The following is a 56,254-nucleotide window of genomic DNA, read 5'->3' on the forward strand; positions in this document are numbered from 1 at the left end:
GGACGGCCTCGCCGCTAAGGGCAACGACTGCCGCCCGTGATACCGGACGCGGCGGGCACTGCTGTCCAACACGTTCGACCGGACAGACCGGTGCCGTCAGGACGTAGCCCGTGACCCGCCCTGATTGGTCTGGCACCTGCCCGGACTGGCCGGCGCACCCGCATACCAGCATGGTAGCCGCGAGCGGCAAAGTCAGGTCGAACCTCGCCATCATCACTCACCAAGCAATCCAGAACACCATGAAGTTGGTCCCGCGTTTCCGCACGGAGAAGCGGCCTCCTGCGGCGCAACGCTTCGTGTACACCACCGAGTATCCACGCTCCACGAGCCGAAAAATAGGCATTAAACGGCCCTTACGGTAGTCCGTAGACCCTCCGGGCGTTTTCCCGCGCTACAAGCTCCACAACGCGGCGTGCATCGGCCTCCGACCATTCGTCGTCGTCAATCCACCGGCCGAAGACGCCTGTGATCGCGTTGCGCCAGAGCCGCGCGCCGAGGTAGTGGAGTTCGGCCGGGCCGATGGCATCGGACGAGTAGAGGATTTTCGTGAACGGGGCGAGTTCGAAGGAGCGCGCGATGAGGCTCCGGCTTCGGACGCCGACGTGGTTTACCGCCAAGCCGACGTCGAGGTAGACGTTGTCGAAGGCCTGGGCGAGATAGCCAGCCTCACGCTCGAACGGGTAGCAGTGCAAGAGCAGGACGGGGACCTTGCTCGCCTCCACCGATCGGAGAAAGTCGAGCAGAAGCAAGGGGTTCGCCCGGTCAAGGTCCAGCTCCCGGTCCCCGAACCCGACGTGGAGCTGGAGTGGCAGCCCCATTGAGATGGCGCAGTGCAGGCCGAAGCAGATGAGGGTGAGGTCGTCAAGACGTACCGCCCCACCGGACTCGATCCGTTGCCGCCACAGCTTCGCGGACTCAGCTACCTCGCGGTCGGCCGGCCGGCTGAGGTCGTGATTGAAACCGGCCCGATAGGCTAGAACCGACTTCGCCCCCACGACGACATTGGGTTGGTTTGCCAGCAACCCGGTGAACGCGTCCACATAGCCGCCCGGATCCTGGTCCGATTGGATCAGGGTTTCCGCGAGGGTTTCCAAGCGTACGATCTCGTGGGCCGTGGCCCCGGCAATTTCCGCCATCCCGGGTGGATCGAGCATGGCCCCGGTCTTGAATCCGGTGTCGATCAGCCAGTGACTGACTCCGGCTGCCCGGGTCATCCGTCGGCTGATTTCCAGTTCGCCGAGTTCGCTGCGGCGCCGCCAGTAGACCTCGGCTGTGACGTGCCGGGGCAAGTCGATGATCTCGGCGCACCAGCGGCGGAGGGCGAAACCCAGTTGGGAGTCGTAGGCCGCCGACGGTTCCGCGAGGGGTTCGCTATTGCCCTCGTTTAGCGCATTCTGAAAGCGTGTTTCGTCGCCGTCGACCCCATACGCGCCGTGCACGTGGTGGTCGATGAGCCGCACGTCTTCGACAAATCCGGCGAACGACTGCCCCATCAGATCGACCAGGCCAGGCGGAAGAGGGCCGCGAGTTCCTTGGGGTCCCTGGCTCCGTGCGTCTCCTGCTCATGGCGCCGCACCGCAACGGTGGTGTCGACCACCTCGTTGCCCAGCAGCCTACGGGCGTACACGGAGTTGTCCAGGGACGTGATGATGGCCGCTGGCGAATCAGAGACGGTGCCGATCCCTGCGGCCTCCCTTTCCGCCGCGGTGAGGCGGCTTGGGTCGCCGGGAACTTCACCGGGCGGGCGGCTGCCACTGGTGATGCCCTCGAGCGCGACGGCCAGGATGGCGGCCGAGGCCAGGTATACGTTGGCGGAAGGGTCAATGACCTTGACTTCAACGCTCGCCCCATGGGGGTTGCCCACACCGCCTTCGACGAAACGGACGGATGCTTCACGGTTTTCCAGGCCCCAACACAAGAAGGCACCCGACCATGCGCCGGGCGCGAGCCTGATGCCGGACAGGATGGAACCGGTGAGCAGACCCTGCACCTCGGGAAGCCCTTGGATGATTCCGCCGATCGCCGCCCCGCCCTCCTCGGTGATGCCGTGCGGACCGGCACCGCCGCTGAAGAGGGGTGCCACGCCACGGTATAAGGAGAAGTGCTGGTGGGCGCCATTGCCGACCGAGCCGGGGAAGGGCGCGGGAGAGAAGGAAGCCTGCAGCTTATGTGCACGGGCGACCCTACCGACGACGATCTTTGCCAGGACCACGGTGTCCGCTGCTGCGAGCGGATCCCTCGGGGCAAGGGAAACCTCAAACTGGTTGCGGCCGTATTCCGCGTGAAGCTGTTCAACCTGGGCACCCGAATCGTTCATCGCGGCCAGCAACTCGGCCAGGAAGTGCTCCCGGTCAAGCAAACCGGTCAGCCCATACGGAGCCCAGGGCGCGTCGTCGAGCGCCGTGCCGTCCCCGGCGACGAGCATGAACTCCAGCTCGTGGCCCACGAGTGCCCGGTAGCCGGCGTTCCCGGCCCGCTCCTGGACGCGGGCCAGCGTGCCACGCGCACAGGCCGGATCCCGGCTTCCGTCCTGAAGGAACATGTCCGCGGGGGCCCACGCAAGGCCTGAGCCGAGACTGCGCAACCCGTTGGGATCGATCCTCAGGCGCAGGTCGCCGACGGCGCTGATGTTGTCGGTGAAGGCGATTTCTCCGTCGATGCAGAACACATGCCAGACCGGAGCGGCCCCCATGCCGGCCCGGTGGAAGGAGCCGAGCCGGGCCACCGGGACACTCTTGGCCAGCGTGATTCCGGCCGCGTTCACCATTGATCCGATGACCAGTCGAACGCCGGCCTCTTGGAGTCGGCCCGCTGCCGGATCTAGGTCGGATGCGTCGAGAGCAGGAAAACCCGAACCATCGCTCATAGGGATATTCTGCACCTTCGCCGCGAGCATGCAGGCACTGGGTGGGGTCGGGAACAATGACCCCTCATCGTGTCACGGCTATTCTTGGTGGATGGATGTCGTATCACTGTCCGCCGTTACCTTGAGTGGCCACTTCGCCCGGGAATTTCCGGAGATGGCCATTTCGTGGCGGGCGGAGGAGGTTCCTGACCCTGAACTGCTGGTGCTCAACGAGCGGTTGGCTGCCGATCTAGGCCTGGACACCGACTTCTTAAGCAGTCCTGACGGGGTGGGACTGCTGACCGGGTGTCGGCTCCCCGTTGGCGCCACGGCGGTCGCGCAGGCTTACGCCGGTCACCAGTTCGGCTGGTACGTCCCTAGGCTCGGCGACGGGCGTGCCCTGTTGCTGGGGGAGATTACGCACGCGGACGGCAGGCTGCGGGACGTGCACCTCAAGGGTTCGGGGCGTACACCGTTTGGCCGCGGGGGAGATGGCCTGGCCGTTGTTGGACCGATGCTGCGTGAATATCTCGTCAGCGAAGCCATGCACGCGTTAGGCATTCCCACCACACGGTCCCTTGCCGTGGTGGGAACGGGGCGTCTGGTGCAGCGTGAAACCGTGCTGCCAGGAGCCGTGCTCACCCGCGTCGCGATGAGTCATGTGCGTGTGGGCAGCTTCCAGTACGCCGCGGCCACGGGGGACACCGGCCTCGTTCGCCGCCTTGCCGAGTACGCGATCAGCCGGCACTATCCGGCCGCGGCGGAAGCCGAGAATCCCTATCTCGCCCTGTTCCACGCCGTGGTTGCGGCGCAGGCGTCGCTGGTGGCCCGTTGGATGCTGGTGGGGTTCGTCCATGGGGTGATGAATACCGACAACATGACGATCTCGGGCGAGACCATCGATTACGGCCCGTGTGCGTTCATGGACGTGTTCGATCCCGCTGCCGTTTACAGCTCGGTCGACGGCAGCGGCCGCTACGCCTATCGGAACCAGCCAGTGGTGGCGGAATGGAATCTCGCGCGTCTCGCCGAGTCGTTGCTGCCCCTGCTGCACGAGGACCAGGAGCAGGCAATCCAGCTTGCGGTGCATTCACTGGATGATTTCCGCCCGAAGTACAGTGCTGCCTGGGCGGCGGGCATGAACGCGAAGCTCGGATTCCGTCCAGGGCTCGATGACGAGGTGACGTGGCCCCTTGTCGAGGAGCTTTTGGCCCTCCTCCAAGAGGGAAAGGTCGATTACACGTCGATCTTCCGCAGCCTTGGCAAAGCGGCCCGCGGCCACTCTGGGCCTGCACGGCAACTTGTTCCGGATGTGGCGGCGTTCGATGCTTGGGCTGAGCGCTGGCGTGCCTTGAGCCCGGACGCCGCCGCGATGGACCGGGTCAATCCCGTGTATATTCCCCGCAACCACCTGGTAGAGGAGGCCCTGGCTGCCGCCACGGGTGGCGACCTGCACCCGCTGTACCGGCTTCTGGACGCGGTCAGTCGCCCGTTTGACGAGCGCCCGGGTCTCGAGCGATACGCGGTTGGCGCCCCGGAAGATTTCGGAACCTACCGGACGTTTTGCGGAACCTGAACCCTTGGCCCCGCTCAGTCTGTGAGGGCCTTGTCATGCCGCGCGCTGACCGCCGTTATCCGGGATTTCTGAGCACGGTGACCGGCGGCCAGGACCTATGTTCAACCTGCACAATAGGGCCCCTGAACATGATCCACTCCTATCCAGCTTTCGATGAACCTAAATAGCAGTCGGGGGTGCCTGGACCAGGCCCGCGCCCACGTCCCACGGATCCGTGCCCGGCTTGAGCGGGCTGAACGTTCCGGAAGCGATCATCTTGGACTGTAGGAGTACCGGACTCAGCGGCCCCTGTTCAAGAAGCCGTTCCGCCCACAGCGCCGTCACGCCGGCCACGTGCGGGGTGGCCATGCTGGTTCCGCTGATGGTTTTGGTGCCGCCGTTGAGCCAAGCGCTGAATACCCCGACTCCGGGGCCGGCCACCGTCGCCATCGTATTGGAAAACGGCGCCACCGTGAGTCCACCGCTGCCGTCGGCCAAGGCTGCCACGGAAGTGATTCCGTACGCCGCGGCTGGCGGGGCAACGTTAATCTCGTAGGCGGGATTGCCGGTGCGCTTGCTTTCGTTGCCGGCGGCTGCGATGACTACTGTGGTCTGGGCGACGGAGGCACGGGCGTTGAGAAGGTTGGCCAGCTGTTCGAAAAGCCGGATGTTGGCGCGGTAGCCTTCAAGGGCGATCGAGGTGGCGGCGGGGATGGACAGACCGTTCACTTTGACCAGCTCGTCCACCCAGCCGGGAAAGTCCATGCCTAGCGACATGGAGATGACATGGGCTCCGTTGTCGGCAGCCCAGAGCATTGCCGTGGCAAGAATGTCGCTGCTGCCGCCGTTCGGGCCCCCGAGGACCTTGCCGATCAGGGCTTTCTGGACGCCGCGGGCGACGCCGATCCGCTGGCCCGCGAGGTCGCGGCCGAAGATCGTTCCCGCGCAGTGCGTGCCGTGGCCGTTGTCGTCCTCGGCGCTGCCGGCGCCAGTGAAGTCTTTCGTGACGACGTTGACGCCAGCGAAGGCCGGATGGTCGGCGTCGATGCCGGTGTCCAGGACCGAGACGGTCACCCCGGCGCCCGTGTAGGGAGAGGCATCTGCGCCCACCGCTTTGACGCCCCATGTCACAGCAGCGGCCGGTGCCGCTTCTGCTGCGAGGGGTTCGATGAGTTTCATCGGCATCGCGGGGGCGAATCCGAGGACCGTGGGATCGTTTTGCAGGGCGTTGATGGCAGAACTTGAGGCGTTGTCGGTCCGCTCCACGGTCATTCCCACGGCCCGTTCCGCGAGGTTTTGGGCTGCGGTGTCGAGCCCCCGGGCTCCCGGTCCGTCGAAGGGGTCGCGAGTGGCGCGCAGGGCAGGGGCGCGTAGAACGACGATTTTCTGGTTGAGTAGTTTGGACACCGTGTGCTCCTTGGCCGCTACACAGCAGCGTGGGCACCTGGCGCCGGGGCCGCTGTGCGAGTTTCTTGCAAATGCCGGCGAAGGGGCCGGACAAAAGGAACGGGAGGACTCCCAGACGTGAAACTGCGCAGCGAACGGCTGAGACCTTGCATACTTGCCGACGCAACCGTTCAACATGTTTATCCAAGTAAACGTACTAGAGGTTAGTCAGGGCCCAACGCGCTGTCAATGGACCGCGTTGACTATATATTTGCCGGGCCGTCACAGCGCTGTCATCGACATATCCGACCGGATCCCACAGCAGCGTGCCGTTGGGTGTTGCCACAAGCTGGGCGGCCTGCCCGGTCCCGGCCAACAGGCATCAAATGCCAGGTCGATGCAGCCAGACGGTTGCCTGGTTTTGTCGCTCCAAAGCCTCCGCGATCCGACGCGCTGCCTGGATGACCACGTCGCCGTGATCTTTACCAGGTGATGCAGTTACCCGGACCAGAGGCATGGTGAGGCAAACGGCAGCGACGATTCCTTGGTCAGTCACTACTGGCGCACTGATGGAACCCAGTCCGGGGGTGCGGGCACCAACCGAGGGAGTTGCCCTCCAGAGAAAGTTCCTGCGTCATGTGATTCCTGCCTGCGTCTTCGAGTGCAAGATTTCCCACTCAGTGGGAGATGCTTGTCATTGGGCCGATAGGGATAGCATCGCCATGTGACGAGCGCAACAGATTGCTGTCCCAGGCGTGTTTCAACGGTGTACGGGAAACTTGGCGGCCATCGGAACTAACCCCAGCGACTCCCCCGTAGAGGCGCCAGCGCGCCACCGATGCCGGACAGGTCCGGTCCTCTTAGGGAATTTCCACGTGCCGCGTTGGGGTCCCTGATGGTCTGCGTTGATGCTGGCGAAGTGCGAGCAGCGGAAAGATGAGTACCGAAAGCATTCCTGCTCCAATGAGTGCGGATGAGATTCCGCTTGAGATAAGCCCCTCGTCCCGGCCAATGCCGGTCACCGCTACGATGATCGGCAGTCCTGTTGCCCCAAACAGTATGATGGCCAATTTGTCGGCAGGAGCGGACGTAGGGGGCGCTGCGAGCAACGACGGCAGGCCGCGGATGATGAGCAGTAGGAGCAGGAACAGGGGGACCAGTGCGAGAACTGCCGGGCTGGCGATGAGCGCGCGCAGGTCAAAGTCTATGCCGGTGTCGATAAAGAAGATCGGCACCAGGAAGCCGAAAGCGATGGCGTCGATTTTCGTCTCGATGACCGTCCGGTCTTGTTCGGGAGCGCGCGCGATGGCAACCTTCCAGAGGACTCCGGCGGCGAATGCGCCCAGCAGCATGTCGAGTCCCAGCACCATGCTCAGCACAACGAGCACGGTGAGGATGAACACGATTGACCGAACGGCGAACTGGCCGCTGGTGTGGAGGGTCCTGGTGACCTGGGAGTGGAGAAGCGTGTGCCGTGCCCGGGACGCGAGATAAATCGCAAGGCCGGTCAAGAGAACAAACCCGAGAAGTACCGCTGTGGCCGGTCCCAGCTGCCTGCCACTGAAGAACAGCGAGATCGCAATCAGCGGACCAAACTCCCCAGCCGCGCCCAGTGCGGTGACCGCGATGCCCAGCGGGGATTTCAATTCGCCGGCGTCGCGAAGGATTGGCAGCAGCGCGCCCAGCGCCGTGGAGCACAGGGCGACCCCGATAATCACGGCAGCAGCCGGTGACGGGGCCAGGACAAACCCGGCGCCAATGCCTGCCGCCAAGGAAATGACCCAGCCAGCGGACGCGCGGTTGACGGGCCGGCCCCGGATCACGGCGAAATCAATCTCATTGCCGGCAACAAAGAAAAGCATGGCCAGCCCGAATTGGGCCAGTGTGTCTATGAATTCTGTGGGTTGGATCCACCCCAACAGGCTGGGGCCGAGCAGGATTCCGAGGACAATCTCGAACACCACGATAGGCACTTTGATCACCCGGTCAAGGAAGCGGGCCGCAAGGGGCGCTGCGATGGCCAGCAAGGCGATCAGAACCAACGACGTGGACAAGCCATGCATCAGCGGTACCTCCGGTACCTCGGCTGCTTCGAAGGAAAAGTAATCCAAAGCTACCGCCACTATTGCTGGCGGCGCCATAACAGCCAACCGCCAAATGCTACCCCGGTGTCGACGATGACCCTCAGCTCGAAACCCGCGGCGGCCGGGAGGAACGTGTCGAACTCCAGAGCAAAGATGGGCGGTTCAGGTCAAATGGTCGAAGTCTCCTCGCGCCCAGGCAGCGTGCCGTTGGGCGGAATCCCGCAGAACGGCCTTGGCTCCGGACGCGATTACATTGTTGAAGTTGCCGTAGATCCGGTCAAACTCGAGTTCTCCCAGCTGCTCGGCGATTCGCAACGCCACCGGCCCAGAGAGCGGCAAATGATTCGGGTAGCTGCGCATGAAGGCGATGGAGCGACGGTCTGGATTCGGATACACGCTGTCACCGGTCAGGAGAACTCCTCTGCCGGCCGCTCCTGCAGCCCAGTGCACCACTGCGCTGCCCGGGAAATGCCCCCCGGTCTGATGTAGGGTCAACCCTTCGGCGATAGTGTGACTGCCGGACCAATATTCGATGATCGGATCATTGCGCCCCAGCCAATGCCGGTCTGCGTCCGCCACAAGTACAGGGACGCCGCCGAGCCGATGCGACCATTCGACCTGCACACCAAACATGTGTGGATGGCTGGCGGCGATCGCCAGGACCGGGCCTCGCTCGAGCACTGCCTGCACAGCGCTGTCGTCGACATAACCGACCGGATCCCACAGCAGCGAACCCTCGGGTATTGCCACAAGCTGGGCGGTCTGCCCGATCCCGACTTTTGGCTCCGTCTTGATCCCGATAAGTCCCGGCTCGTTCTCCTTGAACCATGCTTGCTGGCCCTCCTGCGCCAGAGCGTCCAGTGTGAGCCACGTCTGTCCGTCCTCGGGCACGTACTGCCTCTCATCGGCGCAGATCGGGCAGAGCCCCGGAGCCGGTTCGTCGCGTTCGACGGCGCAGGTTGCGCAGATCAGCATGGTTGTTCCCTCCTCAACGTCATGTCCTGCTTTCCGCCTTCTTCACCCTCGGCCGCAGGCTGCCCTGCCCAGACTATGGCACGCGAAAGTCCCCTAGGAAGAGAACCAGTAGCCGGTGCGTGTACTCCATTTACTCAGTCCTCTATGCCGGTGCTGAGGCTGAGGTCCCGCCATTGGTCCAGTTCTGTCCGCTGCCGCTGAGCGACGGAGCCGAAAGCATCGAACGCGTCTTCGCCAAGCACCAGCAGCGACGGCGGGTTCCCGCTACCGACGACCGCCAGGATGGCTTCCGCGGCCTTCGCCGGGTCGCCCGGCTGGGTGCCGTGCATCGTGTCGTTCTCCTTGCGCCGCTTGCCGGCCGTCTCCGAGTAGTCCGCGATCGGCGTCGCCGACTGGGTCAGCGAGCGGCCGGCGAAATCCGTGCGGAACGCGCCGGGCTCGACGACGGTGGCGTTGATGCCCAGCGGCTGCAGTTCCTTCTGGAGGGATCCGGACATGCCCTCCAGGGCCGCCTTCGTGGCCGAGTAGAAGCCGGATCCGGCCGGTGAGATGCGCGCTCCGATGGAGGAGATGTTCAGGATGGTGCCGGACCTATTTGCACGCATGTCCGGCAGGACTGCTTTGATCATGTCCACTGCGCCGAAAACGTTCGTGTCGAACAATTGCCGGATGTCGGCGTCGTCCGCTTCCTCAACCGCAGAGCGGTAACCGTACCCGGCATTGTTGACCAGCACGTCGACGCCGCGGAAGCGGGCCTGTGCCTGCTGGACTACCGAGCTGATCTGATTCCGGTCGGTGACATCGAGGGGCAGGGCCAACGCCGTGTCGGGGAAGTCGGACGCGACGTCTTCCAGCGTGGCCGGGTTCCGGGCGGTGACGACAGCATTGTGGCCGTGCGCGAGCACTGCCTCGGCGAGCGCCCGGCCGAGTCCGGTGGAGCATCCTGTTCCGGCTGGCAGGTCCTGTCAGGGCATGGCTCGGGAATTGCGGCGTACGACGCGTTCGGCGGGAACGATGAGCACTAGTGTCACGAGCAATGCGGTTGCCAGCATGATCGATCCGCCGGTATAGGCCACGGCGACGGTCCCGGCGAGTGAGCCCGCTTTGGCTGAGACCGCGACCAGGACACCGACGCCGAGGGCGCTTCCGAGCTGGTGTGAGGTGTTGACCAGTCCGGAGGCGGCGCCGGCGTCGTTGGCGCTAGCTCCTGCGATACCGGCAGAGGTGAGCGGGGCGAAGGCGAGCCCCTGGCCGACGCCGATCAGCACCATCGGGAGTGCGACGCCGGTGAGGTACGGGGTATCGGCGGTGATGGTGCTGAGCCAGGTCATGCCGGCCAGGGTCAGGGCGAGCCCGGCCGCCAGCAGGGGCGCGTTGCCGAAGCGCTGCGTGAGCCGCGGGACGGCCAGTGCAACGAAGAAGTTCACAACCGTCATGGGGAAGAAGGCCACGCCGGCCTGTAAGGGGTTGAAGCCGTAGACACCCTGCAGGAACTGCGTGGTGAAGAAGAAGAAACCGATCATGGTGCCGGCGAAGAGAAGCCGTGCAGCGTAGGCGCCGGCCCGTTCCCGGCTGGCGAACAGGTGCAGCGGCATGATGGGCTGCTTCGCTTTGCGTTCGTTCATGACCAGCAGGGACAGCAGCACCGCGGCAGCGGCGAGGGCAGTGATGGTTTCCGGGGCGGCCCAGCCGGCATCGGTGGAGTTGACGATGGCGAAGACGAGCGCCCCCATGCCCAGTGTGGAGCACAGGGCGCCGAGGACGTCGAACCGCCCCGTGGCCCCCGGGGACTCCGGGATTACCCGGATGGCCGCGATGATCATGGCGGCGCCGATGGGCACGTTGACGAAGAAGCCGGCGCGCCACGAGACCCATTCGGCCAGGGCGCCTCCGACAACCAGCCCGAGGCTGGCGCCGATTCCGGCAACGGCGCCGTAGGCTGCAACGGCGCGGGTCCGTTCCCGGCCGGCGGCAAACGTCGCCGTCAGCAGCGACAGCGAGGAGGGCGCGACGACGGCCGCGCCAACTCCCTGGAGCGCACGGGCAGCTATCAGCCATACATCATCGGGGGCAAGCCCGATCAGGAGGGATGCGAAGGCGAACACGGTTAGGCCGACGATGAACACCCTGCGCCGGCCCAGGATGTCGCCGAGGCGTGCGCCAAGCAGCAACAGGCCGCCGAACACCAGCGTGTAGGCGTTCTGCACCCAGGACAGCCCCGTGGTTGACAGTCCCAGCTCCGCCTGGAGCCTGGGCAGGCCGGTGAAGATGATCGAGTTGTCCAAAATGATCATGAAATAGGCGACGAGTATGATCGCCAGGATCGCCGTGGGACGGACCCGGGTGGGCGGTACGGCGGTGATGGTGTTCACGAATGTCCTTCGTACTTGGCGTATCGGCGGTAGCTGTTCGCTGGCCCTGCTTTATCAAGCTGACCACCCCGGAAGAAGCCGCGGGAGTGCCTGCTGTTCCATGTACCGGCAGACCACCCTTCAGCGGCGGGCATGACAAGGAAAGGTGTACTGTCAGGCCCTCCCACCGCTGCTTCGGCGGCCGTAGCCTGAAAACATGGAGAGTCGAAAAGATGTGAGTGAGTTCCTGCGTTCCCGCCGGGCAAAAGTTACCCCCGAGCAGGTGAATCTGGTCGTCGGCGGCAACCGGCGCGTGCCGGGGCTGCGGCGGGAAGAGGTGGCGACCCTGGCCTCCGTCAGCGTCGACTACTATGCCCGGCTCGAACGCGGACACCTCACCGGCGTCTCGGATGAAGTGCTTGCATCCATCGCCCACGCGCTGCGGCTGGACGAAGCCGAAACGGCACATCTCTTTGCCCTCGCCCGCGCAGCCCAGCCGGGACCCGCCCGCCGCAAACGGGCAGCCAAGCCGCAGGAGCTGCGCCCCAGCCTGCAACGGTTTATGGAGGCCGTCACCGGCGCCCCGACCTGGGTGCGCAACGAACGGATGGACTTCATCGCCGCTAATGCGCTGGGCCGCGCCCTCTATGCACCGGTCCTCGCCGACCACGTTCAACCGGCCAACACTGCCCGGTTCATGTTCCTCAACCCCGAAGCACCCACCTTCTTCCCGGACTGGGAACAGAACGCCAACGACGTCGTCGCCGTCCTGCGCGGCTATGCCGGCCGGACGCCACATGACCGCAGCCTCTCGGATCTGATCGGGGAGCTCGCAACACGCAGCGAGGAATTCCGTACTCGTTGGGCCGCCCACAACGTCCGCTTCCACCGAACTGGCCTCAAGCGCATCCACCACCCCGTCGTCGGAGACCTCGAACTGAGCTACGAAGCGATGGAACTGCCGGCCAATCCCGGGTGGACAATGTTCGCTTACACGGCCGAACCCGGCTCAGCCAGCGAAGAACGCCTGAAACTGCTCGCCAGCTGGGCCGCGACCACCACCAGCGAACTCCCCGCGACGGCGGCACTGGACTGACGCGCTGATACCCCGGATTAGGAGACAGATGGACAAGAAAAACAATCCCGGCACCGTACTCGTCGTCGGCGCGACCGGCAGCGTCGGACGCCACGTCGTGGCCGAAGCGGTACGGCAGGGTTACGGGACGAGGGCCCTCGTGCGCGACCCATCGCGGGCAGGCCGGCTCGACCCCGCCGCACTGAAGGTTGTGGGCGAGCTGACCCGGGCCGAGACCCTCGCCGACGCCGTCGCCGGCGTGGATGCGGTCGTGTTCACCCAGGGCTCCTCGTACGGTGACGCTGCAGCGGCAGAAGCAGTCGACTACGGAGCCGTGAAGAACGTGCTCCAGGCGCTCGGCGGCCGCCGCGTGCGCATCGCGCTGATGACAGCCATCGGTGTCACCCGGCGCGGCAGCACCCACGACTGGAAGCGGCGCAGCGAACGCCTCGTCCGTGCCAGCGGCAACGCCTACACGATCGTCCGTCCCGGCTGGTTCGACTATAACGACGACGACCAGTTGGTAGTCACGCCGCTGCAGGGTGACACCCGTCACGCTGGAAGCCCTGCGGACGGCGTCATCGCCCGTCACCAGATCGCCCGCGTGTTGATCGACAGCCTCGCCTCCGACGCTTCCGACCACGTGACGTTCGAACTTGTCGCCGAGCGCGGCCCGGCCCAAGATGACTTGGAGCCTGTCTTCGGAGCCTTGGACAAGGACCCGGCCGGTTCGTTCGACGGCGTCCGGGACCAGGCGAACATGCCCGCCGAAGCCGAACCCGAACGCGTGCGGCGGGACCTCGGCGCACTGACCCCTAACAGGTAATCGCAAAAGAGCGCGCTGCTGGCCCGCCAAACCTGCCACCTCAACACTGACCGCGCTGTGCCACCGCCACGAGTCAAGGTCCCGATCTGTTTCATGACCTTGAAGAACAAGACGCGGTGGACCCCTCCGGATTGAGTAAGTTCGGGGTATTGGCTTGGTTCGGTGCGGTGCTAGATTGCCGCTAGCGGGCAACGCCCGTGTTGGGGTCCGACGCCCCGAGCCAACGGTGACAGCCGCCGCCCCCGGGGCCGTACTACGGAGGCACGTCTCAAAGAGTTCCGGCGGCGCAGCGCACTTCGACAGGGGTTCCACGGATCCCGAGTATGCTGCCAACCTTCGCCGGGCCACTTTCGCGTCGAGCGTGGGCAGCGCCTTGGAGTACTACGACTTCGCTCTTTACGGACTGGCGTCCGCCCTGGTCTTCAGCAAGGTCTTCTTTTCCAACCTTGACCCCGCCACCGGCACCGTGGCCAGCTTCGGCTGGTAGCAACCATCCTGCTCATGGGCGGTGCCTCCACCCTGGTCGGTGCGCTGCCGACGTATGACCAGATTGGCATTTGGGCTCCGGCATTATTGGTCCTCATGCGCCTTCTCCAGGGGTTCGGCGTGGGTGCCGAGCAGGCAGCATACGACGCCGGTGACCTGGCCCTGGCAACGGACTACGCCGACCGGTCCGCGCAGCTGAAGAAGCAAATCAACGAGCAGTTCTGGATGCCGGATCGCGGTTACTACGCCGTCGCCCTCGACGGCAAGAAGCGCCAGGTCGACGCTTGTGCGTCCAACATGGGCCACTGCCTCGTCTATGGCCTCATTGACGAGGACAAGGCGCCGCAGGTGGTGGAGCGCCTGATGTCCCCGGAGATGTTCAGCGGCTGGGGTGTGCGGACCCTGGCGAGCGACATGGGCGCCTACAACCCGGCGGGCTACCACAACGGCTCGGTCTGGCCGCACGACAACGCGCTCATTGCGAGCGGCCTGCTGCGGTACGGCTTCATTGCCGAAGCACAACGGATCTCGACTGCTTTGTTGGAGGCGGCCGAGTACTCGGGCGGCCGGCTGCCGAAGCTGTTTTGCGGCTTCAGCCGGGACCAGATCACTGTGCCTGTGCCGTATCCCACGGCATGCTCGCCGCAGGCCTGGGCAGCGACCACGCCCATCCGGCTGGCGACGAATCTGATGCGGTACGACATCCATGTGTCCTTGGGTGGCGTATGGATGGATCCTGTTCTCCCGGAATCCTATGGAGACCTGCACATCAGCAACGCACCCTTGGCCGCCGGGAGGATCACCATCGACATAGCCAAATCCGTACCGTCCGTCCAAGGGCTGCCCGAAGGCATAGAACTACGCCAAGGCAAACGGCCATATTTGACAGAACTGGTGGAGCGGGCCGGCCTGCACCGAAAATCATGACGAGACTGGCCCTGCGCGGCCATTGCACCGGCCCGCTATCAGATGCTCAAGAGCTGTGCTGTTGACGCTCCGGGTCCGGGCCAGTTGTGGGAATTGACCGGCTGAGGCCGTCAAGAATGAGGTTCAGCCCGAACTCGAACTCGTCCCCGAAGTCGTAGCCGGGCTTGAGGACGTGTTCCCTGGCGATCTCCACCATGTGTGGGTATTCGCCGGTCGAAAAGCGCTCAACGATCGGTATCGTGATCTCGGCGGCAGTGTCCCGGCCGTCAAACGGCAGGGCGGCTTCCTGGAGGGCGAAGCCGTAGATGTAGCTGTCGAGCAGGGCGTAGGCGTGGGCTGTCAGCTGAACAGAAAGGCCCGCTGCCCTTAGCGTCCCCAGCGTTGCATCGTGGTGGCGCAGCGTGGCTGCGCCGGGGGAGGAGCGGCTTTCGAGCAGTCCCACCGCCCAGGGGTGGCGTTTGAGCGCTGATCGCATCCCGTGGGCCCTCCGGTGCATTTCCTCCCGCCAGTCGCCCGCGGGGGAGGGCAGCTCGATTTCGCCGAAAACGAGGTCCACGATGCCGTCCAGGATCTCATCCTTGTTGGCCACGTAGTAGTAGAGCGACATGGGTTTGGTTCCCATGCTCTGGGCCAGCGATCGAATCGTCAGTGCAGCGATTCCCGACTCATCGGCCAGCTGCAAGGCGCACCCGAGCACCTTCTCCCGGTTGAGCGGAAGTCGCTTCCGGGGGGCGGCCGGCGTACTGGTCGACACTGAAACTCCTTAGGTCATAGCGAATTAGTACATCGTACGATACTCTCTTTAGTACAGCGTACGAATAGGTGGGCTGCCAACTCCAAATCTTCGAAAGGAACGGCCATGACCTCTGGTCAGCAAGCTCAGGAGACCCCTCGTTCAGGCGGCCCGACGGCGGCCGAGGCCACGATGCGGGCAATCGTGCAGAAGGCCTACGGCTCCGCCGATGTCCTGCACATGGCGCAGATTCCCAAGCCGAAAATTGCAGGGGACGAAGTGCTGGTTCGGGTCCATGCAGCAGGACTGGACCGGGGGACCTGGCATGTGACCACCGGCCTGCCCTACGCGCTGCGTCTGGCCTACGGCATCCGTGCCCCTAAGAACCCTGTCCCGGGCCTGGACCTGGCCGGCACCGTAACGGCCGTCGGACCGGCAGTGACGCGGTTCGCCGTGGGGGACCCCGTCTTCGGCGTCGGGAAGGGCCCCTTCGCTGAGTACGCCGCGGCGCGCGAGACCCAACTCGCCCGCAAACCGGCGAACATCAGTTTCGAACAGGCCTCGGTGGTTCCGGTTTCCGCCTGTACCGCTCTGCAGGCGCTCCGCACCGCCGGTCCAATAGCGCCGGGACACAAGGTACTGATCCTTGGGGCCTCGGGCGGGGTCGGCAGCTACGCCGTGCAGCTTGCCAAGGCGGCAGGGGCAGTGGTCACCGGCGTCTGCAGCACCTCGAAGATGGACCTGGTACGCGACCTCGGCGCCGAGCACGTCATCGACTACACCCGGCAGGACTTCGCCGACGGGACTGATCACTACGACCTGATCCTGGACATCGCCGGGAACCCCACCCTCACATGCCTCCGCCGGGCGCTGACCAGCACCGGCACCGCCGTCATTACCGGCGGCGAGGAAGGCGGGTCCTGGACGGGCAGCATGGACCGGCAACTCCGGGCCCTTGCACTGTCCCCGTTCATCCGTCAGCGGCTGACCATGGTCTTTGGCACGGAGGGCGCTGCGGACCTCGAACACCTCGCAGGCCTCCTGGAAAAGGGCACGCTTGTCCCTGCCATTGACCGTACTTTTCCCCTGGAGCGCGTTCCGGACGCCATGCGCTATTTCGATGCCGGCAAGGCCCGCGGGAAAGTCGCGATCACCATCTAGGCCGGGCGGTCAGCTGTACCCCCCCGTTGCCGGCAGCAACGCCATCCGTTTCATGGATACCAGCTATCCCAATTGCGTGATTCCCCGATACTCCACACCGCTTGTCACAGTGAGGAAAAGCACTTTCGGCGTCTGAACGGCGCCGATTTGGCTGGAGACCCTCGAAGCCATCGCGCTGTCCCTGGTCGGCGTCGGAATCGCCGACGCACAGCACGCTCGCAGCCACCGCATTCTTCGCACTCGTAAGGGTGACGGCAGGACCTTCATCGCTGCACGGCGGCGACAGCGCTGATCTCGACGAGCGCGCCGGGCACGCCCAGCCCAGCGACTCGCGCCCCGGTCACCAGAGCGGGTTCATCGGACGCGAGTTCCGGGGCGATCGCTCCGTACGCCGCTGCAAGGTCGACGCCGTCGACGAAGAACACCGTCCATTGCACGACGTCGCCGAATGTCGCGCCGGCCGCGGCGAGCGCGGTCCTCGCGTTCTCGAGGGCGCGGGCGGACTGTACGGCCACGTCGCCCTCTCCGATGAGTGAGCCGTTGACGTCGACGGCGTTCTGACCGCCGACGTAGATGGTGGTCGCGCCGGGCGGCACGATGGCGACGTGGCTGAAGGCCGGGCTGGAGATGAGCCCTTGGGGGCGGATGCGCTGGATGGGTGCCATGCCTGTATGGTCTCACTGACCGCCGACGGAGGGGAGGCCCCGGCCCACTCGCGGCAAGCCTGAAATCTATTCTTTGGGCAAGTTTTCCCTGAGCAGGGCGCGGTGTTCGATGGCAGCCTGCCTGTGAAGAGCGCGGCCGGCGTCGGTGAGTTCCAGGAACAGTGAGCGCCGGTCATCTTCGCAGGACTGCCGGGAAATGAGTCCGGCTTTGTCGAGCCGGTCCACCACCTTGGACATGGCGCTCTGGGTCATCGGCGTGCGCTCACCGAGTTGCTTCATCCGGCATGCCGCGTCGGTGCTGTCGGCCACGAGGTCCAGGATTTCAAACTCCGTCAGGCCGATGCCGAACTTCGCCTCCAGCGCACGCTCCAGCGCCCCCGCGGTGTGAAAGTACGTGGTCTGAATGCTGCGCCAATGCTCAACCAGCTGGCGGTCCTGCGGTGTTGCCATGCAGCGATTCTAGTTCATGACGCCTTCAAAGTCGACGTCATAATATTCCTTGTCATTCAATGACACGTCATATATGTTGTTGCCATGACTTCAACTTCCACCCTTGAAAGATCTGCCGGAGACCGGCTTTCCGCCGTACGTTGGAGCCGTGCGCAGTGGATGCTCCTCCTGGTCGTGTCCACCGTCCTGGCACTCGACGCGCTTGACGTATCAATGGTCGGCGTGGCGCTCCCGTCGATCGGCACCGAACTTCATCTCGGAACCGAAGCCCTCCAGTGGATCGTCTCCGCCTACGTACTCGGCTATGGAAGCCTGCTCCTGTTGGGCGGACGAATGGCGGACCTGCTCGGCCGGCGGCGGATCTTCCTGATCGCGCTCAGTGTCTTCGCCGCCGCCTCCCTGCTCGGCGGGCTGGTGGATGACCCGGCCCTCCTCATTGCCACGCGGTTCGTCAAGGGACTGGCCGCTGCGTTCACGGCCCCCGCCGGCTTCTCGATCATTACCACCAACTTCGCCGAAGGCCGCGAACGCAACCGCGCCCTGTCCATCTTCACTACGTTCGGCGCCAGCGGCTTCTCTCTCGGTCTGGTCGTAGGAGGCCTCATGACTGCCCTGAGCTGGCGTTGGACCTTCCTGGTCTCGGTACCGGTGGCGGTCGCCGTCGTAATTCTTGGCCTGAAGTACATCCCCAGAGACAGTGCCGCAGGCAGGGATCAGGACAGCGGACATGACGTCTGGGGCGCCGTCACGCTCGCGGCCGGCATGCTGGGGCTGGTGTACACGCTGGTTTCGGCACCCGGGAACGGCTGGGGATCTGTGGCAACTATCGCCGGATTCGTCGCATCCGCCCTGGTGCTGGCAGCGTTCGCCGTGATCGAAAACCGCGTCAAACACCCCTTGATCCGGTTCAGCATCCTCAAGGAAGGCTGGGTTGCCCGGGCCAACCTCAGTGCCGTGGGGCTGTTCGGCTCGTATCTGAGCTTCCAGTTCATCCTGACGCTCTACCTGCAGTCAGTGCTGGGATGGAGTCCCCTCGGCATGGCCCTGGCACTGCTCCCGACCGGGCTGCTGGTTGCGTCGAGCGCACCATTCGCGGACCGGTTCATCGAGAGATTCGGTGCCCCTCGGCTGATCCTGACGGGACTGGCGTCATTGACGCTCGGGTACGTGCTGTTCCTTCGCGTGGGCACCTCGCCCGACTACGTGACCGACATTCTGCCGTCAGTCCTGCTGCTGGGCGTCGGGTTCGCCCTGGCCTTTCCGTCCATCAACGTCCAAGCCACTGCAGGCATCCGGAATGCCGAGCAAGGTCTGGCGGCCGGCCTGATCCAGACCAGCACACAAGTAGGTGCAGCCCTGGTGCTGGCCATCACCACGGCGATGGTGAGTGGTCACGGCAACGCGCCCGACGCCGGTGCCGCCGTCGATGCGGCCGCGATGCTGGAACAGTACCGCCCTGGCCTGGTCCTGAGCGCAGCGGTTGCCGTGGCTGCCCTCTTGATCGCTGCGACGCCCAAGTTTTCGCCGGGCACGAGGCGTCGGCTGGGGGTTGCAAGCGACGGGCGTGGCTCCCCGCTGACTTAGGCGTATTGGGTGACGTGCAGGCTGGTGATCGTTGCGGTGCCACCGCTGGCGTAGACGGCTAGGCCGGTGCTGGTGGGAGCAGGGAAGATCAGTTCCGTCATCGTGACCTGGCCGTCTTGGGCGAAGACTTCAACGGAGCAATGGTCAACGTAAATGCTGAGCTCGTAGGAACCGTCCCGGGTCCTGATAGGGGCGGTGTCGATGGAGGCGAAAGTTTCGTGGAAGTCAGTCTGCCCGGAATCGCGGCGGTCAACAATGAGAGCGCCCTGGGTTGGTCTGATGCCGATGCGGGTCCCCTGGTCTCCGTTTCCGCGGACGATAAGTCCGAATTCCGTGGCGCTTCCGGGCGCCAGGGTGATGTCGATGCGTTGGACGCTGCCCGCTGCCCCATCCAGGATGCGGGTGCCGTCGGAGATTTCGGTGTCCGCAAGGCTGAACGTTCGGGCCGGGCCGGAAAGTGAGGCGAAGTCTCCGGCGGCCCTTTGGATAAGGCGTGGTTTTCCGTCGATGGTGTGGAGGGATACTTCGCGGGCCAGGGTCATGGGGCTGCGCCAGGGGGAGGTGGGGATGTGGTTGGCGTACTCCCAGTTGTTCATCCACGCGATCATGAGCCGGCGGCCGCCGGGGGCGTCGCTGAAGGAGACGGCGGCGTAGTAGTCTCGGCCCCAGTCCAGCCACTGGTACTCGCCCAACCGGTCCGGGTCCTGGAGGCCTTCGGTGACGGTGGTGGCTGAGGTGAACGTGGTTCCGTCGAAGTCTCCGACGAAGTACTGTCCCGCAGATCCGTTGTTCGGGCCGCCGGGGTTGAGGTTTACGGTGAGGACCCATCGAAGGGTGTTCGGGTCACCGTCGACGGGGAGCGGGAAGAGGTCAGGGCATTCCCAGACACCCCCGGTGGCGTTGGCCGGGCCGAAGGCACTCAGCAGCTCCCAGTTCTTGAGGTCGTAGGACTTGTAGAGCACCGCCTGGAAGTCCGTGGCTTCCACCGCGACCATGACCCAGTAGCTGCCGGCGTCTCCGGTGTAGCGGATGACTTTGGGGTCGCGGAACTCGGCGGATCCGCGGTTCAGTACTGGATTGGCAGTGTGTTTGGTCCACGTGTAGCCGCCGTCCCTGCTGTAGGCGAGGGACTGGGCCTGGAGGCCACTGTGTGCGGAGCCGGATTTGAAGGCGCTGGTGTAGACGGCAACCAGGGGCGGAGCCGAGTCGGTTCCAAAGCCGCTGGTGTTTTCCCGGTCGAACACGATGCTGCCGGAGAAGATGTCCTCGTCCTCGTCGCAGGCGATGGCGACAGCGTGTTCGGTCCAAGTGATCAGGTCCGGGGAGGTGGCGTGGCCCCAGGACATGTTTCCCCAGACATTGTCCAGGGGGTTGTTCTGGTAATAGAGGTGGAACACGCCCTCATGGAAGATCAGGCCGTTGGGATCATTGAGCCAAGTGCTCCGGGCGGCGTAGTGCAGGGCCGGCCGGAAGGTCTCGGCCGTGGTGGCGGTCGCGGCAGTCATGAAGGGCGTCTCGTTTCTGTGCAGGTCTGGGAGAGAACCCTGGCAAAGGGTTCCCTGAGGGGGTGGGCCGGCGCACGCCGGCCCACCCGGCAGGTCAGAGCTAGGAGTTCTTCTGGTAGCGGTCGTAGGCCTGCTGGTAGACCTCAATCATTTTGTCGACGCCGATGTTTTTGAGCTGGGAGACGTAGCCGTCCCATTCCTGCTCGATGCCGCCGGAGACAATCCATTTGGCGATGTTCTGCTTCACCAGGGATGTGGTGTCGGTCTGGATGGTGCCGATCTGCTGGAGTTCCTCGTTGGACAGCGCGACCGGAGGGTAGCCGTCGTTGCCGGCGAAGGGTTTGTAAATTTCGTTGACGGACTTCTGGCGTACAGCGGCGCGCGGCTCGGGTGCGACGACGGTCGTGAAGCTCTCGGCCGTGTTGGCCTTCGGCCCGCCCGGGGCGACCTTCTGGCGGCGTTCGCCTTCGCTGGTTCCGGCCGGGGCCGGGATCTGGGTCAGCAGGCCGCTGGCGTCCTTCTGCAGGGTTTCACCGATCGGTCCCCAGTTGGCCTGGGCGGACTGGATGGGGTCATAGAGATTGTCGGCCCAGCGGATGGTCGCTGCGGGGTACTTGTTGGCCCGGGTGATGGCGAACGCGCCGCGGGCGATCTCCTGGTTGTTGGACTGGCTGGCGATCCGTTTGCCGTCCACGCCTTCAAGTACCGGCACGAGGGAGTAGTTGGCGGCGCGGTCGGCGCCGACCATTTCGGGGACTTCCCACCACACGAAGGAGCCGAGGTTTTCCGTGGCGGCTTTGCCCTTGGCCAGGTAGGCCTTGTCGTCCTGGGAGAAGGATTCGGGGTCGATCAGGCCTTCCTGGTACCACTGGTGCAGGGTCTGGATGGCCTTTTTGTAGCCGTCCTGGGTGGGCGTAAAGATGACTTTGTCGTCCTGGACGATGCGGTGGTCCATGTTGTCCGGCACTCCGCCGAGGGCGGCGATCAGGTCAACGATGTCTCCGCACCAGGAGCTGGGCATGAAGCTCAGCGGTATGGTCTTGCCGGTGCCGGAGGCGTCCTGGGTTTTGAAAGCGAGCAGGGCGTCGTGGAACTCGTCGATGGTCGTGGGCATCGGGATGTTGAGCTTCTTCAGCCAGGAGGTGTTGATGGCCAGTTCGTTGGGGAACTGGACCAGACCGAGTTCCTCGACAGAGGGCAGGGAGTAGATGTGCCCGTCCGAGGAGGTGATGGCTGCCTTGATGTCGGGTCGGGCCGAGAGCAGCTTGGAGAGATTGGGCGCGTTCTTCTCGATCAGGCCCTCCAGCGGGATGAGGGTGCCGCTGGCGGAGTAGGTGGCGATCTCGGCGTCGGTCAGGCCTGTGTTGAAGAAAGCGTCGGGCAGGTCGCCGCTGGCCAGGATGAGGTTCTTCTTTTCCTGGAAGACCGTCTCGGGCAGGTTCTCCCAGTTGACGTGGATGTTGGTGGCCTTTTCCCATTCCTTCACCACGGTCATGGTGTTGTAGTCCGGGGCCAGGGCGGACTTGGTCCCGGAGAATGTCAGGTCGAGTTGCTTGCTGACGATCGGGAAGCCTGTTTCCTGGAAGCCGAAATCGGCGGAGGCGTCCTTGATCTCCGTGGAGCCGGACTTGCCGCCGGAGCAGCCGGTGAACGTCAATGTTCCGGCCAGGACGGCGCCGAGGACGGCGTATTTACGGCTAAATGCCATGGTCATTCCTATTCTGAGGTGGGATTGCTGCCGTCCGATGGCGGTTGCCCGGACGGTCGATGGGGGGAGGATCGTCTATTTGACGGCGCCGATCATGGCGCCCTTGGTGAAGTGCTTCTGCATGAAGGGCAGGGCAATCATGAGTGGCAGGCTCGAGACGACGATCATGGCGTACTTGGTGAGCTCTGCGATCCGTTGCGCGGCGGCATAGGATTCGATGTCTCCGCCGGTGGTGCCGGACGATGAGACGTCTGACTGGATGAGGATGTTGCGCAGGACGAGCTGCAGCGGGTATTTGGAGTCGTCGTTCAGGAAGATCAGGGCGTCGAAGAACGAGTTCCAGTGCGCCACGACGTGGACCATGATCATGAGCATGATCAGCGGTTTGGACAGCGGCAGCACCATCTTGAGGAAGAAGGTGAAATCGTTGGCTCCGTCCATCTGGGCCGCTTCACGCAGTTCGTTCGGGACGGTGTGCTCGAAAAATGAGCGGGCGATGATCAGGTTCCACACCCCGACCGCCCCCGGCAGGACCACGGCCCAGACGGTGTCCAGCATCCCTAGGTCGCGGACCACCAGGTATTTGGTGATGAGTCCGCCGTCGAAAAACATGGTGATCACGAACAGGAGCATCAGGATCTTGCGTCCGGGCATGTCTTTGCGGGACAGCGCATAGGCACCGCACAGGATGGTGCTGACGCTGATGGCAGTGCCGAGGACGGTGTAGACGACGGTGTTGCCCAGGCCGTTCCAGATCCGGCTGTCGGCAAAAATCCGCTCGTAGCCTTCAGTGGTTACCCCGGAGGGGAACAGCCAGACCTTGCCTTCGTAGACGGCGTTGGGGTCGCTGATGGAAGCGATCACGATGAAGTACAGCGGGTACACCACGGCCAGGATGGACAGCAGCAGGACAGCGGTTGCGGCGATGTTGAAGACGCGGTCACCGTACCTGTCCCTAAGAGTCGGCTTGGGGCGGGGGCGGCCGCCCTGGCTGACGGGCCGGGGCGGGTTGTCGATAGTGCGGGGGTTGGTTATCAATGACATTTCGGCATCACCACAGGGTCGCTTGGTTGGCCCGGCGCGCCACCGTGTTGAAAAAGAGCAGCAGCGCCAGGTTGAGGAGGGAGTTGAAGAGGCCGATGGCGGCCGAGTAGCTGAACTGCGCCTGCTGAAGGCCCGCGTGGTAGACGTAGGTCTGGATGATCTCCGAGGATGAGAGGTTCAGCGGCGTCTGCATCAGCAGCGCCTTCTCGAATCCGACATTGAGCAGGTTGCCGATAGCCAAAATGAACAGCACCGTGACCACCGGCATGATGCCCGGCAGGTCGATGTGCCGGATACGTTGGAGCTTCGAGGCGCCGTCAACCTTAGCCGCGTCATGCAGCGCAGGGTCGATGGCGGCAAGGGCAGCCAGATACACGATCATGGAGAACCCGGCGTTCTGCCAGACATCCGAGATCACATAGATGGGACGGAACCACTCCGCCGAGCCCATGAAAAAGACGGGCTCGCCGCCAGCCAACTGGATCGCGTTGTTCACCAGCCCCGATCTGGGAGAGAGAACCACGAACATGATGCCGACCACCACGACGGTGGAGATGAAAGCCGGCGAGTAGAGCACCGTCTGGGTGAACTTCTTGAACCTCTCGCTCTGGAGCTGATTGACCAGCAACGCCAGGATGATCGGGATCGGGAAGGCCACCAGCAGGCCCAGGATCGCGATCCACAAGGTGTTACCGACGACTTGGCCGAACTGGTAGGAGTTCACGAACCTGATGAAGTGGGTTAGGCCCACCCACGGGCTGTCCGTGAACCCGTCCACGGGGTTGTAGTTCTTGAAGGCGATCTGCACGCCGTACATCGGCCAGTACTTGAAGACCAGAATGTAGACGATCGCCGGCGCGAGTAATACGTATAACTGCCACGCCCGAGAAAGTCTCTTCATGCGGAGCGAAAGAGAAATTTTTCGGTGCGGCAACGGTGCCGCCGACGGACGCCCGCGTCGGGCCGGGATGGTGCGGCTCATGGCATCTCCTTAGGGTGGGTCACTGATTTGCGTTCAACGAGAGGGCAGTCCATCAGCTCGACCCGGCCACCGGGTTCCGCATCTTGGAGGATCAGTTCAACCGCACGCCGGCCCATGGCGACGAACGGCAAGTCGAGGGTGGTCAGACCCGGGCGAAGGTGAGGCGCCAGGATCGCTTGGTTGTCGAAACCCACGATGGATATATCCTCCGGGATTGATAGCCGCAGGTCAGACACCGCCTGGTAGGCACCCCAAGCACCGCGGTCGTTCGCACAGAAAATCGCAGTTGGTGGCGTGGCGGCAGTCAGCAGCTCCATGGCATACCGGTAGCCGTCTTCCTCGCCGCCCCCGCCGAAGCGGACCAGGACGGGGTCCACTTCCAGACCCGCCTCCTCAAGGGCCGCAATATAGCCCTCGTATCGGCCGACGGCAGCAGGCAGTCCGCTTTCGAGGGTCTCGATATTGATCAGCCCTATTCGGCTGTGCCCTGCATCCAGCAGCCGGCGTGTAGCGGTGTAACCGCCCTTCACTTCGTCGGGAGCAACGCTGGGGAGGCGGCCGGCACGGTCCTGGGAGTTCAGCACCACGGCGCGGACACCGTTCAGGGCCTCCGGAACGTCAAGCCGCTTGTGATACATGGCGGCGTAGACGACGCCTGCAACCTTGTAGGAGAGCATGGCGTCCAGGGAGGCGGCCTCGAGTTCCCTGTCTCCGCCTGTGTTCACCGTGAGCAGGAGGAGTCCGTCCTCCCATGCCCGCTGCTGCGCGCCTTCAATGATGGCGCCGGCAAAAGGGGAGGTGGCCACGGAATCGCCGATGAACCCGATCATGCCGGCCACGCCCTCGCGGAGAACCTTGGCGTGGGCGTTGGTGCGATAGCCGAGCCGGTTCACAGCGTCCTGAACGCGCTTCCGGGTATCCTCGGAGAAACGGGAGCCGGAGGCTGAGTTCAGCACCAAGGACACGGTGGCCTGTGAAACACCGGCAGCAGCGGCGACGTCATGCATTGTCGGTCCTGACTTCGGCCGTGATCCAGCCATGGGCACCTCCTCGGGCCTAAAACGTTCGATGGGTTATTCGTATAACTGGGTCAACTGTAGCGGGCATCACATCGAGCGTCAACACCGCGTGGGGGTCCGCCAGGCAGGGCCTGGCTTCCCGTGCCATCGGCGCGCCCGCCCAGACGAGGACGACGGCGATAATCGCCCAGAGCGCGCGGCGTCCCAGCGGTGTTGAGGCAAAGTCCTCAACTAACGTCAAAGACCCCGCCTTCGAGGGGAAACTGAGCAGTTCGGCCCGGAGTTTGACCGCGTCGACCTAACCAGACAGGGCGGGATGACTGCCCGGCGCTGTCTTCCGGACCAGGCCCTGGAGCGGGCCGTGGACCGTGTCCTTGACCCTCAGATGGGTGATCCCGGTGTAGTCCGTAAGTGTGAAAGCGCGCTCGACCTGGAGCAGTCCCAGCGGCAGGCGGCCGGTCCAGGTCATGAGTTGTCCGGGGATCTGACAGACCCGAAGGCTGAATGTCCTCTTGCCGCCGTCCCGGGTCCGGACCCGGATTCGTCGGCCGTGGCCCACCTCGCCGATGACTTCTGGGATCCCGGAATCCCAGACCGGGTAGTTTCCGGCATCGGTGATGAATCTCCGTGACCGTACGTAGGCACTTGCGCTGAAGGTCGGCAGGGACTGTTTGCCACTACCTACATGAAGCCTGAGCGTCATATGCCGGATGTCCCCGGCCCCGTTCCCTGGAGCCGGGGATATTGGGGATACTCTTCGAATTAAGGCGATTCTCGCGGATGTGATGAGGTCAACGGGCTGTCCGTGTCGGCGCCGGAGCCGTGTACGGACCGCCGGTAGCCCGTGGGGCTTATGCCGTAGACCCTTGAGAAGGCGGCACTGAAGGTGAAGGCGTTGCTGTAGCCGACCTCCAGGGCGATGACTGCAGTGGTGGCTGAGCTGGAGGCCAGTCTGTCCGCGGCCAGCGCCAGGCGCCAGGCCGTGAGGTAGGCCATGGGGGGCTGCCCGACGGCGGTGTGGAACCGGGCGGCCATGGTCGCCCGGGAAACATGCCCCCGCCGAGCCAGTTCAGCGACGGTCCACGGCGCCGCCGGCTCCTCGTGCATGAGGGCCAGGGCTCCGGCAACTACGGGATCGCGGGTGCCCGCGGCCCAGCTGGAAAGTGCACCCTCGGCGCGGCGCACACTGACGCGCACCAGATGCAGCAACAGGAGGTCCAGGACCCTGTCCAGGGCGCTCTCCTGCCCCAAGTCCGTGTGGGTAAGCTCGTGTTCGAGCAGCTTCAGCAGGACCGGATCGGTCTCCTGTTCGTCGAAGACAGCCAGGGCAGGCAGGGCTGCTGTAACCAGCTGGCCGGCCGCTGCCGCCGTTTGGTAAGTACCAATTAGCAGGACTGTTTCCCCGTCCGGGCTATTGCCCCAGGTCCGCACACCCTGGGACATGGTGAGCTCCAGGTGGTCCCCTGACGGGGTGCGACAAGACTGTCCGGCGTCGATCACCACCGTGGGTAGCCGGCCCGGGGCATCCGCGACCAGGTAAGGGGCGGGGCCACGGACGGTGACCGCTTGGCCCGGGCGCAGCGACCGCGGGGCGCTTGCTTCTGTGGTGATCCAGGCCTGTCCGCGGACTGCCACGATCACGGTTAGGGCGGCCTCGTCCTGAACGTCAATGGCGAACGGCGGGTCCATCACCACCCGCAGGGTGAACGCGGACTGCGCCCGGGGCCCGGTGAGGAACTGAGTTAACGGATCCATGCTTCCTATCGTAGAGCTTGACGGATGCATTCTGGACAATAAAGCATTCATCGTCTATGACAGTACAGGCAGGCTGGTGTCATGACCTCCGAAAACCAAATCGCTCGTGTTCATGTCACCGGTGGAACCCGCCGTACCGGCTTCAGACTCGTCCGCCACCTGAGGGACCGCCACGTGGCGGTGAGGATCGGCTCCCGCCTCGCTCGCACCCCTTTTGACTGGCACGACTCCACCACCTGGAGGCCGGCCGTTGAGGGCGTGTGGGCCGCTCCGGTATCCGGCGGCATCCGGTGACCGGGTGGCTGCCGGTGATCGCCGGTACCGGTTCCGCGGTGGCGGCCGGCTTCTACCTCGCCTTCTCCGCCGTGGTCATGCCCGCCCTTCGAAGGCAGCCGGCGACGGAGGCCATCGCGACCATGGTCTCCATCAACGAGAAGGCTGTGCGGCCTCCATTCATGATCCTGTTCTTCGGCACCGCGGCGGCCTGTGGCGCCGTCGTTGTCGTTTCGGCCACCGACCCGGTGGCCCAGTCACCGTTGCGGGTCGCTGGAGCGGCAGCCTATCTGGCAGGGTGGGCATCGACGATGCTGGTGAACGTGCCGCTGAACAACCGCCTGTCCAAGAGTGGAGGCGGCCCGCCGGATCGGCAGTGGCGCAGCTTTCAACAATCCTGGATTCCGGCCAACCACGTCCGTGCCACCCTCTCGATCGCCGGTGCGGTGGGACTGTTGATCCCCATTCAGACGTTGGCTTCCTGGCCGGCCGTTCAATGAGCAGGCTCCGCGGGCCGCGCAGGACCGCGCCAACCAGATCCTCGTGATGCTGCGAGGACAGGACGCAGTTCGGCTTCGAACTGGCCCGCGGATGTCACGGCGGTCAGGCGTCCGCCCCGGCGGCGCCTTCCAGTGTTGAGGGGGCAAAGATTGCGGCGACAACATCGTCGCGGAGATAGTACTGGCGTCGTTCCAGCGGTACCAGGCTGCCGCGGACTACGTAGTAGCCGCGGCCTTCTCCGGTGCCGCCGGCGGCGGTGTCAATGGCATCCAGAATTTCCGGGCCAAGGAGCTGACCCGGGCCCCCTTCGTGAAGCGCAGCGAGGACTTCGGGCCGGAGGGAGTTGATGAGCCCCTGAATGTCTGTCATTGTCCGCATCCTTGCCGGCACCGCTGGAGCGTCGTGTGGTTCCCCCTGAGGGCGTGCCCGGGGGTGCCTTGGCCGGTTGCGTCCAGAACGATTGTATGGGCCGTCTATCCGCGGGAACAGTCCTTGATTTCGGGCAGGACGCGATATATAGGCAACGGTTGGGCGAGTGAGAATTCACCCTGCCGGCGGTCCGCTTCGGGACAGGGACGTCGTCTTCTTCATCCAGCACTGTGAAGCCGTGGCGGGCCAGGTCACAACATTCACCAGCTGAACGCATTTCGCTGGCATGAACGTTGAGTGAACACATCGGCCGCGGGAACGGGGCTGGGAGAGGCATCGTGGGCATACGCCGCACGGATGCGGTTCGGACCAGGAGCGGCGCGGTGCGTGGACAAATGCACGTAAGACCGGCCCGGCTGCGGGGGTGGCTGGCGACTGTTTTCGGAGTCCTCAGCGCAGGAAGCTTTTTTGGTGCACGCTGGCGGGTGGTCATTTGACCTTGGTTTCGTGGGCCACACTGAGCACGTGCGTACTCTTGGTGTTGAGGAAGAATTTCTGATTGTTGATCCCCGCAATGGCAGCCCGCTGCCCATAGCAGGCGAAATCCTCCACCTCCATGATTTGAGCCGTTCGGCTGAGGATCCCCCGTCGTACCCGATGCTGGCCGCTGAGCTCCAGCAGGAACAACTCGAAGTCATCACAGGACCGCACAGTCGCCTGAGCGGGCTGGCCGCCGAAATACGCGCAGGCCGCTCCTACGCAGATGCGCTGGCCCGGAAAGCAGGCGCCCGGATCTCTGCCCTCGCCACGTCCCCGCTGCCGGTCACGCCCCGGCACACCCGCAACGACCGGTACGACGCGCTTCTGGAGAAGTTCGCGTTGACGGCCCGGGAGCAGCTGACATGCGGTTACCACGTCCACGTTTCCGTCGGCTCGGATGAGGAAGGCGTCGCGATCCTGGACAGGATCCGGTCCTGGCTCCCGCCACTCATTGCGCTGAGTTCCAATTCCCCCTTCTGGAACGGCACGGACACCGGCTATTCCAGTTTCCGCACGCAGGCCTGGAACCGGTGGTCCACGGCCGGTCCGACCGACGTATTCGGCTCGGCGGACGCCTACCACTCGTTTGTGGAGCGCCTGTCCGGCACCGGGGTCGTCGCCAGTCCGGATTTTGACGCCAGGCTGTCTGCCCGACACCCAACTGTTGAGATCCGTGTGTCTGATGTGTGCCTTGATGTCCGCGACGCCACCCTCATCGCGGCGCTGGTACGGGCACTGGTGGAGACCGCGTCCAGGGAATGGGAGGCCGGACAGCCACCAGACAACGTTGCGACGGCGATCCTGCGGCAGGGAGTCTGGCTGGCTAGCCGCTTCGGTATCGAGGGGAACCTGCTCCACCCGGTAGCTCACAAGCCAGATACCGCTGGAAATGTTGTTGCCGCACTCTATGACCATGTCCGGGACTCCCTCGACCAAACCGGGGACGCAGCTTACGTGGAAGCGTCCTTGCAACGTATCCTCGACCAGGGCACCGGCGCCACCCGGCAGCGGCAGTCTTACGAACGCAACAACAGCCTCGCAGATGTGGTTGCCCACGCCACCGGCGTCACACACGAGGAAGCCGACCACCGGGACCCTCGCGGGGAACAGCTCCTCGCCAAATCAGGTACCACCAGCCGACGCTCCGACCTGGTCACCCTCTCAGGCTGATACGTCCTGAACGTGCCTTCTGGCTCGTCAGCGGCCCGGCGCTCGGATACCGGACCGCTCCTGGGGGAGAATGCGTTCATGACCAATGACGATCTTCGGCCTGTCTACTTTCTTTCGGACAGCACCGGCATCACCGCCGAAACGCTCGGCAACACCTTGTTGACGCAGTTCCCCGCAAACAATTTTGACCGCATCACGGTCCCCTTCATCACGACCGTCGAACAAGCCAGAACGGTGGTCGGCACCATCGACAAACTCGCCGTCACCGGCTTGCGGCCCATCGTCTTTTCCACCGCAGTCAGCAGCGACATCCGCCAGACGTTGGCCACGTGCCAGGGGATCATCGTGGATCTTATCGGGACGCATGTCGGACAGCTGGAGCAGGCCCTCGGCTCACCGGCCAGCGGAGAACCGGGCAGGGCCCACGGCCTGGGCAACGCGGAGCGGTACCAATCCAGGATGGCCGCCGTCGAGTACGCCATGGAGCACGACGACGGCCAAAGCCTGCGTGCGCTGGAAAAGGCCCAGGTCATCCTGGTGGCCCCGTCGCGTTGCGGAAAGACACCCACCACCATGTATCTGGCGCTGCAACACGGAATCTTCGCCGCGAACTTCCCGCTGGTGGACGAGGACTTTGAGCGGGAAGGGCTCCCCAAGCCGCTGAGGCCTTTCGTTGAGAAATGTTTCGGCCTCTCCTCCAACCCCCTTCGCCTGAGCCAGATCCGCACTGAACGGCGCCGCGGCTCACCCTATGCGTCGTTGCGGCAGTGCGGCTTCGAGCTGCGCAGCGCCGAGCAGCTGTACGTCTCCCACCGGATTCCGTATCTGAATTCGGCAACGGTGTCCGTGGAGGAAATGGCAGCGACGATACTGCAGCGCATGAACCTCAAGCATTAGGGAAAAGTTTCACAAGCTGAATGTGGCGCACATCATGTGGAAAGAGCGCCCGAGACCTGTCAGTGTGGACAGGATTCGCGCCCACCAACCGGCTATCGCCGCAAGCGGGGCGGCACATCTGCATGCCATCATCTGCAAAGGAGCAGCAACTATGACGACAGACATCCTGTGGTTCTCAGAACTCGGACTCAAAGACCTGGACCGGGTGGGCGGAAAGAACGCCTCCCTCGGTGAAATGGTGCAGAACCTGACCTCTGCCGGCGTCCAGGTCCCGGACGGTTTCGCCACGACAGCGGACGCGTACCGCAACTTCCTTGCAGACTCCGGCCTGGACCAGAAGATCGCCGACCGGCTCATCGGCCTGGACACCGACGACGTGACAGCCCTCGCCTCGGCCGGCCAGGAAATTCGTACCCTCATGCGCGAGACGCCGTTCCTGCCGGACTTCGAGGCGCAGATCAGGAACTCCTACCAGCAGCTGGTGGAGAAGCACGGGGGGTCCGAGGATCTCTCGTGGGCCGTCCGTTCGAGCGCAACGGCGGAAGACCTTCCGGACGCCTCCTTCGCAGGGCAGCAGGAAACCTTCCTGAATGTCCGCGGTATCGAGAACATCCTGCTTGCCATCAAGGACGTCTTCGCCTCCCTCTACAACGACCGGGCGATCGCCTACCGCGTGCACCACAAATTCGAGCACGCCGAGGTGGCGCTCTCCGCCGGCATCCAACGGATGGTGCGCTCCGACGTCGGCGCCTCCGGCGTCATGTTCACCATGGACACCGAATCAGGATTCAACGACGCCGTTTTCGTCACCTCCTCATACGGCCTCGGCGAGGCCGTCGTCCAGGGTGCAGTCAACCCCGACGAGTTCTACGTCTACAAGCCCGCCCTGCAGGCCGGCCGCCCGGCCATCCTCAAGCGCGGGCTGGGTGAGAAGGCGCTTCAGATGACCTACACCAGCAACCGCGAAGTGGGCCACACCATCGACTTTGTGCCGGTTGAGGCTTCATTGCGGAACCGCTTCAGCCTCACGGACGACGACGTAGAGCAGCTCGCCCGGCACGCCGTCGCCATCGAGAACCACTACGGCCGTCCCATGGACATCGAATGGGGCAAGGACGGGATCGACGGCGGCCTGTACATCCTGCAGGCGCGCCCGGAGACGGTCCAGTCCCGCCGCGCTTCCGGAAGCCTGAGCCGTTTCCGCCTGAACGCGACCGGCCGCGTGCTGGTCGAAGGCCGCGCCATCGGCCAGCGCATCGGCGCCGGCACAGTCCGCATCCTCACCGCAATAGACCAGATGGCCGCGTTCAAGACCGGCGATGTCCTCGTCGCCGACATGACCGACCCGGACTGGGAACCGATCATGAAGCGGGCCTCCGCCATCGTCACCAACCGCGGCGGACGCACCTGCCACGCGGCCATCATTGCCCGGGAACTGGGGATTCCGGCCGTCGTCGGCACCGGGAACGCGACGGACGCCCTGTCCGACGGCCTTGAGGTCACCGTCTCCTGCGCCGACGGCGAAACCGGCGTCATCTATGAAGGACTCCTGGACTTCAGCGTCGAGGAAACCGAGATTACCCAGCTGCCCGAGGCCCCGGTCAAGGTCATGATGAACGTCGGCACCCCGGAGCAGGCGTTCACGTTCGCGCAGCTGCCCAACCATGGAGTGGGCCTTGCTCGGCTGGAATTCATCATCAACCGCCAGATCGGCATCCACCCCAAGGCACTCCTGAACCTGGACGAGCAGCCTGCCGACGTCGTCACGGAAATCCGGGAACGGATCGCCGCATACGACAGCCCGCGTGACTACTACATCAAGCGCTTGGCAGAAGGGGTGTCCACCATAGCGGCGGCCTTCGCGCCGGAACCGGTGATTGTGCGCATGTCCGACTTCAAGTCCAACGAGTACGCCAACCTGATCGGCGGGCCGGCCTACGAGCCGCACGAAGAGAACCCGATGCTCGGCTTCCGCGGTGCTTCCCGGTACCTGGAGCCGTCCTTCCGGGACTGCTTCGACCTCGAGTGCGAGGCCCTGTCCTTCGTCCGCAACGAGATGGGGCTGACCAACGTCAAGCTGATGATCCCGTTCGTTCGGACCTTGGACGAGGCCCGCGGCGTCATCGAGCTGCTGGCGGAGAACGGCCTGACCCGCGGTGAGAACGGCCTCGAGGTGATCATGATGTGTGAGATTCCGTCCAACGCGCTGCTCGCCGACGAATTCCTGGACTACTTCGACGGATTCTCCATCGGCTCCAATGACATGACCCAGCTGGCCCTGGGCCTGGACCGCGACTCCGCGATTGTCTCGGGCGGCTTCGACGAACGCGACCCCGCTGTCAAGAAACTCCTGAGCATGGCAATCAAGGCCTGCAAAGCGCGCGGTAAGTATGTGGGCATCTGCGGCCAGGGGCCCAGCGACCACGCGGACTTCGCCGAGTGGCTGGTCGGGGAAGGCATCGATTCCGTCTCCTTGAACCCCGACACCGTGGTGGATACCTGGCTCCGGCTCGCCGGCGCGGGCGTCGCGGCGGGAGTCGGCGCAGAGGCGAACTGACTCTCCGTGTCAACCCGAGTGCCCGCCCGGGGGAAACCCCGGGCGGGCACTCCCATGTCATGGGGCGCCAGTCGGCTTGGAACCCTCCCCGGGGCTCCGGCAGCGCAGCCCGCCCAGTCGTTCGAGGCACCCACATCGGAATCCGAGGGAAATTGAAGATTTCCAGGCACCTGCATCGGCCCCGATACTCAGGTTAGCTTTAGCGGGTTTTCGGCGAGGGCACGAATATACACGGCTGGGTCCACGTTGCCGCCTGAGGCCACGATCGCTACGGTCTTCCCTGCGAAGTCGGCCCTCTTCGGCAGGACGGCTGCGCCACTGCAATTGATGACGACGGCGTCAGGTTCCTGGCCTGCCGCGATCAGTTGCTCAGCCATTTCCAGGCCGGTGGTTCCTGCGCCCGCCATGATGGCATGGTCGTCGAAGGGGGAGATGATGGTCATTCCGTTTCCGGCGCATTCTTCGTCACATGGACGCGTTGGAGGCATGCTCAAACGTCCGGCGAAGCGCACAGGATGAAGTGTTCCACCAGCGGCTCCTTTGCCTCGGCCCGGCTGACAATCGAGAGCTCGACCAGATCCGCGCGTTCCTTTATCTGGCGCCACACAAGGTCATCAGGCTGCTGCCGCACGGATGATTCCGGGGCCAGCGTTACCCCCAGTCCGCACTTGACCATGGCCAGCTGGGAATTAATCGAGTTGGCGTAATGCTGGGCCTCCGGGCTGAAGCCCACTTGCCGGCACGCGGCGACAAGTTCGTCGTGATAGTCCGGGGAAATCTGCCGCGGCAGCCACACCCAGGAGTCTTCCCGGAACTCTGACAGGCTGACAGGCCCTTTCCCCTGGGCCAGCGGATGGTCTTTGGGCATAGCGACCACGAAGTGGTCCCGGCGCAGGGGCACCGATATGAGCCGGCGACCAGTTTCAGAATGGCGGATCACGGCGACGTCGAGCTCGCGACGCCCCAGAGCATCCCGCCCGTAATGGGAGTCGATCTCCTGAACGCGTAATTCCACTAGCGGACGCGTGGCACGAAAGCGGGCCAGGATCTCCGGAAGCACTTCGCTGAACGCCGAGGTGACCGCACCAATGCGCAGGGTTCCAATAGTGCCCGAACTTGCCATTTGGGCTGTCTCCTGAGCGCGCTCTGACGCACCCACAAGTAGCCTGCACTGCTCGAGGAACAGGCTGCCCGCCTCTGTCAGCAGAACGCTGCGGCTCGATCTGTTGAGCAGGGTGGTGCCAAGCTGGCGTTCCAGCTGCAAAATGGCTTGGCTCAGTGGAGGCTGGGACATGCTGAGACGGTCAGCCGCACGTCCGAAATGGAGCTCTTCGGCCACGGCTATGAAATACCTGGCCTGACGTACCTCGACAGTCATCCATTCGCCTTTCGTCTTTCAGCTGGTCGAAACGGGACCTTCACTATATCGATGGCGTGGGCTGTACTGGAAGCATGACTTCCAAAGAATTGCTTCTGACCGCCTACGAGGCGCTCGATTCCGCGGCTGTGTCGGACGCCCTGGACGCTCTAGGACTGGCCCCCGGACAAGGCGGAATCCTGCCCGTGTGGGGACACCCCACGATCGTGGGCTTCGCCGTCACCGTGCAGCTCGAACCATTTGTCCCCGGCCCCTCGGGTGCCCACATCGGCACCCCGGCGGTGGCCGGAGCCACCAGCACGGACGTGATCGTTGTCGCCAATGGGGGGCGCACCGACGTCTCCTGCTGGGGAGGGCTCCTCAGCCTGGGCGCAATGCTGAAGGGCGTCCGTGGCGTCGTCGCGGATGGCGCCTGTCGGGATGTGAACGAAGCCCGCGAACTCGGTTTCCCGGTCTTCGCCAAAGGCAGGATTCCCGCCACGGCACGCGGCCGACTCCAGCAGTGCTCCACCGGCGAAACCGTCCCGTTCGGCAACGTAACGGTCACCCCGGGTGACCTGATCTTCGCAGACGAAACCGGCGTCGTCGTCGTCCCCCGAATCAACGCCGAAGAAGTACTGGAAAAGGCACAGGCCATCGCGGGCCGGGAACAGGCAATCGCCTCCGACCTCCGGTCCGGCGTCCCCCTACACGAGGCCATGCGCGATGCGCGTCTGGCAGGAACCACCGAGGAAAAGCACTGATGAACACCAACACCACCAACGACGCCGTCGCGCGGCTTACAGCCCTGCCAACCGCCAGTATTTCCGACGCCCTGGATTCCCTGGGCGTGAACGGCACCCCGCACGGGATTGCGCCCCTGACCTACGGTTTCCGGGCCGCCGGACCTGCCTTTACAGTGCAGTACGAACCGGCAGGAACTGCGCGCGGGAGCGTGGGCGATTTCCTGGACGACGTCCCGCCCGGGGCCATCGTGCTCATCGACAACAATGGGCGCACCGACGTCACGGTCTGGGGTGGCATCATGACCGAGATCGCTGCTGACCGCGGCGTCGCGGGAACCGTCATCAACGGCGTGTGCCGGGATGTATCGACGTCCTTGGAACAGAACTACCCGCTCTTCAGCCGGGGCCGGTTCATGCGCACCGGCAAGGACCGCGTACGCCTCGTGGCGGTGGGGAAGGACGTCATCATCAATGACGTCAGGATCTCGCCCAGTGACATCATTTGCGGCGACTCCGACGGCGCCCTTGCAGTACCCGCTGCCTATGCCGAGCAGGTAGCCGAGATCGCCGAGCGCATCGAAGACACCGAAAGCAAAATCGTCGCAGCGGTCAAGGCCGGATCCACGCTGATCCAGGCCAGGGCCGACCTTGGATACCACGACCTTCAGTGGAGGAAAGCATGAACACCCCAGCGGGCGGACACTCCGCCGCCACCCTGTACGAAGCCTCAAAACTGCCCTGCACCTGCGACCCGGGCATCAAAGCAGCATGGCAAGGAGCCCGCGTCGCCGGCCCGGCGTTCACTGTCCGGGGCATCGGCGGTGACAACCTCGCACTCCACAATGCTGTCCTGGCCGCGCCGGCGGGCAGCGTACTGGTCGCCGACATGCAGGGCGCCGCCAACGGCCACTGGGGTGAAGTCCTCGCCGTCGCAGCCCAGCACCGCGGCATCGCCGGCCTGATCATCGACGGGGGAGTGCGCGACTCAGACGAGATGGCAGCCATGGACTTCCCCGTCTTCTCCCGCTCCGTCACCGTCGTCGGAACCGTAAAGGACTATCCCGGGGACCTCCGCTCACCCGTCCGGATCGGCGGCATCGTCGTCCACACCGGCGACCTCATCGTCGGCGACGCCGACGGAGTCATCGTCCTGCCCCGGAACGCCGTCGCCGAAACGATCATCCGCGCCGATCAGCGGGTCGCCGACGAACGCCACATTCTCGACCAGATCAGGAACGGGAAAACAACCCTCGAACTCTACGGCCTGTACGCCGAAGGAACTTTCACCACCCGCTGAAACCACAAACCAATCCCTGACGACAGGGCGCCAACCCGGCCCTTCCGTTGGACTCGTCGGAGAACAATGAACCACCAACCGAAACCACCAGCAGAACCGGCTGCGGCCGCGGCAGCACATCGGATCATCAGAAGCAGCCGCCGGCCGCAATCGCTGGGCTCCGCCCGGACCGGTGCAGTGTCACTCGCGATGGGGGAGCCTGACTCAGGGACGCCCGCCGCCGTCGTCGACGCCGCCATCGCTGCCCTGAACAAAGGCCGAACCCGCTACGCACCGATCACCGGATCCGCGGAGCTTCGCGATGCCATCGCCGCGCAGACCACCTCCAAGTACGGCCGGGACACCCACCCGCGGGAAATCATACTCACGCACGGCGGCAGCGCCGGGCTGGCAGCAACCATGATCGCACTGATCAACCCGGGCGACAGGGTACTTATCCCGGAGCCGACCTATTCCCTCTACGCAGACCACGTGGCGATGGTCGGCGCCGAATGTGTCTGGGTGCCCAACCTTACGGACGGATCCTTGGACATTGAGAGCCTCCGGGAAGAAGCCCCCTCGGCCAGCATGATCATCCTCTGCAATCCAGGGAACCCGACGGGGCGCGTGTACCCTGATGCCGACCTCCACCACCTCGAACAGCTCCTCGTGGACAACCCGGACCTTCTGCTCCTCGCCGACGAGGCCTACTCCGGCATCACTTTCGACGGCGCCCCCTACACCTCGGCCCTTGCACTGACGCAGGCCAGGGACCAGGTCATCTGCAGCAGCACCTTTTCCAAGACCTACGCCATGACCGGATGGAGGCTCGGCCACATCGTCGCGCCAGCCGCGCTGGCGGACAGAATCAACCTCATCCACCGCACAATCAACGGGCCCCTCAATACCTTCGTCCAGCACGCAGCAATCACCGCCCTCCAGACCAGCGACGCCGAGCTCAAGGCAGCGGCCCGGTCTTACCAGGAACGACGGGACCTCGTCGTCCAACGCCTGAGCGGCGTTCCCGGAATTGAGATGCCCACGCCGCAGGGCGCGTTTTACGCCTTCCCCCGCATCACGTCGGGGCTTTCCTCGGACGAAATGACGGCCCGCTTTGCGGATGCCGGGGTCCTTGTCCGGTCCGGCAGCGAGTTCGGCCCCTCCGGCGAAGGCCACATCCGGATCTCGTTCGCCACGGACGTCGACACCCTCGACGAAGGGCTCCGCCGGTTCATTGCCACCGTGAAAGACCTCACGTGAAAGAGGGCCCACATTGTTCTCTGAGAACACCATGACCAAGCACGAGATTCCGCTCAGCATCGACGGAACAGACATGCGGCTGTCCTGCATGAGCCGGGGAGGGCATGGACTTCCGCTGGTCTTCCTTCACGGTTTTGGCTCCACCAAGGAGGACTACGCCGACATTGCACAGAACCCGGATTTCGCCGGCCAGCCGTTCTTCGCCTACGACGCTCCCGGCTGCGGCGACTCCTGGTGCAGTGACCTGGAAAAGATCTCGGTCCCCTTCCTTGTCGACACAGCAAGGGCGGCCCTCGCCGCCCAGGGGATCGAACGCTTCCACCTGATCGGCCACTCGATGGGCGGGCTTACCTCACTCGTGCTCGCCCGCCAGGAACCTGGCCGCGTGGCCAGCTTCATTGACATCGAAGGGAACCTCGCACCGGAGGATTGCTTCCTCAGCCGGCAGATCTTCCTCCATCCCCACGAGGATCCACACCTGTTCCTGGAGGACTTCATCGCCCGTAACTGGGCGGCCCCGTACTATTCGAGCCCGCTCTACGCCGCCAGCGTCAGGTACAAGGTCCGGGCTGCAGCGGTCCGGGGCATCTTCGAATCCATGGTCGATCTCTCGGACAACGCCGACTTGATGGAGAAGTTCCTGGCCCTTCCGTTTCCCCGCATGTTCATGTACGGCGAGCAGAACCGCTCGCTGACTTATCTCCCACACCTCTCCGCCAACGGCGTGCAGCTCGCGGAAATCACCCGTAGCGGCCACTTTCCTATGTACTCCAACGCGCCGGAGATGTGGGACAGAATCGCGGCCTTTCATCGCCAGGCAGCCACGGCCCCGAGACCATGGCCGGCAACCTCGGGGCCGGAGCGGTAGGGGCAGCCCTCATCGCATTCAACTTCAGTCGGTGGGAACGGGCGAGTGGAGGCGTGAGATGTCGGTGGACTTCGAGAAGGCAGTCATGAATTCGCGGCGTGCGCTGGACGAAATCCTGCGCGGTAGTGCTGACGGCTACAAGCAGCTCTACTCCCGGAGGGACGAGATCACCTTGGGCAACCCCTTCGGCGGCTTCGGCCGCGGGTGGGAAGGGGTTGTGGAGCAACTGGACCGCGCGTGGGGCTCCTGCCGGCCGAGGCGGTCCTGCGTGCATGACAGCCTGCCTTCACCTCACGAAGTCGAACTGGGCGGTGGGGCGTAAGACATCCGTCTGCCAGGGTCCAGTGCGGATCCGGTATTTCGAGACTTCATGCCCAACTTAATGGCCCGGCCGTAACATTGAAGCAGACGCATGCGCTGGGTTACCAAGTTCGCTGAGAAGGACTGGAGACGTTGCCACTCGAAACACTGCCCGTAGTCGACTTCTCCCGATTGGCCGCCGGCGCGGGGGAGGCGGCCCGGTTTCGTGACGAACTGCGCAGCGCCATGCATGAGGTCGGTTTCCTGTACCTGGCCGGCCATGGTGTCCCGCAGGAGCTCACGGACGCAATGCTGGAAGTGTCCCGTCGCTTCTTCGATCTGCCCGAAGAGCAGAAGCTCGCGATTGAGAATGTGCACAGCCCGCAGTTCCGCGGCTACACCCGTGTCGGCGGGGAACTGACGGACGGTGCAGTCGACTGGCGCGAGCAGATCGATATCGGCGTAGAGCGGGACACGGTGGTGCGGGGCCCGGGCGTCGCGGACTATTGGCGCCTCGAGGGGCCCAACCTGTGGCCGGAGGCGCTGCCCGAAATGCGGGGGATTGTGGCCGAGTGGACCGACCGGCTGAGCACGATCTCATTGACTCTCCTGCGTGCCCTGGCGGTGTCGCTCGGAGCGCCCGGGGACACCTTTGATGAGGCATTCGCCGCTCGGGCTTTCCCCGTGCTCAAAGTTGTGCGGTATCCGGGGTCATCCCACGAGGAACCCAGACAGGGCGTAGGCTCCCACCGCGACGGCGGCGTGCTGACGCTCCTCATGGTGGAGCCCGGCAAGGGCGGCCTCCAGGTCGAGTACCAAGGTACGTGGATCGACGCACCCCAGGTGCCCGGAACTTTCGTGGTCAATATCGGCGAGATGCTCGAGCTGGCCACAAACGGCTATCTCAAGGCGACCCTGCACCGCGTCGTCTCGCCTCCTCGCGGCACCGACAGAATATCCCTTCCCTTCTTCTACAATCCGGCACTGGACGCGAGGATGCCGCAGCTCGCGGTGAGCCCTGAGCTTCGAACCAGGGCCCGCGGCCTGTCGGTTGACCCGACGAACAGCCCGATTCTGGAAACCTACGGGGATAACGCCCTTCGCTACCGGTTTCGGGCCCACCCCAACGTTGTCGCGGTGCACCACGCGGACCTGATGAACCGCTGACGGGGAGTCTTCCTGCTTGGGTCAGGCTGCCGGTGAATACTTCGGAACACGAGTCCAGGCAAGGTATCGGCTGAACCTCTGTGCGACGCGGAAATCCGGTCTTTTCAGTCCTCGCGTCTCAGTCCGGCTTGCGCTATGAGTTCTGTCAGCCAAGGGCGGTGTTCACGGTGGAATGCTATTCCTTCGGGCAGGCCCTGCACGGCAGGTTCGGAACCCGTGATGTCGATGGTGATCCGGCTTCCCGCCATGGGCGCATTGGTGATGTGCAGGTCGCCGTATGACTCCGGGAGCGCCGGATCCATCCAGAATCCGCCGCGGGAAATATGGGCGTCATACCGCATCAGGCTCGTGACCAGCATGATCGGTGTGGTCGCCGCCCAGGCCTGCGGGGAGCATGCCGTTGGATACGCCACCGGCTCGGCAACCTGGTCACGGCTAAAGCCGCAGAACAGTTCCGGGAGCCGGCCGTCGGAGTAATCAGCCGCCTCGAAGAGGGCAGTGGCAATCCGCTGTGCCTCGTTTACGAGGCCGTAGCGCATCAGGCCGGCTGCGATGATCGCGTTGTCATGCGGCCAGACCGACCCGTTGTGGTAACTGGCCGGATTGTAGGCGCCCATGTCGGTTGCGAGGGTGCGCACGCCCCAGCCGCTGAACATCTCGGGGGACATGAGCCGTTCGGCCACCTGCGGTACCTTGTCCTCATCGACAATGCCGTGCCACAGGCACTGACCCATGTTGGACGCGCACGCGTCGACCTGCCGCTTTTTGCCGTCGAGTGCGACGGCGAAGTAGCCGCGGTCAGGCATCCAGAACTCTTCGTTGAACCTCTTCTTCAACCGTGCCGCTTCATCGGTGAGCCGCGCCGCCAAAGCCGGGTCACCGGCGTCGTACGCCATCCATGCCCGGGACAAAAATGCGCTGTAGGCCAGTGCCTGGACTTCGCACAGTGCGATAGGGGGCTCTGCCACGCGGCCGTCAGCGAAGTTGATGCCGTCCCAGGAGTCCTTCCAGCCTTGGTTGATGAGGCCCTGTTCGTTGAGGCGCTCATACTCGACGAACCCGTCGCCGTCCTTGTCGCCATAGTTCCTGACCCAGTCCAAGGCGCGGTCTGCGTGGGGCAGCAGCGCAGCGATAGTGTCCTTGGCAAAACCCCATCGGCTCACCGATCCGAGGGTCATCACGAACTGCGGAGTCGCGTCGACACTTCCGTAGTAGACGGACTTGCCACCCAACGAGAGCCCGCTGGAGACACCGAGCCTGACCTCATGCAGGATCTTGCCCGGTTCCTCCTCGCTCATGGGATCCACCACGCTGCCTTGCCGGTCAGCCAGCGTCTGCAGGGTGCCGAGTGCCAGGGAGGGATCCACCGGCAGCGCCATTTCCGAGGCCCAAAGCGAGTCCCGGCCGAAGAGCGTCATGAACCACGGCGCGCCGGCAGCCACTACGATCCGCTCCGGATGGGCCGGATCCTCAATGCGCAGCGCGCCCAGATCGTCGTAGCTGCGCCGCAGGGTCCGCTCGATTGAACGGTTGCCCATATGCAGCTTGGGAATCTTGGCCACCCATTCCTGGCGGCGGCGGTCGCTGGGAGATATCTCACCGCCGGCCGGACGAACGAAGGGCGCCACCCGTCCGGTGCCGTCGACGGTGGGGACCACCGTCAGCAGGGTACTCCAGTGCCCGTGCGGCGGAACGACCGCCCGATAGGTAATTGCGTCCGGGGTGACATCGGCGCCGCCGGCGCTGACGACCACGCCCTTCCGGACGTCCTCCCAGACGGCCGTAATGGTCAGCGAGTCGCCGTCCGGGTGGCGGGCTTCTTCCCAGAGCCGCTGGATGCGCGCCTCTTTGACTTCGAAGAGATCCGCGAAGTCCGATTCGACGTCGAGGGTGATCACGCATTCGGCAGCGTCCGAGGAGTAGTTCCGGATGGTGATCTCCTCCAGGATCCCGGCACCGACTTCCCTCAGCCGCTCCACGATCAGGGGGCTGTCCGCGTATCCGTCGGAGCGGGGAACGCGGCCAATAAACAGGGCCCGATAGGGTTCCTTTGTCGATGCGGTCAGCGGCTCCAGTGGTTGCCCATTAATTGCCAGGTTCCAGCGCGACAGGATACGGGTGTCCTGATGGAAAGCCCCATGCGGATGTTCCGGGTGGATGTCTCCATTTCCCGAGGAAATACAGAAGGATGAACCCTCCACCAAAGTAACCGTGCCGGACCCCACAGGCCCCGCAGCCGTGTCAGCATTCCATCCAGCCATCCCTATCTCCTTCAACGGCTCAGGAGCGGGGCGGTGGGATGCGGCGCTGGGCCGAACCGTCGATCGCCGCCTTACTCCGTTGGATAGACGCTACGCCTCAACGCCCTTTGACAACAGGCACTGTGCCCGGGGGAGTGACACCGGGGAGTGCTCTCACCGGGTTCTTCGTGCCTAGCGTCCGGGATCCCTTGGTTCAGCGTCAGGCAGTGACTCTTCCTCCCGGGCTGCGAGACCGCGCACGATGGCCTGCAGTTCTGTCCGCAGCATGTCGGTATCGACCTCTGCGGTTGCCAGGACCGAGCGTTCCAGGTCGCGTGCTGCTTCGCGTGCAGAAGTGCCGGAGACGGTGATGGAGACGACCTGGCTGCGGCGGTCGGATTGGCTGCGCTGGCGATAGACGTACCCGTGGGCCTCCAAACGCATGAGCGTCTTGCCGATTGTCTGGGCCTGGACCCTCACGATCTGCGCAAGTGAAGACTGGGTCATGGGGCCGTTGGCTGCCAGAACGTCCAAGGCGATCACCCCGGCATGGGTCAGCCCGATATCGTCCAGCTTCTCGTTCCAGGCGTGCTCGACAAGCCGCGCCGCGGTCGACAACAAGCGGCCGGTGGGCCAGAGTCTAATATCAGGCATAGGCGCAGTATAGAACCCGGCGGCCCTGCATGGTGGTGCGTATAGACCGCGATGCTCACCCGTTGATAAACAACCGCAAGTGTGATTTTTTGAGACAAGAAACGCAGATCAAGAAAGGGTGTAACCAGGGGCATGAGGTTGACGACGACGACCAACGTCTCGGTGGACGGCGTGATGCAGGGGTTGGGCGGACCTGACGAAGATCGCAGCGGCGGCTTCGACCGCGGCGGATGGGCGATACCTCTTCTGGATACCGAAGCCGGGGACTATCTCGATCAGGTTTACGGCGGTGCGGCCGCGTTCCTCTTCGGCCGGCGGACGTACGAAATCTTCGCCGGCTACTGGGGAGTGATGACCGATCTGAGCGCGAGCCCGATCGCCGCCGCACTGAACAGCCGGCCCAAGTACGTGGCATCGACCGGCCTCACAGACCCGCAGTGGGCGGGCACGAGTGTGCTGACCGGCGACCTCGCCGCGGCCGTCGGTGATCTGAAGGCGCAGCAAGACGGCGAACTGCTGGTGCCCGGCAGCGGTGCCCTTGTCCGGTGGCTGCTCGCCCACGACCTGGTGGACCAGCTCGACCTGCTCACCTATCCCGTCGTCGTCGGTCAGGGCACACGGCTGTTCCCCGCTTCCGGTCCGGACATCGCGCTCGAACTGGTCACCTCGCGGACCACTTCCCGGGGCATAACCATCCAGTCTTATCGGCCCCTTGGCCGCCCGGAGTACGCAAGGTAGGACGACCGCTGCTCAGGAGGTCCTGTGGCCCTACTCCAAGGGGACGCCACCAAATAGCATTGCTTCATGGAACAGCTGCAGGACATGAGTGCTGAAGAACCGGCGCTGTCTGCCACCACGGTTTTCGCCAGTCTCGCGGAGTTGAGGGAAGCCCCCGGCTATAGCCCAAAGGCAATAGCCGAACGGCTAATACACTCGCTGGGTACGGATGCTGCGGCGCCCTTGCTCGGCGTCAGTGTGGACCTTCTGGGTCGGTGGGCAACGGGCCAGGATGCGCCGAATGCGGACGGCCGGCTCCGGCTTGCGGACCTGGACGCCCTTGTGGGGCACCTCCACTGTGCATTCACGCCAGCCCAGGCCATGTTCTGGATGTGCAGCCAGAACGTGCAGCTGGGTTCCCGGCCAATCGATGTTTACCGCACTCAGGGCTCGGCCCCGGTGATCGGCGCCATCCGGGCCCACGTGCAGGAGGAGTCCTTCGGCTAACAGGACTCTCCGGGTGGAACGACATCATCCAGAAGACGAGGCGGGCGGTGTGGCGGTCTCCTGCCCCTCGGCAGCCGCCTGCGCATACGACGCCGACACGCGGCGATAGACCGGCGTCAGGAAGGCCAGCAGTGCGGCCGCGATCATGATGATCCCGGCCACCAGGAAGATCAGGGCGATGCCGCGGGAGACGCCGTCGCCCAGCAGTGGGGCCAGCTGGGCGGCACCCTCAGCAGACCGTGCGTACGGGATGATCCAGAACTGGGCGATCGGGGCGATGAGGAACGCGGTGACCGGCGCCGCGGCGGACTCGAAGGCCATGGCGAATCCGAACACGCGGCCTTGGCGGGGCAGGGGCACCACCTGCTGGATGACAGTCTGCTCGGCGGCTTCCACGAACGGTATCAGGACCAGGTACAGCCAGATGCCCGCGACGTACAGCCAGGCCCACTCCCGCAGCGTGAACACCGCACCGAGGAGCCCCATCACAGCCACTGCGATGAGCATGGTGCGCAGCGGGTTGGCGCCGAGCCCGAACTTGCTGATCAGTGCCCCGCCCACGATGAACCCGGTGGAGCCGAGAGCGAAGGCGGCACCCCACATCTCCACGGGGAACATCTCCAGTCCGTACGGATCCATCAGCGCCATGTAGACGCCGCCGATGAAGTTGTTGAACGTGGAAAACAGGATGAGCGCGAACAGTCCGGCAATGGCCAGGACGGCGGCAATGGAGCCGCGCAGGTCGAACGCACCGTGGGCATCCGTGGCGGCCACGCGCACTTCCTCGGGCATGCGCAGCGTGAGCAGGTGCGCGAAGGCCAGCGCCGTGAGCACCAGGGAAACCACAATGGTCCAGCCCATGCCCAGCAGCCCGACCGACAACCCGGAGAGCACGGAGGTGACGATAAACGCCAGCCCCTGCACCATGCCAACCAACCCGTTGGCGTTGGCCCGCCGGTCAGGCTCGATGAGGATGGTGACAACGGTGGAGAGGGCGACGTTGCGCATGTTTTCCACCACCGCACCGACCAGGATGATCACGGCGAAGATCCAGAACCACGGCTGTGTCAGGTCCAGCATCGAAGCGGCAGGTGTCAGCAGGAACATGACCCCTGCCAGCACGAACATCACCAGGGTAAAACCGGCGGCGAAGCGCATCACGGACAGCTTGCGGTAGCGGTCCACGAAGGTGCCGAAGCTGATGCTGGAAAGGGCGATCAGCAGCATGTACGCGCCGCCGATCACCCCGGTGGCGATCACGTTGCGCGTCTCCAGGTACACCCAGAATGTCAGGGCGAACCACAGGTAGCTGGTGGTGATGTTGGCCAGCGCCGTGTTCACCAGGATCCCGGCGAAGGTACGGGACCGCTGTGCTGCACTGCGTAAGGACGTATCGACGGCGTCCGGATCGTCGAGGCGGGGGGCCTCGCCGTCGTCGACAGGCGTGGAGGTGACAGCCGCATCCGCAGCGGCCCGGGGGGCCGGTTTCTGCTCGGTCATGCGTCCCAGTTTACTGACAACGGACGTGCTGTACACGGCCGCCCGCCCGGCGGGAAGGGCGTCATCGAAGGGGATGTCCGATCAGGACAGGCGGCCCACGCTACGTCGGCTCGGGCGCGGCATGGTGCCGTTGGAAAATAGTGCCCATCCCGCCAGCGACTGGGAGCAGATCACAAAGCTCGCACGGGAAGCTGCTGAATTGGGCGGATCGCCGGACCTGGGCCGGTGACAGCGAGACGGACAGGCCTGATGAGAGCCAGAGGGTGCCGTGAATTGGCGGTCCTACTCAATGGCGCAGCAGGTATCCGGCCACGCCATCGGGGTTGGCCAGGGCGAGTAGATGGCCGCCGGGCAGAACATCAGGCTCAGTACCGAGGCGTTCGCGGGCGACCCGTCGCTGGAAGTCCATTGGAAAGAAACGGTCTGCCTCTCCGGTGAGTACGCGGGTTGGGATATCGGGCCAGCCCGTGAAGTCGCAAACTGACGCGAAGACAGCGTCTGATTCGGTCGGTCGGTCAGATCCTTCAGCCAGGACTTCCGGTGGGATGTCGTGCAGGAAGTAGGTGTCAGCGTCGAACTCGGGGCTGTAGCCGTGGGCCGCCGCCGCGGCCCGCTGCGCGGCCGCCCAGCCGGTGTTGTCCCACCATGCGCCGGGAGTTTCGCCCGGTACAGGGATCATCGCATTCACCAGGACAAGCTCTCGGACAGGAGCCCTTTCGCAAACGAGCGGGGCCGTGAAGCCACCGAGCGACTGCGCGACGAGCACGGTATCGTGGACCCCGCCCACGGCTTCCAGAACCAGGCGGGTGTACTCGGGCAGGCCTGCGCTGTCGTCGTTGCCGGGCAGGTCGACCGCGACGGCTTCATGCCCGGCATACTGAAGCAGAGGAACGACGCGGCTCCAGTACCAGGCTGCGCCGCCCGCCCCCGGTATTAGAACGAACCTGCTCACTGACGTGCCGGCCGGATGCAACCGCCGCGGCTCGGGTTCAGCCGGTTGGGACTATCTGATCGATCTGGTTTCAGTGTGGACGTCATCTCTCCATTCTCACCACAGCAGGCCGATTACGTCATGTTGCCGATTGCTCCCGCACACGCACGAGCCATTCGGTAACAAGGGCTTGCAGGAGGTTGGGTTGCTCGTGCATCAAAGCGTGCCCGGCGCGATCGAGGATGGCGAAGGTGGCCCTAGGGTATTGCTCGATCAGCTCGCGCGGGCCTGCGTGCCCGGCCGTGGCGTCCTGTCGCCCGGCAAGGACCAACACCGGATGAGGATAGACTTCCCCGGCTTCCGGCCGATCCCGTAACTTCCAGTGCGAAAAGATCCGCGTCAGGCCCGACTCGTCAACGAGCGACATTCCCGGAGCCACACAATCCTGGAACCGACGCAGCGTTTCAGCCGTCTGCACCACGAAGTAGCTGCGGTACGTCTCCTCGAGATCCGCGGCCAGTTCGTCGGTCAGCCCGGCCGACGAAACCAGGACCTCGTGCTCGGGCACGTCGCGCGTATGCGCGCCAACAGGGCAGATTAGCGCCAGCCCGACAACCTGATCAGGTTTCCGATTGGCAATCGCACGGGCTAAGTACCCACCGTAGGAGTGCCCAACGACAAGTAACGGCTCATCACCGATGGTGCCGTCTATTAGGCCGAGCAGAATATCCAAAACATCATCGTTGCTCGAGATCGTCTCGGGCGCCGGCGTGCGGCCCATCCCAGGCAAATCCGGATACAGGCGCCGAATGCCTGGCACGTTGGAGAATACCGGTTCAAGAGCCCCGGCGATCTCGAGATGATCAACACCGGCGCCGTGCAGGACGAGAATCGGCGTGCCGCTGCCGTGTTCTGCGTAATGCACGGGCACTTCGCGGACCGTAAATTCCATCCAGACAGTGTAGGGTGCGCGGCGATTCTCCTGCATCATTGCTCACTCGCCGGTGACGGCATTCTTCTGAGAAAGATTCCAAGGAGTACCGCTGTGATGAGGCAAAGGGAAGCGTTAACCCCGATGGCCGGCAATATTGCAGCCATCACCTCCGGCGGGGCGCTGCCGTCACCGAGCTCGTGCAGGGACGCCGTGATGATGGTGCTCATGATCGGGATTCCCAGGGTGATGCCGATCTGTTGGCTCATGGTCGTCAGCCCGGTCGCGAGACCTTGTTCGGCGTTGGGGAGCCCCGTGGTGGCGGTGACCATGAACCCGACGATGGCGGCAAGGTTCGCGACGCCGCCGATGAACGTAGCGAGCAGCACGAGGATCAGGGAGGCCTGCCCTGTGTCGATGAAGAGCAGTGAGCCCGTTGCGGCCGCCTGGATAGCGAGACCGCTGACGATGGTGTTCTTGTTGCCCAGTTTGCCGATGAGCTTCGGGGCGATGATCCCGCCGGCGACGGTGCCGATGCCGAGCACGGCGAACGCCAGCCCGGCCCCGAGCGGTGTGTAGCCGAGGACCTGCTGGAGGTAGAGGGTCAGGACGAACACCAGGGACGTTTCAGTGGCGAACGCCAGGATCCCGGCGACGTTGCCCCAGGCGATGTTGTTCCGCCGCAGGATGGCCACGGGCACGAGTGCGTGTGCGGTGTTCTTCTCGATGAAGAAAAAGAGCACGAACAGGACCAGCCCGGCTGCCAGCGGTCCCCAGGCCAACGGATCCGACCAGCCGTTTTCGCCGGCGGTGGTCAGGCCGAAGACCAGCAGGAGCAGGGCTAGGGTGACGGTAGCCGCACCGGGGACATCAAGCTTTGTTCTGTTGCCGTGGGCGGATTCCGTGAGAAGTTTCGGGGCGAGGATTAGGACGAATATGGCGATGGGGACGTTGATGAAGAACGCCCATCGCCAGGACAACAGGTCGGTCAGGAGCCCGCCGAGGACCGCTCCGGCGGTGAAACCGGCAGCCATCAGGGAGCCGTTCAGCCCCAGGGCTTTGTCCCGCAGCGGCCCTTCCGGGAAGGAGGTCGTGAGGAGCGAGAGGGCGGCCGGTGTCACGGCGGCCGTGGCCAGACCTTGGGCGACGCGGGCCGCGAGGAGCAACCCCGGGTCGGTAGCCAGGCCGCCAACGAGGGAACCGATCCCGAGCAACGCCATACCGGCGATGAAGAGCCGTTTGCGTCCGAACAGGTCAGCAACACGGCCGAAGAAGAGTGTGAACCCCGCCGCGCACAGTGCGAAGGACGTAGCGATCCATTGCAGGTGCTCCAGGGAGAACCCGACGTCGGACCCTATCCGGGGCAGGGCGACGTTCAGGATGGAGAAGTCCACCGCGAGGGTGAAGCTGGCCGTCAGCAGCAGGACCATGATGAGGCGCTGCCGCCCTGTCATCCGCGTCGGCGCCGGTGCTCGTGGCACTTTGAGCTGGGGGACGGGTGCGGTGTCGTGCGTTGTCATCGCGGGGATTCCGATCGTGAAGTCGTGGGCGGTTTTCCTCTCCACCTTCAGCGTGCCGGTCAGGAATAGCCACGCCGTGTTGCGGGTAGCACTGGCAGTGCTACCCACGTTTGGGAATGTTCGTGAATACTCGGGGGTATGAACCAACCAGCTGCCATGGGCGACTTCCTGCGGAAACGACGGGCCGCCCTGACCCCGGGCGATGTGGGCCTGATGGACTATGGGACCCGCCGCGTGCCCGGGCTGCGGCGTGAGGAAGTGGCGATGATGGCCGGAATGAGCGTGACCTACTACGCCCGGCTGGAACAGGGTCAGCACATCAACGCCTCCGACGCGGTCATCGACTCCCTGTCTCGGGCGCTGGCCCTGACAGAGGTCGAAAGAAAGCACCTCTCGGAGCTGTCCGGCATTAAACGCGCCGCCCCGAAATCTTCCCGCAGCCGGCCGGACCACGTCAGGCCGGGCACGAAGCGCCTTATCGAGGCCATGGGGGTCCCGGCGGTGGTGCTGGGGAAACAAACCGAAGTCCTCGCTTGGAACCAGGCCGGGCATCTCCTGGTCGCGTCGCACGTGGATTTCCATGCCCCGGACAGGCCGCCCCTCCGGCCGAATATGACCCGGATGCTCTTCCTGGATGAGGCCACGCACAGCCTTTACGCGCACTGGCGCACCGAGGCCGGGCGCGCTGTCGCATCCCTGCGGCTGCTCTCCGGACGGTTCTCCGACGACGCTGAACTCGCCGCGCTGGTCGGAGAACTGACCCTCAAGAGCCCCGAGTTCGCAACGATGTGGGCCGAACACCCCGTGGAGAACTGCATGTCCGGGTACAAAACACTGGACCACCCGCGGCTCGGTTCCTTGGAATTGGGATTTGAAGTCCTGACCGTGCCGGATGACTCCGGTCACCGCATCCTCACCTATACAGCAGACCCGGAGAGCGCGTCCGCAGCAGCCCTCACCCGGCTACAGCACCCACCCAGCGGAGCCTAGCCCCGCAACGCTGCCAAGGCTTCGGCGAGGGGTATGCGCAATGCTGGGCCGTGGCCAGGAAGTACCACTGAAGCCTTGATGTCATCCAATCGGTGAGTTGCCGCCAGCGCCGCGACGGGGTCTGTGTGGTACATCCGGTGGAGCATCTGGGGGCCGGTCTTGCGGCTCAGTGGATGGCCGCTAACAAACGAGTCACCAACGGCGATCGCTCCTGCTTTGGGAAGAAAGATCGACACGTTGCCCGGGGTGTGGCCCGGAAGCAGGATCGCCTCCGGGCTGCCGGGCAGGCTCCGCAGTTTGTCGGGGTCCCAAGCCTGGGCACGCGTTGCAGGCTTGGCCGTCAGGGATCCAGCCTTGATGACGTGGACCATCCAGCGGAAGACGCGGGGGCGCCAAGCCCGCACGATGACCTGACCGAACGTGACTTGGTGCTTTTCCCTCCCTTGGACATGGGCTAGTTCTTCCGGGGCACACAAGATCGGCGTTGCGTACGTTGTGGAGAAATAGGCCGCAGAGCCGGTGTGGTCAACGTGACCGTGGGTGATGAGCACCGCCTGAGCGTCGGAAGGCTGCAAGCCCAGATAGCGGATGGACTCAAGGACAAAAGCTCGGTCGGCGGGATAGCCACTGTCAATGAGCATAAAGCCAGTCCCATCGCGGACCACGATCCAGTTGGAGGCTGGTCCTTCGACGAAAAAGACACCTGGTGCCTGCTCGGAAACGTTGGATGAGGGTTGCCATTCAGTGACTCGGAGGTGCACGGGTACATCCTAGCCTCCGGTCCAGACGCTACCCTTGAACGTCTGATCGCTCCGGGGCTAGCATTGCCGGCACGGGCGTCGGTGGTGCACCTGAACAGCGGGGCGCCGGTCAGGGACGTCGATCAATATGAGGAGACGGCCATGGGCGGGACAACTGCAGAGGCGTCATCAGCGGACCTGATAGTCGACCTGATCATATCCCTGGACGGCTACGCCTCAGCCGAGGGTTGGCCCGGGTGGTGGGGTTTAGAGGGGCCGGAATACCTGGCGTGGCTCGAACAGGAGGGAGAGAAGGACTACACCTTCCTCCTCGGGGCGAACACCTATCGCCTGATGTCCAGCATGTCAGAGGAGGCCGCTGCTGAGGGCTCTGGATTCTCCGCGGATGAGGGTGCCAGCCTTACCGGCCTTGCCGCCGTGCCCAAGGTCGTCTTCTCCTCCACCCTGCGGGCGCCCCTGGCGTGGCCGAACTCTGAGTTGGTCACCGGAGACGCGGTCGAGGCCGTGAGGGAGATGAAACGGAACGGGACCGGGACCTTGAGCACCTTGGGCAGTCTCAGTCTCTGCAGGTCGCTGCTGGGCGCTGGCCTCGTCGACAGGTTTCGGGTGGTGGTCTTCCCGGTGATCACGGGTCGCACAGGGCGCGAACGGATCTACGACGGCTATCCGGACGTGTCGCTCGAGATGGTGAACAGCAGGACCTTCGACGGGCGGCTCCAGCTGCTCGAGTACGTCCCTACCGTGCTTAGCGGTCCACCGGGCAGCGGACCGGCGTGAGTCAATCCGTCGGCACCATTGCGGCATCGACCTGCGTGCTCTAGCCTGTGGACTCAGGCAAGAATTGGCTGCAACTGGGGGTGTGTCATGGCTGAAATCAACGCGGTGCTGGCAGGGCTAACGGTCGAGGAGCTCGACGAGATCAGGGGACTTGGGCCGAAGGGGCACTTAGGCCGCCATCTGATCGCTGCCCTTGACAGAGCGGCCGGAGGACAGGATGCCGGCAGGGGCTTCTATGTCCTGGACGGTACCGTCAACGGCAACGGAGGCCAGTTCCACATTCTCCGCAGCGACGTCAGTGACAGGATTTTCCAATCCCAGGAAGCCCAAGGCTGAAGCTGGAGGGGCGCGATCAGGCTGCCTTCCAACTGGCCGGGAATGCCTTCAGTCCATAGACGATGCGTCCACAGCTTTCGGAGTAAACGCTTGGGTCACGAGGGAGCGTAATTGCCGGTGCCGCGGCGGGTCAGCGGTGATCAGACTCGACGCAAACAGCTGACCTGACTCGGATGGATCGTGGCCGCCCATCCGTGGGGAAAACCTGGCATCTTCGGACAGCACGCGCTGCACGTCGTCGTACCGGAAGACGTGGCAACTCCCCGACACCTCGTCGTGAAGGACGGGTGCGGCTTGCCGCATTCTCTCGTAGTGGGGGAATGGATCCAGTGGATGCTCATAGGCCGGGGCGAAGTCCATGGTGGGACCCTGATTTTATCCGACGCCAGTCACACACGTCAGTAGTCAGGTGTGGCGGGATCGTCCTCCGCCGGCTCTTGACCTTCCCGCTGCGTCAACCTTTAGTGTCGACTTATCAGGGCTGGAGATGCCTCGGAAGGAGGAAGGCATGGACTGGTCGATCAATCAGATCGCGAGGATCGCCGGCACCACCAGCCGGACGCTGCGGCATTATGACGACATCGGCCTGCTCAAGCCGAGCCGGATTGCCCATAACGGCTACCGGCATTACGACCAGGAGGCACTGCTCCAGCTGCAACGGATCCTGCTGCTGCGCGAGCTGGGCCTGGGTCTGCCGGTCATTGCCGAGGTGCTTAGCAACGAGTCGGACCCTGCCAAGGCCCTGAGCGGCCACCTGGCATGGCTTCGGCAGGAACAGGGCAGGCTGAACCGGCAGATTGCGTCGGTCCAGCGCACCATCGAGGCAGTGAAAGGAGGTGGAGAAATTATGGCAGAGAACATGTTCGACGGCTTTGACCACACCCAGTACAAGGAGGAAGTGGAGGAACGCTGGGGCAAAGATGCCTACGCCAGCAGCGACGCCTGGTGGCGCGGAATGGCTGCAGCGGAAAAGGCGGCCTGGAAGCAACGCTCGCAGAAGCTCGGCAGCGACTGGATCGCCGCGGTCGGTGCGGGCATCGCAGCCGACAGCGTCGAGGCGCAGGACCTCGCACGACGGCAGGTCGAATGGCTCCGGGGCATCCCGGGGACACCAGCGGCGGCGCCGGGCGGCGACGTGAAGGGCTACGTAATCGGCCTCGGCGAAATGTACGTCGCCGACCCTCGGTTCAGCGCCAACTATGGCGGCGAGTCCGGAGCCCGTTTCGTCCGGGACGCCCTGCGCGTTTACGCGGAAACGAACCTATAGCTCCTCAACAACGGCCGGACGCATGCTGCGCTCGCCGTCGTGTGCGGGTGAGTAGTGCCCGCACACGACGGCGCGATCGGCACAAATGAAGAGAAATGTCAGTAGGTGTCGAACTCCACGTGCACGGACGAGGCGCCTCGCAGCGGCGCGACCTGCTCGGCCTCACCCCGTAGCGACTTCCTGTCCTGAGCTGGCAGCGTTCGGAACGTCCTGATGGCGATGGTCAGCTTCCGGCCGCTCTTGCGTGGTCGCCACGTGCCGGTGATTTTGCCGGCTGCGAGCACAGTGCCCGGTTCGCCGACCGTCTTCCACACTTCCCGGTGGTATTTCTTGTCGACGATCGTTTCGCGGTCGCGCATTTGGGTATATGGGTCGCGTGGCGGGAGCAGGCGCACACCCGTCGGCGTCGGTGCCGCCCGCAGCGCGTCGAGATCCTCGGCAAGGACCCATGACGTGCCGCCGAAATCGACCTGCGTTAGCTCGTCCACGACCAAGCTCCACCAAGGGTCGGTGTCGCCTGGAACGATCCCGGCCCAGGCGGCGAAGTCCCTGCGTGTCGACGGTCCGTAGCAGCGCAGGTAGCGGCGGAGCAGTTCGGCACGTGCGAGGTCCGGATCGATGTCCGGAATCGGATGACCAAGCCACTCGTCCACCAGCACGAACGGTGCTTTGTTCCCGGCGCGCGGCGCGAAGCAGACCACGCGCTGCAGGGTGAGGATCCGGACGCAGAAATGTACGACGCCCTCACCGAGCGGTTGTCCCGGGGCGTAGGGGCCATGTTGCTCCCAGACGTCGCGCTGTCGCTTCGGCAGCCTGCGGGCAATCCGCGTGGCGATCTCCGCGCCCAACTCGTTGATGGCGAGCCTGCGTCCGGACAGCACGTCACGGATCTCGTCGCCGGTCAGCTCGACCGCATCCGTCAGGCTCATGCCGAGTTTGTCCAACGCCTGCTCCGCGCCGACAATGAAGTGGCGCATCGCCTCCTCGGTCGGCGGGAGCACGCCGGTGGTGAATACCGGTGCGTCCGATGTTGGGAAGTAGAACGGCGAGCCGCGCATGCACCAGGTCTGCAGCAGGCTCCTGTCCTCAGCGACTGCGTCGGCCACCTGTTCCTGCGTGAGGTCTCGCACCCTGGCGTGCAGGGCAAGCACCGCCGACCCGGGCGGGCTGTTCTGAACCCCGCACCGGCCGGCCGCGTCGAGCAGACCGCCTTCGCCCAACCGTTCGGTGAGATGATGGGCGCCCAGACGAAAAGCCAGGACGTCGCCCTTCGAAACGGTGTCAGCCACTGGCACATAATATCGCCGCCCGCCGTCCTACCCGCGTGACGTTCTGGCCTATTTCTTGTGGACGATGTAGATGGCGCCGGTTGTGACGTCTTCCTCCAGCGCCTCGAGGGTCCGTCCGCGGGTTTCGGGGACCTGGGTGTAGATGAAGATTAGTGCCAGGATGCCGACGATGCCGAACAGGAAGAATGTCCCGGTGATGCCGACCGCGGCCACCAGAGTCGGGAAGAACAAGCCGAGGAAGGCATTGGCAATCCACAGGCAGAAGATGGAGATGCCGATTGCGAAGCCGCGGATGTGAAGCGGGAAGATCTCCGAGAGCATCACCCACACGGCGATGTTGAGGAATGTCTGCATCGAGCCCACGAAGGCGACCACCAGGAAGAGGATCACGAACGGCCGTGCCGGGTCGCCGACCGGCAGAACGATCGAGGCGATGCCGATGAGGAAGTGGCACATCGTGGTCAGGATGAAGCCGGTAATGAGGGTGGTGCGGCGGTTCATGCGCTGCATCAGCGAGAGCCCGATGACGCCGCCGACGACGGCGATGACGCCGGGGGCGATGTTGGCGATGAGTGCTGCGCCTGAGTCGAAGCCTGCCTCGATGAGCACGGACTGGCCGTAGTACATGATCGAGTTGATGCCGGTGAGCTGCTGCGCGACGCCCAGGCCGATCCCGACAAGGAGGATGCGCAGGATCCACTTGTTCTTCAGCGCGCCCCAGCCGGAAAGGTTCATCTGCTCTTCCTCTTCGGCGAGGTGCTTGACGTCGGCCATCTCCGCGGCGGCGCGCTCGGGCGACCGGATTGTGGAGAGAACCTCCAGCGCTTCCTGGGCGCGTCCCTGTGAGATGAGCCAGCGCGGAGACTCGGGCATCCGCAGCATGCCAAAGAACAGGGCAATGGCGGGCAGCGCCGCGACCGCGAGCATGATGCGCCAGACACCGGGAAGTTCGCCCCAGACGTTGCCGATGATCGCGTTGACGACGAAAGCCGCGAGCTGGCCTATGACGATCATGAGCTCGTTGCGGCCCGCGAGCGAGCCTCGGATCTCGTAGGGGGCGAGCTCGGCGAGGTACACCGGGACCACCGAGGAGGCGCCGCCGACGGCGAGGCCGAGGATGACGCGGCCGACCACCATGACTTCGTAGCTCGGGGCGACCACGCAGGCCAGGGCGCCCGCGAGGAACAGGACCGCCAGGAGGATGATTGTCTTTCGACGGCCCCAGGTGTCGGAAAGCCTGCCGCCTCCCACGGCGCCCGCTGCGGCGCCGAAGAGCAGGGAGCTTGTGACGACCCCCTCGGTGAGTGGGGTAAGGGCGAGTTCGGCGGTCATCGGGCGGAGCGCGCCGTTGATGACGCCGGTGTCGTAGCCGAACAGGAGACCGCCGAACGTGGCAGTCAGGGCAACGAGGCCAAGTCGCTTGCGGTGAGGTCCGTC

The 56,254-nt window shown here is 64.5% G+C and carries 54 protein-coding genes and 1 pseudogene (2 of these 55 running past the window's edge); 25 read left to right on the forward strand and 30 right to left on the reverse strand.

The window, feature by feature from the left end; translation table 11 throughout:
• The 3 genes from J2S97_RS03590 to J2S97_RS03600 all read right to left on the reverse strand — a co-directional run.
• Positions 1-136 carry the beginning of a carboxypeptidase regulatory-like domain-containing protein gene (locus tag J2S97_RS03590; RefSeq protein WP_307046675.1) on the reverse strand. It extends 173 nt beyond the left edge of the window, so the window shows 136 of its 309 coding nt (coding positions 1-136); the start codon lies at positions 134-136; its stop codon lies beyond the left edge, outside the window.
• Between the two features lie 217 nt (positions 137-353).
• On the reverse strand, positions 354-1,493 hold the full coding sequence (locus J2S97_RS03595; RefSeq protein WP_307046677.1) for an amidohydrolase family protein: 1,140 nt from the start codon (positions 1,491-1,493) through the stop codon (positions 354-356).
• Positions 1,493-2,866 (reverse strand): glutamine synthetase family protein, encoded by a 1,374-nt coding sequence (locus J2S97_RS03600; protein WP_307046680.1) that lies wholly within the window; start codon positions 2,864-2,866, stop codon positions 1,493-1,495. Before J2S97_RS03600 ends, J2S97_RS03595 begins: the two co-directional genes overlap by 1 nt.
• Before the next feature lie 91 nt (positions 2,867-2,957).
• Between J2S97_RS03600 and J2S97_RS03605 the strand changes: the two genes are divergently transcribed.
• Positions 2,958-4,421, forward strand: a complete 1,464-nt coding sequence (locus J2S97_RS03605) for a protein adenylyltransferase SelO (RefSeq protein ID WP_307046683.1) — start codon at positions 2,958-2,960, stop codon at positions 4,419-4,421.
• Between the two features lie 159 nt (positions 4,422-4,580).
• Here J2S97_RS03605 and J2S97_RS03610 read toward each other — a convergent pair whose 3' ends face one another.
• The 5 genes from J2S97_RS03610 to J2S97_RS03630 form a co-directional block, all read right to left on the reverse strand.
• Positions 4,581-5,807: a S8 family peptidase gene (locus J2S97_RS03610; protein WP_307046685.1), complete on the reverse strand. Its 1,227-nt coding sequence runs from the start codon at positions 5,805-5,807 to the stop codon at positions 4,581-4,583.
• An 839-nt stretch (positions 5,808-6,646) separates the two neighbouring features.
• Positions 6,647-7,897 (reverse strand): cation:proton antiporter, encoded by a 1,251-nt coding sequence (locus J2S97_RS03615; protein WP_307046687.1) that lies wholly within the window; start codon positions 7,895-7,897, stop codon positions 6,647-6,649.
• Between the two features lie 135 nt (positions 7,898-8,032).
• Entirely contained in the window at positions 8,033-8,845 is an 813-nt protein-coding gene (locus J2S97_RS03620; protein ID WP_307046689.1) for an MBL fold metallo-hydrolase, read from the reverse strand.
• Positions 8,846-8,979: 134 nt separating this feature from the next.
• Positions 8,980-9,804: an oxidoreductase gene (locus J2S97_RS03625; protein WP_307047732.1), complete on the reverse strand. Its 825-nt coding sequence runs from the start codon at positions 9,802-9,804 to the stop codon at positions 8,980-8,982.
• Between the two features lie 6 nt (positions 9,805-9,810).
• Entirely contained in the window at positions 9,811-11,217 is a 1,407-nt protein-coding gene (locus tag J2S97_RS03630; RefSeq protein ID WP_307046691.1) for an MFS transporter, read from the reverse strand.
• A 196-nt stretch (positions 11,218-11,413) separates the two neighbouring features.
• Between J2S97_RS03630 and J2S97_RS03635 the strand changes: the two genes are divergently transcribed.
• From J2S97_RS03635 to J2S97_RS03650, 4 genes and pseudogenes are all read left to right on the forward strand, one after another.
• On the forward strand, positions 11,414-12,292 hold the full coding sequence (locus J2S97_RS03635; RefSeq protein WP_307046693.1) for a helix-turn-helix transcriptional regulator: 879 nt from the start codon (positions 11,414-11,416) through the stop codon (positions 12,290-12,292).
• 28 nt (positions 12,293-12,320) lie between these two features.
• Complete coding sequence (locus J2S97_RS03640) at positions 12,321-13,097, forward strand: SDR family oxidoreductase (protein WP_307046695.1); 777 nt, start codon at positions 12,321-12,323, stop codon at positions 13,095-13,097.
• A gap of 226 nt (positions 13,098-13,323) precedes the next feature.
• The gene (locus J2S97_RS23950) at positions 13,324-13,584 is read left to right on the forward strand and encodes a hypothetical protein (protein ID WP_373460491.1); all 261 of its coding nucleotides are present in this window, start codon (positions 13,324-13,326) and stop codon (positions 13,582-13,584) included.
• A 137-nt stretch (positions 13,585-13,721) separates the two neighbouring features.
• A pseudogene (locus tag J2S97_RS03650) lies at positions 13,722-14,510 on the forward strand (amylo-alpha-1,6-glucosidase); the annotation flags it as partial.
• Positions 14,511-14,556: 46 nt separating this feature from the next.
• Here the strand turns inward: J2S97_RS03650 and J2S97_RS03655 are convergent.
• Positions 14,557-15,264 (reverse strand): TetR/AcrR family transcriptional regulator, encoded by a 708-nt coding sequence (locus J2S97_RS03655; RefSeq protein WP_307046697.1) that lies wholly within the window; start codon positions 15,262-15,264, stop codon positions 14,557-14,559.
• A 105-nt stretch (positions 15,265-15,369) separates the two neighbouring features.
• Here J2S97_RS03655 and J2S97_RS03660 point away from each other — a divergent pair, with 105 nt between their 5' ends.
• A complete protein-coding gene (locus tag J2S97_RS03660) occupies positions 15,370-16,404 on the forward strand; it encodes an NAD(P)-dependent alcohol dehydrogenase (protein WP_307046699.1) in 1,035 nt (344 codons plus the stop codon).
• A gap of 263 nt (positions 16,405-16,667) precedes the next feature.
• Here the strand turns inward: J2S97_RS03660 and J2S97_RS03665 are convergent, their stop codons facing one another.
• Both J2S97_RS03665 and J2S97_RS03670 read right to left on the reverse strand, forming a co-directional pair.
• Entirely contained in the window at positions 16,668-17,069 is a 402-nt protein-coding gene (locus J2S97_RS03665) for a RidA family protein (protein ID WP_307046701.1), read from the reverse strand.
• Between the two features lie 66 nt (positions 17,070-17,135).
• Positions 17,136-17,519 (reverse strand): MarR family winged helix-turn-helix transcriptional regulator, encoded by a 384-nt coding sequence (locus J2S97_RS03670; protein ID WP_307046702.1) that lies wholly within the window; start codon positions 17,517-17,519, stop codon positions 17,136-17,138.
• A gap of 84 nt (positions 17,520-17,603) precedes the next feature.
• Between J2S97_RS03670 and J2S97_RS03675 the strand changes: the two genes are divergently transcribed.
• Positions 17,604-19,103 carry an MFS transporter gene (locus tag J2S97_RS03675; protein ID WP_307046705.1) on the forward strand — a complete coding sequence of 500 codons (1,500 nt, stop codon included), beginning with the start codon at positions 17,604-17,606 and terminating at the stop codon, positions 19,101-19,103.
• Here the strand turns inward: J2S97_RS03675 and J2S97_RS03680 are convergent.
• The 7 genes from J2S97_RS03680 to J2S97_RS03710 all read right to left on the reverse strand — a co-directional run bounded on the left by J2S97_RS03680 (position 19,100) and on the right by J2S97_RS03710 (position 27,116).
• On the reverse strand, positions 19,100-20,608 hold the full coding sequence (locus J2S97_RS03680) for a glycoside hydrolase family 32 protein (RefSeq protein ID WP_307046707.1): 1,509 nt from the start codon (positions 20,606-20,608) through the stop codon (positions 19,100-19,102). The two genes, J2S97_RS03675 and J2S97_RS03680, sit on opposite strands and share 4 nt — an antisense overlap.
• A gap of 100 nt (positions 20,609-20,708) precedes the next feature.
• On the reverse strand, positions 20,709-22,316 hold the full coding sequence (locus tag J2S97_RS03685; protein WP_307046709.1) for an ABC transporter substrate-binding protein: 1,608 nt from the start codon (positions 22,314-22,316) through the stop codon (positions 20,709-20,711).
• A 75-nt stretch (positions 22,317-22,391) separates the two neighbouring features.
• Complete coding sequence (locus J2S97_RS03690; protein ID WP_307046711.1) at positions 22,392-23,360, reverse strand: carbohydrate ABC transporter permease; 969 nt, start codon at positions 23,358-23,360, stop codon at positions 22,392-22,394.
• Between the two features lie 7 nt (positions 23,361-23,367).
• The gene (locus tag J2S97_RS03695; RefSeq protein WP_307046713.1) at positions 23,368-24,342 is read right to left on the reverse strand and encodes an ABC transporter permease; all 975 of its coding nucleotides are present in this window, start codon (positions 24,340-24,342) and stop codon (positions 23,368-23,370) included.
• Positions 24,339-25,382: a LacI family DNA-binding transcriptional regulator gene (locus J2S97_RS03700; protein WP_307046715.1), complete on the reverse strand. Its 1,044-nt coding sequence runs from the start codon at positions 25,380-25,382 to the stop codon at positions 24,339-24,341. The genes J2S97_RS03695 and J2S97_RS03700 overlap by 4 nt, the downstream gene beginning before the upstream one ends.
• Positions 25,383-25,659: 277 nt before the next feature.
• Positions 25,660-26,064 carry a hypothetical protein gene (locus J2S97_RS03705; RefSeq protein WP_307046717.1) on the reverse strand — a complete coding sequence of 135 codons (405 nt, stop codon included), beginning with the start codon at positions 26,062-26,064 and terminating at the stop codon, positions 25,660-25,662.
• A gap of 59 nt (positions 26,065-26,123) precedes the next feature.
• The gene (locus tag J2S97_RS03710) at positions 26,124-27,116 is read right to left on the reverse strand and encodes an AraC family transcriptional regulator (RefSeq protein ID WP_307046719.1); all 993 of its coding nucleotides are present in this window, start codon (positions 27,114-27,116) and stop codon (positions 26,124-26,126) included.
• 81 nt (positions 27,117-27,197) lie between these two features.
• Here J2S97_RS03710 and J2S97_RS03715 point away from each other — a divergent pair, with 81 nt between their 5' ends.
• Positions 27,198-27,410: a hypothetical protein gene (locus J2S97_RS03715; RefSeq protein WP_307046720.1), complete on the forward strand. Its 213-nt coding sequence runs from the start codon at positions 27,198-27,200 to the stop codon at positions 27,408-27,410.
• On the forward strand, positions 27,407-27,889 hold the full coding sequence (locus tag J2S97_RS03720) for an anthrone oxygenase family protein (RefSeq protein ID WP_307046723.1): 483 nt from the start codon (positions 27,407-27,409) through the stop codon (positions 27,887-27,889). The genes J2S97_RS03715 and J2S97_RS03720 overlap by 4 nt, the downstream gene beginning before the upstream one ends.
• Before the next feature lie 103 nt (positions 27,890-27,992).
• Here the strand turns inward: J2S97_RS03720 and J2S97_RS03725 are convergent, their stop codons facing one another.
• A complete protein-coding gene (locus tag J2S97_RS03725) occupies positions 27,993-28,259 on the reverse strand; it encodes a hypothetical protein (protein ID WP_307046725.1) in 267 nt (88 codons plus the stop codon).
• Positions 28,260-28,784: 525 nt separating this feature from the next.
• Here J2S97_RS03725 and J2S97_RS03730 point away from each other — a divergent pair.
• The 3 genes from J2S97_RS03730 (at position 28,785) to ppsA (ending at position 33,423) form a co-directional block, all read left to right on the forward strand.
• Complete coding sequence (locus tag J2S97_RS03730; RefSeq protein WP_307046727.1) at positions 28,785-29,969, forward strand: carboxylate-amine ligase; 1,185 nt, start codon at positions 28,785-28,787, stop codon at positions 29,967-29,969.
• A gap of 78 nt (positions 29,970-30,047) precedes the next feature.
• Positions 30,048-30,866 carry a pyruvate, water dikinase regulatory protein gene (locus tag J2S97_RS03735; protein WP_307046729.1) on the forward strand — a complete coding sequence of 273 codons (819 nt, stop codon included), beginning with the start codon at positions 30,048-30,050 and terminating at the stop codon, positions 30,864-30,866.
• Positions 30,867-31,017: 151 nt separating this feature from the next.
• Positions 31,018-33,423 carry a phosphoenolpyruvate synthase gene (gene ppsA / locus J2S97_RS03740; RefSeq protein WP_307046731.1) on the forward strand — a complete coding sequence of 802 codons (2,406 nt, stop codon included), beginning with the start codon at positions 31,018-31,020 and terminating at the stop codon, positions 33,421-33,423.
• A gap of 188 nt (positions 33,424-33,611) precedes the next feature.
• Here ppsA and J2S97_RS03745 read toward each other — a convergent pair whose 3' ends face one another.
• Both J2S97_RS03745 and J2S97_RS03750 read right to left on the reverse strand, forming a co-directional pair.
• Entirely contained in the window at positions 33,612-33,866 is a 255-nt protein-coding gene (locus J2S97_RS03745) for a hypothetical protein (protein WP_307046732.1), read from the reverse strand.
• A 47-nt stretch (positions 33,867-33,913) separates the two neighbouring features.
• On the reverse strand, positions 33,914-34,801 hold the full coding sequence (locus tag J2S97_RS03750; protein ID WP_307046734.1) for a LysR family transcriptional regulator: 888 nt from the start codon (positions 34,799-34,801) through the stop codon (positions 33,914-33,916).
• 74 nt (positions 34,802-34,875) lie between these two features.
• On the opposite strand from J2S97_RS03750, the gene J2S97_RS03755 reads away from it, so the two are divergent.
• The 7 genes from J2S97_RS03755 to J2S97_RS03785 all read left to right on the forward strand — a co-directional run bounded on the left by J2S97_RS03755 (position 34,876) and on the right by J2S97_RS03785 (position 40,397).
• Complete coding sequence (locus J2S97_RS03755) at positions 34,876-35,544, forward strand: RraA family protein (RefSeq protein ID WP_307046736.1); 669 nt, start codon at positions 34,876-34,878, stop codon at positions 35,542-35,544.
• The gene (locus tag J2S97_RS03760) at positions 35,544-36,209 is read left to right on the forward strand and encodes an RraA family protein (protein WP_307046738.1); all 666 of its coding nucleotides are present in this window, start codon (positions 35,544-35,546) and stop codon (positions 36,207-36,209) included. The genes J2S97_RS03755 and J2S97_RS03760 overlap by 1 nt, the downstream gene beginning before the upstream one ends.
• Positions 36,206-36,823 carry an RraA family protein gene (locus J2S97_RS03765; protein WP_307046739.1) on the forward strand — a complete coding sequence of 206 codons (618 nt, stop codon included), beginning with the start codon at positions 36,206-36,208 and terminating at the stop codon, positions 36,821-36,823. The genes J2S97_RS03760 and J2S97_RS03765 overlap by 4 nt, the downstream gene beginning before the upstream one ends.
• A 189-nt stretch (positions 36,824-37,012) precedes the next feature.
• Positions 37,013-38,062, forward strand: coding sequence for a pyridoxal phosphate-dependent aminotransferase (locus J2S97_RS03770; protein WP_307046741.1), 1,050 nt, complete (start codon positions 37,013-37,015; stop codon positions 38,060-38,062).
• A gap of 31 nt (positions 38,063-38,093) precedes the next feature.
• On the forward strand, positions 38,094-38,930 hold the full coding sequence (locus J2S97_RS03775) for an alpha/beta fold hydrolase (RefSeq protein WP_307046743.1): 837 nt from the start codon (positions 38,094-38,096) through the stop codon (positions 38,928-38,930).
• A 58-nt stretch (positions 38,931-38,988) separates the two neighbouring features.
• Entirely contained in the window at positions 38,989-39,252 is a 264-nt protein-coding gene (locus J2S97_RS03780; RefSeq protein WP_307046745.1) for a hypothetical protein, read from the forward strand.
• Positions 39,253-39,383: 131 nt separating this feature from the next.
• A complete protein-coding gene (locus J2S97_RS03785) occupies positions 39,384-40,397 on the forward strand; it encodes an isopenicillin N synthase family dioxygenase (protein ID WP_307046748.1) in 1,014 nt (337 codons plus the stop codon).
• 104 nt (positions 40,398-40,501) lie between these two features.
• On the opposite strand, the gene J2S97_RS03790 is transcribed toward J2S97_RS03785, so the two are convergent.
• Together J2S97_RS03790 and J2S97_RS03795 are read right to left on the reverse strand one after the other, a co-directional pair.
• Positions 40,502-42,658 (reverse strand): amylo-alpha-1,6-glucosidase, encoded by a 2,157-nt coding sequence (locus tag J2S97_RS03790; protein ID WP_307046749.1) that lies wholly within the window; start codon positions 42,656-42,658, stop codon positions 40,502-40,504.
• Positions 42,659-42,829: 171 nt separating this feature from the next.
• Positions 42,830-43,291, reverse strand: a complete 462-nt coding sequence (locus tag J2S97_RS03795; protein WP_307046751.1) for a MarR family winged helix-turn-helix transcriptional regulator — start codon at positions 43,289-43,291, stop codon at positions 42,830-42,832.
• Positions 43,292-43,423: 132 nt separating this feature from the next.
• On the opposite strand from J2S97_RS03795, the gene J2S97_RS03800 reads away from it, so the two are divergent.
• Together J2S97_RS03800 and J2S97_RS03805 are read left to right on the forward strand one after the other, a co-directional pair.
• Positions 43,424-44,029, forward strand: coding sequence for a dihydrofolate reductase family protein (locus J2S97_RS03800; protein ID WP_307046753.1), 606 nt, complete (start codon positions 43,424-43,426; stop codon positions 44,027-44,029).
• A 66-nt stretch (positions 44,030-44,095) separates the two neighbouring features.
• Positions 44,096-44,515, forward strand: a complete 420-nt coding sequence (locus tag J2S97_RS03805) for a helix-turn-helix domain-containing protein (protein WP_307046755.1) — start codon at positions 44,096-44,098, stop codon at positions 44,513-44,515.
• 24 nt (positions 44,516-44,539) lie between these two features.
• Here the strand turns inward: J2S97_RS03805 and J2S97_RS03810 are convergent, their stop codons facing one another.
• The 4 genes from J2S97_RS03810 to J2S97_RS03825 form a co-directional block, all read right to left on the reverse strand.
• A complete protein-coding gene (locus J2S97_RS03810; protein ID WP_307046757.1) occupies positions 44,540-46,015 on the reverse strand; it encodes an MFS transporter in 1,476 nt (491 codons plus the stop codon).
• Positions 46,016-46,301: 286 nt separating this feature from the next.
• Complete coding sequence (locus J2S97_RS03815; RefSeq protein ID WP_307046759.1) at positions 46,302-46,967, reverse strand: alpha/beta fold hydrolase; 666 nt, start codon at positions 46,965-46,967, stop codon at positions 46,302-46,304.
• Positions 46,968-47,085: 118 nt separating this feature from the next.
• Positions 47,086-47,898, reverse strand: coding sequence for an alpha/beta fold hydrolase (locus J2S97_RS03820; RefSeq protein ID WP_307046760.1), 813 nt, complete (start codon positions 47,896-47,898; stop codon positions 47,086-47,088).
• Positions 47,899-47,933: 35 nt separating this feature from the next.
• Positions 47,934-49,505, reverse strand: coding sequence for an MFS transporter (locus J2S97_RS03825; protein WP_307046762.1), 1,572 nt, complete (start codon positions 49,503-49,505; stop codon positions 47,934-47,936).
• A gap of 30 nt (positions 49,506-49,535) precedes the next feature.
• On the opposite strand from J2S97_RS03825, the gene J2S97_RS03830 reads away from it, so the two are divergent.
• On the forward strand, positions 49,536-50,387 hold the full coding sequence (locus J2S97_RS03830) for a helix-turn-helix transcriptional regulator (protein WP_307046764.1): 852 nt from the start codon (positions 49,536-49,538) through the stop codon (positions 50,385-50,387).
• Here the strand turns inward: J2S97_RS03830 and J2S97_RS03835 are convergent.
• A complete protein-coding gene (locus tag J2S97_RS03835) occupies positions 50,384-51,148 on the reverse strand; it encodes an MBL fold metallo-hydrolase (protein WP_307046766.1) in 765 nt (254 codons plus the stop codon). The genes J2S97_RS03830 and J2S97_RS03835 overlap by 4 nt on opposite strands.
• Before the next feature lie 141 nt (positions 51,149-51,289).
• On the opposite strand from J2S97_RS03835, the gene J2S97_RS03840 reads away from it, so the two are divergent.
• From J2S97_RS03840 to J2S97_RS03850, 3 genes are all read left to right on the forward strand, one after another.
• On the forward strand, positions 51,290-51,925 hold the full coding sequence (locus J2S97_RS03840; RefSeq protein ID WP_307046768.1) for a dihydrofolate reductase family protein: 636 nt from the start codon (positions 51,290-51,292) through the stop codon (positions 51,923-51,925).
• An 87-nt stretch (positions 51,926-52,012) separates the two neighbouring features.
• Positions 52,013-52,261 carry a hypothetical protein gene (locus J2S97_RS03845; RefSeq protein ID WP_307046770.1) on the forward strand — a complete coding sequence of 83 codons (249 nt, stop codon included), beginning with the start codon at positions 52,013-52,015 and terminating at the stop codon, positions 52,259-52,261.
• A gap of 508 nt (positions 52,262-52,769) precedes the next feature.
• On the forward strand, positions 52,770-53,528 hold the full coding sequence (locus tag J2S97_RS03850; protein WP_307046772.1) for a MerR family transcriptional regulator: 759 nt from the start codon (positions 52,770-52,772) through the stop codon (positions 53,526-53,528).
• Positions 53,529-53,626: 98 nt separating this feature from the next.
• On the opposite strand, the gene J2S97_RS03855 is transcribed toward J2S97_RS03850, so the two are convergent.
• Entirely contained in the window at positions 53,627-54,817 is a 1,191-nt protein-coding gene (locus J2S97_RS03855; RefSeq protein ID WP_307046775.1) for a winged helix DNA-binding domain-containing protein, read from the reverse strand.
• Between the two features lie 48 nt (positions 54,818-54,865).
• Positions 54,866-56,254 carry the 3' portion of a sugar porter family MFS transporter gene (locus tag J2S97_RS03860; RefSeq protein ID WP_307046777.1) on the reverse strand. 60 nt of this gene lie beyond the right edge of the window, so the window shows 1,389 of its 1,449 coding nt (coding positions 61-1,449); its start codon lies off the right edge, out of view — the gene reads right to left on this strand; the stop codon is at positions 54,866-54,868.

This window comes from Arthrobacter oryzae, assembly GCF_030812315.1.
GTDB lineage: Bacteria > Actinomycetota > Actinomycetes > Actinomycetales > Micrococcaceae > Arthrobacter > Arthrobacter oryzae_B.

What these genes read in the sequence shown, in the direction of transcription:
- ppsA (WP_307046731.1), top strand. Translation starts at nt 31,018, where the DNA reads ATGACGACAGACATCCTGTGGTTCTCAGAACTCGGACTCAAAGACCTG.
- J2S97_RS03680 (WP_307046707.1), bottom strand. Translation starts at nt 20,608, where the DNA reads ATGACTGCCGCGACCGCCACCACGGCCGAGACCTTCCGGCCGGCCCTG.
- J2S97_RS03755 (WP_307046736.1), top strand. Translation starts at nt 34,876, where the DNA reads ATGACTTCCAAAGAATTGCTTCTGACCGCCTACGAGGCGCTCGATTCC.
- J2S97_RS03670 (WP_307046702.1), bottom strand. Translation starts at nt 17,519, where the DNA reads ATGGCAACACCGCAGGACCGCCAGCTGGTTGAGCATTGGCGCAGCATT.
- J2S97_RS03665 (WP_307046701.1), bottom strand. Translation starts at nt 17,069, where the DNA reads ATGGCACCCATCCAGCGCATCCGCCCCCAAGGGCTCATCTCCAGCCCG.
- J2S97_RS03845 (WP_307046770.1), top strand. Translation starts at nt 52,013, where the DNA reads ATGGCTGAAATCAACGCGGTGCTGGCAGGGCTAACGGTCGAGGAGCTC.
- J2S97_RS03780 (WP_307046745.1), top strand. Translation starts at nt 38,989, where the DNA reads ATGTCGGTGGACTTCGAGAAGGCAGTCATGAATTCGCGGCGTGCGCTG.
- J2S97_RS03695 (WP_307046713.1), bottom strand. Translation starts at nt 24,342, where the DNA reads ATGAGCCGCACCATCCCGGCCCGACGCGGGCGTCCGTCGGCGGCACCG.
- J2S97_RS03600 (WP_307046680.1), bottom strand. Translation starts at nt 2,866, where the DNA reads ATGAGCGATGGTTCGGGTTTTCCTGCTCTCGACGCATCCGACCTAGAT.
- J2S97_RS03685 (WP_307046709.1), bottom strand. Translation starts at nt 22,316, where the DNA reads ATGGCATTTAGCCGTAAATACGCCGTCCTCGGCGCCGTCCTGGCCGGA.
- J2S97_RS03710 (WP_307046719.1), bottom strand. Translation starts at nt 27,116, where the DNA reads ATGGATCCGTTAACTCAGTTCCTCACCGGGCCCCGGGCGCAGTCCGCG.
- J2S97_RS03795 (WP_307046751.1), bottom strand. Translation starts at nt 43,291, where the DNA reads ATGCCTGATATTAGACTCTGGCCCACCGGCCGCTTGTTGTCGACCGCG.
- J2S97_RS03675 (WP_307046705.1), top strand. Translation starts at nt 17,604, where the DNA reads ATGACTTCAACTTCCACCCTTGAAAGATCTGCCGGAGACCGGCTTTCC.
- J2S97_RS03770 (WP_307046741.1), top strand. Translation starts at nt 37,013, where the DNA reads ATGGGGGAGCCTGACTCAGGGACGCCCGCCGCCGTCGTCGACGCCGCC.
- J2S97_RS03790 (WP_307046749.1), bottom strand. Translation starts at nt 42,658, where the DNA reads ATGGCTGGATGGAATGCTGACACGGCTGCGGGGCCTGTGGGGTCCGGC.
- J2S97_RS03735 (WP_307046729.1), top strand. Translation starts at nt 30,048, where the DNA reads ATGACCAATGACGATCTTCGGCCTGTCTACTTTCTTTCGGACAGCACC.
- J2S97_RS03760 (WP_307046738.1), top strand. Translation starts at nt 35,544, where the DNA reads ATGAACACCAACACCACCAACGACGCCGTCGCGCGGCTTACAGCCCTG.
- J2S97_RS03620 (WP_307046689.1), bottom strand. Translation starts at nt 8,845, where the DNA reads ATGCTGATCTGCGCAACCTGCGCCGTCGAACGCGACGAACCGGCTCCG.
- J2S97_RS03595 (WP_307046677.1), bottom strand. Translation starts at nt 1,493, where the DNA reads ATGGGGCAGTCGTTCGCCGGATTTGTCGAAGACGTGCGGCTCATCGAC.
- J2S97_RS03640 (WP_307046695.1), top strand. Translation starts at nt 12,321, where the DNA reads ATGGACAAGAAAAACAATCCCGGCACCGTACTCGTCGTCGGCGCGACC.
- J2S97_RS03820 (WP_307046760.1), bottom strand. Translation starts at nt 47,898, where the DNA reads ATGGAATTTACGGTCCGCGAAGTGCCCGTGCATTACGCAGAACACGGC.
- J2S97_RS03700 (WP_307046715.1), bottom strand. Translation starts at nt 25,382, where the DNA reads ATGGCTGGATCACGGCCGAAGTCAGGACCGACAATGCATGACGTCGCC.
- J2S97_RS03715 (WP_307046720.1), top strand. Translation starts at nt 27,198, where the DNA reads ATGACCTCCGAAAACCAAATCGCTCGTGTTCATGTCACCGGTGGAACC.
- J2S97_RS03800 (WP_307046753.1), top strand. Translation starts at nt 43,424, where the DNA reads ATGAGGTTGACGACGACGACCAACGTCTCGGTGGACGGCGTGATGCAG.
- J2S97_RS03805 (WP_307046755.1), top strand. Translation starts at nt 44,096, where the DNA reads ATGGAACAGCTGCAGGACATGAGTGCTGAAGAACCGGCGCTGTCTGCC.
- J2S97_RS03705 (WP_307046717.1), bottom strand. Translation starts at nt 26,064, where the DNA reads ATGACGCTCAGGCTTCATGTAGGTAGTGGCAAACAGTCCCTGCCGACC.
- J2S97_RS03690 (WP_307046711.1), bottom strand. Translation starts at nt 23,360, where the DNA reads ATGTCATTGATAACCAACCCCCGCACTATCGACAACCCGCCCCGGCCC.
- J2S97_RS03635 (WP_307046693.1), top strand. Translation starts at nt 11,414, where the DNA reads ATGGAGAGTCGAAAAGATGTGAGTGAGTTCCTGCGTTCCCGCCGGGCA.
- J2S97_RS03745 (WP_307046732.1), bottom strand. Translation starts at nt 33,866, where the DNA reads ATGACCATCATCTCCCCCTTCGACGACCATGCCATCATGGCGGGCGCA.
- J2S97_RS03840 (WP_307046768.1), top strand. Translation starts at nt 51,290, where the DNA reads ATGGGCGGGACAACTGCAGAGGCGTCATCAGCGGACCTGATAGTCGAC.
- J2S97_RS03775 (WP_307046743.1), top strand. Translation starts at nt 38,094, where the DNA reads ATGACCAAGCACGAGATTCCGCTCAGCATCGACGGAACAGACATGCGG.
- J2S97_RS03830 (WP_307046764.1), top strand. Translation starts at nt 49,536, where the DNA reads ATGAACCAACCAGCTGCCATGGGCGACTTCCTGCGGAAACGACGGGCC.
- J2S97_RS03850 (WP_307046772.1), top strand. Translation starts at nt 52,770, where the DNA reads ATGGACTGGTCGATCAATCAGATCGCGAGGATCGCCGGCACCACCAGC.
- J2S97_RS03810 (WP_307046757.1), bottom strand. Translation starts at nt 46,015, where the DNA reads ATGACCGAGCAGAAACCGGCCCCCCGGGCCGCTGCGGATGCGGCTGTC.
- J2S97_RS03765 (WP_307046739.1), top strand. Translation starts at nt 36,206, where the DNA reads ATGAACACCCCAGCGGGCGGACACTCCGCCGCCACCCTGTACGAAGCC.
- J2S97_RS03725 (WP_307046725.1), bottom strand. Translation starts at nt 28,259, where the DNA reads ATGACAGACATTCAGGGGCTCATCAACTCCCTCCGGCCCGAAGTCCTC.
- J2S97_RS03605 (WP_307046683.1), top strand. Translation starts at nt 2,958, where the DNA reads ATGGATGTCGTATCACTGTCCGCCGTTACCTTGAGTGGCCACTTCGCC.
- J2S97_RS03660 (WP_307046699.1), top strand. Translation starts at nt 15,370, where the DNA reads ATGACCTCTGGTCAGCAAGCTCAGGAGACCCCTCGTTCAGGCGGCCCG.
- J2S97_RS03750 (WP_307046734.1), bottom strand. Translation starts at nt 34,801, where the DNA reads ATGACTGTCGAGGTACGTCAGGCCAGGTATTTCATAGCCGTGGCCGAA.